Consider the following 57,671-nt stretch of genomic DNA (forward strand, 5'->3'; position numbering starts at 1 on the left):
AGCATGCGCAGCGGGGCTTCAGTCTGCCAGGACTTGGCAGTGAGCTCGGTGCCGCGGGCTGCTTTGACCGGGCGGGCACCGGTGGTGAAATCGGCTGTCATTGTGTACTCCTAATATCCTGCGCGGCCTAGGCCAGGTTCTTGGACTTGAGCCATTCCTTGGCGATCTCGCCGATGTCCTCGAACTTCGCCACCCGGCCGTTCATCTCGATGAGGTCTTCCGTGGTGAGTGCCGCGGAGACCTTGTCCAGGACCTCCTTGACGGTGGCCGTGGACTTCTTTTCGTTGATGACGGGGACGATGTTCTCGGACAAGAAGAGGTTCTTGTCGTCTTCGAGGGCAACCAGGTTGTTAGCCGCCAGCGCGGGGTCGGTGCTGAAGATATCGGCAACCTGTACCTGGCCGGAAAGCAGGGCGTTCAGCGTCAGGGGACCGCCGGCGTCGAGCGCGGAGAATTCCTTGAATTCGAGGCCGTAGACGGACTTCAGGCCGGCCACACCGTTGAGGCGGGTCTTCCACTCCGGCGGGCCGCCAAGGACGAGTTCCTTGGCCACGGGCTGGAGGTCGCTGATGGACTTGAGGTTGTGCTGCTCGGCCGTTTCCTTCTTGACGGCCAGGACATCCTTGTCCTCCGCCTCAGAGGCGGTCAGCATGGTCAGTCCCGAGGGGATCTTCGTGGCCAGTTCCTTGGCAACGTCCTCGGAGGAGACTGCCTTGGTCGCGGAATCAAGATACTGCAGGAGGGCCCCGCCGTATTCGGGCATCAGGTCGATGGAGCCGTCCTTGAGGGCGGGGATGGTGACCTCGCGGCTGCCGATGCTGGGCTTTTCGGTCACCTGGACGCCCTTGGACTTGAGGGCTTCGGCGTAGATCTTGGCGATCAGCTGGCTTTCCGGGAAATCCGCGGAGCCGACGATGATGCTGTCGCTAGAGGCTGCGGTCTGGGTGTTGGAGCTGCTCATCGGATCCCCGCCGCAGGCGGTCAGGGCAAGGGCGGCGGCAGCCGCGAGGGTGATGCCTGTCAGGTACTTTTTCATGTCAATGCTCTCTGGGGGAGGCTGGCGCCGGGCATGCAGCGGCCAGGGTGGGGTGGTTCTGTTGCCGGACGGCGGTTGGGATGATGCGTAATGCGTGGGGTGGTGGGTCAGACCGTGGCGGGGATTTTCACGGTGTCGGCCGCGGTGGCCGACTTGACGGTGAGCCGGGTCAGGCCTGGTGAGACGACCCGGCGGGTGATGAAGGCGAGCAGCTGGTCGAAGAACAGGGCCAGCAGGGCAACGAGCACGGCGCCGGCGACCATCTGGCCGTAGTCGTTCTGGGCCTTGCCGTCGATCAGCAGGCGGCCGAGGCCGCCGAGCGAGATGTAGGCGGCAATGGTCGCCGTCGAGATGATCTGCAGCAGGGCGCTGCGGACGCCGGACAGCATCAGCGGGAGTGAGCAGGGGAGCTGGACATCCGTGAGGATCTTCATGGTGCGGAAGCCCATGCCCTTGGCTGCGTCGACGGCGGCAGCATCCACTGCGCGGATGCCGGCATAGGTGTTGGTCAGGATGGGCGGCACCGCGAGCAGCACCAGCACGATCAGGCTCGGCAGGATGTAGCCCATCTTGGACGGGAAAGCGGGTGAGATCAGCAGCACAAGCAGGATCAAAAGTCCCACGCTGGGCAGGGCGCGGAGGGCGTTGGCGAGGCCGGCGATCATGAAAACGCCCTTGCCGGTGACGCCGATGTAGATGCCGAGCGGAACCGCGATCACGGCCGCGATGGCGAGGGCGATGAGCGAGTACACGAGGTGCTCGCCGATCAGGTTGGGAATACCGTCGGCACCGGTCCAGTGCGCGGGGTCGAACAAGTAGTTCATGATGCCACCACCTTGGGGGTCCACGGTGTCAGCCACCGGTTGAGGAGGATGATCAGCCCGTCAAGGATCATGGCGAGGACCACGCAGAGGATGATGCCGGCGATGATCGGGGTGAAGAACCGCAGCTGGAAGCCTTGGGTGAAGAGGGAACCGAGCTGGGGGATGCCGAGGAGCGCGGCCACTGACACGAGGCTCACGTTGGAGACCGCGGCAACGCGGAGGCCGGCGCTGATGACCGGGACGCCCACGGGGAGCTCCACCTTCAGGAGGCTCTGGTAGCTGCGGTAGCCCATGGCCTTCGCCGCCTGGACTGTATCTTCCGGAACGGAATCCAGGGCATCGGCGACTACACGGACCAGCAAAGCAACGGTGTAGATGGTCAGCGCGGCGACGATGTTGAGGGGGTCCAGGATCTTGGTGCCCAGGACCAGCGGCAGCAGCACGAACAATGCCAGCGAAGGGACGGTGTACAGCAGGCCCGCGATGCCCACCAGGAGGGGATAGATCCGGCGGCTGCGGTGTGCCCACCAGCCCAGGGGAAGGGCAATAAGCAGGCCGAGGATCAGCGGGGTGACGGCCAGCAGGACATGCCAGCCGAGCAGGAACACAATGTTGTCGAACTGGCGGCTCAGCCATTCAAGGTTCATCGGGCCGTCTCCAGGTGCGGTTCGGCCTCGATGGCCTTGACGATGTCGGACGCGGTGACCGTGCCGATGAGCTCGCCGCTGTCATTGACCACGACGCCGCGGCGGCTGGGGGAGGACAGTGCCGCGTCAAGCAGTTGGCGCATGGTCCCGGCCGATGTCGCGGACGTGCCGCTGAGGTTCAGGTGATCCCGCTTCAGCTCGCCGGTGATCAGCTCGGGCTGTGCCCACCCAAGCGGTTTACGTCCGCCGTCGACCACCAGGACCCAGGCACCGGAAGCCTTCGCCTGTGCCTCCGCGGCGGAGGCTCCGAGCTGAACTACGGCTTCTTCGCTGACCGTCACGGTTCCGGCCACATTGGTGAAGCCGAGGGACCGGTACCCCCGGTCGCGTCCCACGAAGTCGGCCACGAATTCGTCGGCCGGGGAGGTCAGCAGCTCCGACGGCGTGGCCATCTGGGCGAGCTTCCCGCCGACGCGCATCACGGCCACCTGGTCCCCGAGCTTGAGGGCCTCGTCGATGTCGTGCGTAACCATGATGATGGTCTTGCCGATTTCACGCTGCAGGCGGAGGAACTCGTCCTGGAGCTGGGCACGGACCACGGGATCCACGGCGCTGAAGGGTTCGTCCATCAGCATGAAGGCAGGGTCCGATGCCAGGGCACGGGCCACGCCAACACGCTGCTGCTGGCCGCCCGAGAGCTGCCAGGGGTAGCGCTTGGCGAAGTTCGCCGGGAGGCCCACCCGCTCCATGAGTTCAAGGGCCTTCATGCGGGCTTTTTGCCGGCTCTCGCCGAGCAGCACCGGCATGGTTGCGACGTTGTCCACGATGGTGCGGTGCGGGAAAAGTCCCGCGTGCTGGATGACATACCCTATCCGGCGGCGCAGCAACGCTGCGTCCATGCCGGAGGTGGGCTGGTCGTCCAGGTAGATGGTGCCGCTGGTGGGTTCGATCAGGCGGTTGATCATCCGCAGCGAGGTGGTTTTGCCGCAGCCGGACGGCCCGACCAGGATGGTCAGCTTCCCGGTGGGGGCTTCAAGGTTCAGCCCGTCGACGGCAACCGTACCGTCCGGGTAGGCCTTAGTGACATTTTCAAACTTGATCATTTCTCTTCCATGCTTTCCTGGGGCAGTTCATGGTCTCTGGAGGGCTCGGTGAGGATGTTGTCGGCCACCTTCACCAGCTCCTCGCCAATGGTTATGGCCTTCGCCTCGTCCAGCCGGTAGCTGGGTACCACGATGCTCAGGGCGGCCACGGTGCGGCCACCAATCACGATCGGTGCGGCGACGGCTGTGATGTCGTCTTCAACGCCGCTTCGCACTATCGCGAAGCCGCGGTCTGGCTGGCCGCCGGTCAGGACCTGCCCTGCGGCGGACCCTTCCAGCGGGATGCTCCGGCCCACCCAGCTGGCATGCCGGACGGAGCGGGTACCTTCAACGATTGCTATGTAGATTCCGGTGTCCCCAGGACCGGGAATGCTGAGATAGCAGGACTCGCCGGTGTGGTCCACAAGCCTCTTCATGTGCGGGGTGCAGAGCGAAACCAGTGACTCCTGGCCCAGGGCCAGGGCGCCGAGCTGGATGACGCTTGCGCCGGGGCGGAAGTTTCCGCCCGGGTCCCGTGAAACGAAGCCGCTGCTTTCCAATGTTCGCAGGAGGCGGAGGGCCGTGCTCGCGGACAAGTCGACGACGCGGGCGGCGTCGCTCAGGGTGAGGGAGCCGTCGGTGCACACTGCACTGAGCAGAGCCAGCGCCCTCTCAACCGTCCGTGTTGAAGAATCTGCAGCCACTGTATGACCCACTTTCAAGTGGTCCGAATCACGTTGTCTTGCCACTAAGTAAAATCCAACTTTCATCCGATGGCAATAGTTGCCGCCCATATTTCACAGGTTCTTCATGAAAGCGGGGTTGATCCAGGGGCTGTGCAACGGTCCCGTTTCGACTATGTTGCAGGCGCGTTAATTGTCCGGCTCCCCATCCGTAAGCCCTTGTCATGCAGTGGAAATTGGTTTTTACTTGGTGGCAGATCCCACTACTCGGAGGTTCATTTGGAAACCGTCAACCAGCTCCTGGACTCGATTAAGGACGTGGGCCGCGACGCCGTGCGCGGTGGCTATTCCCGGGCCGTTTACTCGACGGCGGAACTCGACCTGAGGGCGTGGTTCATCGAACAGGCGCTCCAGCGCGGCCTGGCCGTCGAGACCGACCGCAACGGCATTATCTGGGCGTGGTGGGGCGAACCCCAGGACGGTGCCCTGGTCACCGGAAGCCACCTCGATTCAGTACCCGGCGGCGGCGCCTTCGACGGCCCGCTCGGCGTCGCATCGGCACTCGCCGCCGTCGACATCCTTAAGGCCCGCGGAAAAGTGCCGGACCGGTCCCTGGCCATCACGGTGTTCCCGGAAGAGGAGGGCTCGCGCTTCGGTGTGGCCTGCCTCGGGTCCCGCCTGCTCACCGGAGCCATCGACGTCGACAAGGCCCGAAACCTGCGTGACGGCGACGGCAACACCTTTGCTGACGTCGCACGGCTGAACGGCCTCGACCCGCTGCACGTCGGTCCGGATCCCCAGGCCCTGGCCCGGATCGGAGACTTCGTCGAACTGCACGTGGAGCAGGGCAAGGGCCTGGGCAAAGGGGGCCCGGCCATCGCCGTCGGAAGTTCCATCCTGGGGCACGGCCGCTGGAAGCTGAGCATCAGCGGCCAGGGCAACCACGCCGGGACCACTCTGATGGCGGACCGCGCGGATCCGATGGTCGCGGCGGCACAGATCATCGTGGCCGTCCGCGACGCCGCCGCAGCCCAGCCGGATGCACGGGCCACGGTGGGACGCCTGATGCCGGTGCCCGGCGGGACCAACGTCATTGCCTCCCGCGTGGACATGTGGCTCGACGCCCGGCATCCCGACGACGCCGTGACCGCCCGCCTGATCGAGTCGATCTACGGCGCCGCCCGGCAGATAGCGGCCAGCGAAGGATGCTCCGTGTCCCTCACGGAAGAGTCCTACAGCGACACCGTCCATTTCCATCCCGGCCTGACGCAGCGGATCAGCCGCATCCTGCCCGACGCCCCGCTGCTGGCTACCGGAGCCGGCCACGACGCCGGGGTGCTCTCCGCCTATGTGCCGTCCGCGATGCTCTTCGTCCGCAATCCCAGCGGCATCTCGCATTCGCCGGAGGAGTATGTTGCCGACGAGGACGCCAACACCGGTGCCGGCGCCCTCGCGGATGTCCTGGAGGGACTGCTGTGAGCGGGGCGGCTGTCACCGGGTTCTGGTGCGAGACGGCTGTTGTGGGCGGCGCCGGTGGCACCGGCGAAGCCGACGGCGGCCCCGCAGTGCTCGCGGCGGTGCGGCTGGACGTACGCGACGGCCGCATCGCGGCTATCACTTCCGAGTCAGAACCGCAGCCCGGCGACCACATTTTGAAGGGCGTCGTCTTTCCGGCCGCCGCCAACGCCCATTCCCATGCCTTCCACAGGATCCTGCGCGGACGGACGCATGACGGACGCGGTGATTTCTGGGTGTGGCGGGAGCAGATGTACCGGAGTGCGGCCGAGCTGACCCCGGAAACCTATGAAAAGCTCGCCGGTGCCGTGTTTGCGGAAATGGTGGTTGCCGGCTTCAGCAGCGTGGCCGAGTTCCACTATGTCCACCATCAGCCGGGCGGGGCCCCCTACGCGGAACCGCATGCCATGGAGCTGGCCCTGGCACGTGCGGCGATGGCGGCCGGGATCCGCCTGACGCTCCTGGACACGCTGTATCTGGCGGGAGGGATCGGTACGCCGCTGAGTCCCGAACAGTCGCGGTTCGGCGACGCCAACGTCCAGGCCTGGCTGGAGAGGCTCGTTTCGCTCCGGAACGAAATCGCGCAAAGCTTTCCCGCGGAGATGGTCGGCGTGGGGGCCGCGCTGCATTCCGTGCGCGGCGTGCCTGATACGGACCTGGCGGCGGTGGCCGCGCAGCTGCCCGCGGACATGCCCCTCCACATCCACCTCAGCGAACAGCCTGCGGAGAACGAAGCCTGCCTGGAGGCCTACGGAGTCACCCCTGCGGGCCTGTTGGAGCGACACGGCCTGTTATCCGGGCGGCTCTCGGCTGTCCATGCCACGCACCTGACGTCCGGGGACATCGCCCTGCTCGGCAATGCCGACGCCACGGTTGTGATGTGCCCCAGCACGGAGGCCGACCTCGCGGACGGGATCGGACCGGCCCGAGCATTGTCCGACGCCGGAGCCACCATAGCGCTGGGCACGGACCAGCACGCCGTCATCGATCCCTGGATTGAAATGCGCACGCTGGAACACGGGGAACGGCTCGGTTCCGGCCAGCGCGGCAGGTTTTCCCCGCAGGAACTGCTGCGGGCCGCCACGGACGGGGCAACCCGCTCCATGGCCACCCCCGTTGCCGGCGCCCTGGTGGTCAGTGCGGTCTGCGACCTGATGGCCGTTGATCCTGATTCCGCCCGCACTGCCGGTTCCAAGGCAGAGCAGTTCCCGTTCAGTGCCACAGCCAGCGACGTCACCGACGTCGTCATTGCGGGGGAACTGGTGGCCTCCAACGGCACCCACGTGCGGCTCGGCCAGCCTGGCAAGCTCTTGACGGAGGCGCTGCAGGAGTTTTCCTGAGGGGTCCGGGCCGTACCAGGCAGCTGCCCCGTGGACATGGTACTTCGGCGGCCCTGTGGCCCCACCCCAACAGGGGCGGGAGGCGCCGGCCCGCGAAGGTACCTGTGATCATCCCCGCGGGCCGACTGCCACAGCCGCGCTCACTCCGACTGTGCCCGCGCGGCCTGTGGGTACCAACAAACTATCTTGCAGTTCCGCCGTCCACGAGGGGCCTTCGACCGACCTACCGCCGGTGGGCAACCACCTGCGATTCCACCAAAACAAGCACGTCAGTCATGTTGCAGGATGCTTTCCAAATGGGCTCCAGAAGGCCGTGTCTCCGCGGGACGACGAAAAACTTTTCGGCCTCACCATGACCGCGGGTGGTCGCGTCGGTACGGCGCGGCGGAGGTTCCTCGCACCGGGCCCGCACCTCGTGGCAGACCTCCCTGCACAGGCCTGGACGGCTAAACCCCGCGGCTCCCGCTCTCGGCTCCCGTCACTCGCCCGCACGTCCGCCAACGCCCGGTGATGGTTCTCAACCGCGTGCCGGGTGTCGGCGACAAGCGGCCGGGGACGCCCTTTCCGTCAAGCCGCCGGCCGGGCCCGGACGCGCAGCAACGCTCGGAGGCGCTTAGAGAGCGCGTGTACGTCACGTTCACCGCGCTGGCTGTGACCGTCGCTCTCGAACGCGATGCCGGGCCTTCGACAGTAGCCGGAGCTGCACTCACGCTCCTGCTCACTGTCCTGGGCACACTGCTGGCTGTCTTTGTGCCCGATGTAATCGCGTATATGGTCCGGGACAGCTCGCTGCCATCCCGGTAGTTGTCGCGCTCTTCGCGGTGCGGCGACTGCGCGTCAAGCAATGGCTCAAAATCATGGTTCTAGCATCATGGCGGCGCTTGGACTCGCGGTGCCCGCCATCGAGCTCGCCATCCATTGAACACTTTCGAGTAGCGCTTGAAACGTGTGCGGACCGGCAGAATTCCGCATGTTCCTGGTCTTGGCCCCACTTGAACCGTATGCGGATCTTCGTCAGCGCGGTCGATCCCTGCCCAGTGACGCGCGGTGGTACCAGTCAACGGTTGGCTTCGTGCCTTTGCTGCTGTTGGCACAATTCCGGTTACTGCAGTGCGACGGGATTTCCTCCTGCGGCTCCCTTGCGCCCGGCCCGCCGTATTTAGACCTCGAGGAGACCACGGCTGATCCACATGCGGCACAGACCAGAATGGACCCCATGGTTATCTGCCGCAACCTGTCTCGGCTGGTAAATTCCTTTGGCAAGTAGTGGCTATCTTGCCGCGGATCTCGCTTGTGCATTCGCTCTTGGCTTCCATACGTCCCCCTGAATTAGCCTGCGATTAGAGTACCGCGGCCGAGGTCCACACATTCAGCCGTGCCCCGACAACTCAGCGGATACCCCTGTCAAGAGTGCGACTGATGTGAACAGGAATGCCCGAGAAGCACACGGGCTCGGAAGCCGTCGAGGCGTAGCTGCCGACATTAGTCGGCTCAGTGTCGGATCGGCCTACGGGCAGCGCACTGAAGGCTCCGGGCACGGAACCGGTCGCCGTGTACAGAGCTTGTGGTGCGTTCCTCTGACGGTAGGTGTGCGGCTTGGCTGCCGCGATGGCCTATGCCTGTGTGGGGGTGGCCGGCTTTCTGCGAAATTCTTCTTGGAGGGCTCCTCTTAGACGTGACGGGAAACCGCGTGTGCTTGGTATGTCCTGCCAAAGTGGGTGCACCCTGTCCCCACTTACGTCTGCTTTGTGGGAGTTCCGTGGTAGCGCGGGGGAGCGGTGGGGACTGAAGGTGTGTCCCGGGACCTCCTTGACGCCGGTCAGGACCGGCTCTGGCGCGAGTGGGAGATCGAACTCGTCAACGGCCGGCCGCCCTGTCGAGGGCACTCCTCGGCAAGGCGGGTACGCGATAGGCGTCTTGGAACACATATTAGACCCCGAAGGCCCGAGCCGGGGTGGTCGACGCAAAGAGGTGGACTGTCCAAGCCAGGATGCTCAGCGTTCCGGAAGGACCAGTGAGGCGCTGAAGGCAATGATCAGGCCGAGGAACATCGCCGTGGCCGCGCCCAAGGTGCCGGCATAGGTGAGGGCGAAGCTCAGGGTTGAGGCTCGTTCACAACTTTCTTCCCCGAGCGATCAGACTGTGGTTTGGTGTCAGATTTTCGCTGTCTGGGCAGTGAGCTCGCGGAGTCTGTTCTTGGCTCCGTGTTCGACAAGGGTCGGAATATAGGTCCGGATCGGGCTCGTATCCAGTGTTTCGTATTCTTCCGCGACGACCCGGGCGACCAAGGGGCGAGGTGCCTCGGGGTAGCGTGCTGCGAGCCGTTCAGTCACTTTGGCGATGGTTTCCTGCTTTTCCGTTTCGTCCATCCAATCAGTTTGAGGCCGTGAGCCCGGGGCGTCCATCAGCCTACTTAGATTTGCTTTGGTCACAAGGGTTCGCTCGTTCACCGGGGACGGGTGACCGAAAGGATGCCTGAGCACGGGCTGTTCCGGATCATTGACGAGCTGACCGGCGGGCGGCGATTGTCGGATATGGCCGACCTTGAGATCGCACGCCGTAGCGCGGGCACCCAGTCGGGCGAGCAGGGAGGGGAAACGGCCGCCGCCTGACGTGCACTTCGGCGCCGAACGCAAGTTACCTCGTTGGAAGCGCGCAATCCCCTTGGGGATGGTCCTCTCCGACGCACCCAGGACGGGACTTTTCCGCGATTGGCGCTACGCCCTGAGCAGCTGCCCGGCGTTATACGGCGTGGGGTGGGGAGGGAAAGACCCCGCCTTCGAGGTGGAAACTGAGCAGTTCGGCGCGGAATTTGACCGCGTCGACGTAACCGGACAGGGCAGGGTGGCTGTCCGGAGCCGTTTTCCGGACCAGGCCCTGGAGTGGGCCGTTGGCCGTATCCCTGACGCTCAGATGGGTGATCCCGGTGTAGTCGGTCAGTGTGAAGGTGCGCTCGACCTGGAGCAGTCCCAGCGGCAGGCGGCCGGTCCAGGTCATGTGCCGTCCGGGGACCTGGCGGACCCTAAGGCTGAATGTCCTCTTTCCGCCGTCCCGGGTTCGGACCCGGATTCGTTGGCCGTGGCTCACCTCGCCGATGAGTTCTGTGATCCCGGAGTCCCAGACCGGGTAGTTTCCGGCGTCGGTGATGATGTCCCACACCGTGCCGGTCCCGGCAAGGATCAGGGTCTCCGCCTCGAACGATTCCATGCTTACAGGCTATCCGCCGGCGATGAACCGCATCGTCAATGATCTGCCTGCAGGTCATGTGATCTGCGTGACGGTACGTCAGTTCCCGCCAGCTGCACGGCGTGGGCGGATGGCGCGGGATGCGCGGGCAAACAGATCTGCCTCTTGCCTCGGCGAATCCGGGCCCCTCAAGGCGCTTCGGCCAGGCCACCGCGCTCGACGGCGTCAGCCGGATTTTGGACGAACTGAACGCCGGTCGGCGTTTGCTGGCTGCCGCCTGAGTCAAACGGCCAAGTTGACCCGTTCACCAAGGAGTGCAGGGATGTCCCTGACGCCATCCAGGATGTGGTGGTGCGGCTGCTGTTCCAGGGCGGTCCGGTCCAGCTTCCCCGTGAGTACGCCCACGGCGATGACGCCGGCGCGGGTGGCGGCCAGGAGGTCGTTAACGGTGTCCCCGGCGGCCAGCACTTCGCGCACGTCCTGGATGCCGGTGAGCTCCATTGCCCGGTGAATCATGTAGGGCGCCGGCCTACCGGCGGCTACGTCATCGGCGCAGACCACAGCGTCGAGAACGATGCCCCCTGCCACGTCGCCGGCGCCGTTGTGAGAAGCGTCGCCCCCGGAGATGCCGTCATCGCGGCCGGTGCTGCCGCCGTCGTGCGCTACGGTCCATCCCAGACCCGCCAGCAGCGGCTCCGCGACATCGCGCGAAAACCCGGTGGTGAGCGCAACCTTGATCCCGCGCCCCTGCAGTTGGCGGATGGCGTCCTCGACGCCGGACAATGTCTCGGGCGGGTTGGCCGCGTAGGAGTCAGCCAGCAGCTGCTTGAACCGGGTGAAGGCGTCCCGGACAGTCTCCGCCGACGGGGCTCCGTCGCCGCGTTTGATCAGTGCGGTGATGGCCTCGACTTTGTCTGCCCCCATCCACTCCTGGACACCCTCGGCGGTGGTGGCGGCGCCGGTTTCCTCAACCGCACGGGCCAGCGCCACGTACACCTCGCCGTGTTCATCGATGGTAGTTCCTGCCATGTCGCAGGCGACGAGCTTAATCATGGGTTTCGTTGGTGCTTTCTGTGTGGATGCGGACCAGTGCTGCACGCCGGTCCACGGTGTTGTCGATGGTGAAGTTGGTCAGGGAAGGCAAGTAGCAGTCTTCGGAGTATTCAAGGGGCTGCCCGTCAGCTGACGACGTGAGCCGGCGTTCGCGCAGCAGGGGAGTGCCCGGTGCCTGGTTCAGCAGCTCCGCGTCCTCCTCGCTGGCCGCCACGGCGTCAATCGTGTGCCGGGCGCCGTGCAGGTCCACGCCGTTCGCTTTCAGGAACGCGAAAATGGAGCCCGAGTCGGTGTCGAAGTCAAAAAGCAGCCTGCCCACCTCCGGCACGAAGCTGGTGCGTTCGATCATGGCCGGCGTTCCGTCGAGGAATCGGACCCGCAAAACCTCCACCACCTTGCTGCCGGCAGCCAGGCCGAGCTGTTCGGCGGCCTCGGTGCCGGGCTCGCGAAGGGCAACTTCCAGGGTCTTCTGGCCAGGAACCTTTCCGATGCCCACTGCCCACTCCGTGAAGGAGTTGAACGTGGAGAAGGACTGCGACGGCACGGCGGCCCGGACCATGGGGGACCGGCCCCGGCCGCCTGTCAGGACGCCCTCGGCGCGGAGGGCGGCCAAGGCCTGCCGGATGGGCCCGCGGGATGTTCCGAACTCGCGGCACAGCTCAGCTTCACTGGGCAGCTGAAAGCCGGGAGGCCAGGAGCCGTCGGAGATTCGGCGGCCGAACTCCTCGCTGAGTCGGAGGTGGAGGGGTGCGCTCTGCTGTGTGGTCACAAGTTGATAATACAAGTTGTCCCTGCTGAATCGGCTGGAAATCAGCCACGAAAGGTGAATTTAGCATGAACGAGTGTCGGTCAAGGTTAAGACTTTGCAAACTTGTATATACAACAGCCGTTCTGGCTTGATTCCTCCTTTCTCGGCGTCCAGTGTCTACCTTGTGAAGAACCAAACGCATGAATTCGCTACCCCCTCCGGAGCCGTCCGCGCTGCAGCTGTCAGCACGGCCGGGGCCGTTTCGGATCTCGTCATTGTCGGCGCCGGCATCATCGGCCTGGCCCATGCCGCCCATGCCGTGGCCAACGGCCTGACGGTGACTGTCCTGGAGCGTGACCACCACGCGGTGGGCGCCTCGGTGCGCAACTTCGGCCACTGCTGCATCACCGCGCAATCCGGTGAGCTGTACGAACTTGCCCAGGCCTCCCGGAAGTACTGGCTCGAGTTTGCCCGGCAGGCCGGGTTCTGGGCCGCCGAATCGGGTGCTGTGGTCCTGGCCCGCACTGCGGCGGAGATGGCCGTCCTCGAAGAACTCGCAGCTGTGCGCGAGCCCGGACAGGTGGAGCTGCTCTCCGCGGAAGGGACCCGTAGCCGCCTTGCCGGCGCGTCCGACGGTCCCGGCTGGCCGGGGCTGTTGGGCGGCGCGTTCCTGCGCGACGACCTGCGGGTTGACCCCCGCACCACGGCGGCCCGGTTGGCGGCCTGGCTGGAGCGGCAGCCGGGCGTCGAGATCCGCTGGAATACCTCCGCCCTTGGGTTCGGCCGTGACGCTGCGGGCACCGTTACGGCAACTACGTCCCGCGGCGAAGTCCGCGGCAGGCAGGTCCTGGTGTGCGTCGGCCACGATGTGGACTACCTGTTCCCCGAACTGGCCGCCGAGCACCGGATTGAACGCTGCGCCCTGCAGATGTCGCTCGCCGGGCGTCCGGCCGGCCTGGACCTGGCCCCGGCGGTGCTCACGGCCACCTCCATGCTCCGCTACCCGGCCTTCACGGAAATGCCCGCCGCGGCGGCGCTCCGGGCCGAAATCCGGGACACCCGCCCGGACCTGCTGGACATCGGCGCCAACGTGATGTTCACCCAGCGACCGGACGGCAGCCTCATCCTGGGGGACTCCCACCACTACCACCGCACCGCGACGCCGTTCCTCGACGAACCGGTCACGGCAACCCTCAACCACGAAATCGCCCAGGCCATCGGTGCCGAACTGGACATCATCCAGCGGTGGCAGGGTGTCTACGCCTCCAGCGACGTCGGACCGCTGCTGGAGCACGAAGTCCAGCCCGGCGTCACTGTCATTTCCGTGACGTCCGGCGTCGGCATGACGCTGTCCTTCGGCCTCGCCCACCGCACCATCTCACGACTTTTCTGAACCGTCCCGTTTCCTGAACCGTCCCACCCACTCCCTGACATCGCAAGGATTCCCATGAAAACCAAGCTCCTCACCGGACCTGCCGCGGCCGCCGCCGCGATACTGGCACTCACTGCCTGCGGCGGCAACGCCCAGTCCGCGACAGACACCGCCAGCCCCACCTGCCCCGGTGGCGAAATCCGGTTCGGCATCGAACCGTACGAAGACCCCGCCAAACTCAAGCCGGCCTACGACATCCTCGCCGCGGCGCTCGAAAAGAAGCTCAACTGCCCTGTCGAGGTCCAGGTTGTGGAGGACTACGCCGCCGAAGTCCTGGCAATGCGCAACGGCAAAATGGACCTGGGCCAGTTCGGCCCCCTGGGCTTTGTCTTCGCCAGCCAGAAGGCCGGGGCCGAGCCGCTGGTCTCCTTCGGCACTGCAGGCAAGGAACTCAGCTCATACACCGCGGGCATCTGGGTGGCCAAGGACAGTCCCATCACGGACATCGACGGCCTCAGGGGCAAGTCCCTGGCACTGGGCAGCGTGGGCTCCACCTCCGGGGACGTGCTTCCGCGTTTCGGGCTGCGCGAGGCAGGGATCGCGGACTCCGACCTCAAGATGGACTACACGGGCGGGCACCCCGAGGCACTTCTCGCACTGAAGAACGGCAAGGTGGAGGCCGCCGAAATCAACTCCCAGACCCTGGCCACTGCCAAGGCCGCCGGCACGTTCAACCCGGAGGACTTCCGCCGTATCTGGACGTCCGAGCCCATCCCCAACGATCCCATCACGGTCCGCGGAGACGCGGACCCCGCGTTCAAGGAAGCGGTCAAAGCAGCCTTCCTGGACCTAGATCCCGCAGATGTGGCCAAGGTCGGCGAGTTCCTCGACGTGACACCGCCGGGTCCGCTCCTGCCCGTGACCAAGGACGACTATGCGCCCCTCTTCGAGCTGGCGAAGACGATGAACCTCACCGAAGGCGACCTCTGATGCAGCCGCCGCTTCTCGCCGTCAAAGGGCTGAGCAAGTCCTTTGCCGGCCGCACGGTACTCAATGGAGTCGACTTCGACGTCAGGGCCGGTGAACTGGTTGCCTTCCTGGGCGCCAACGGCTCCGGCAAATCAACCACGCTGCGCTGCGTCATGGGCATCTCCCGGCCGGACGCCGGCAGCATCAGCATCGACGGCATGGACCTTGCCGGCCTGCAGGGCCGTGCGCTCCAGCATGCCACCCGGCGGACCGCCATGATCTTCCAGAAGATTCACCTGGTCCCGCGCCGCACAGCCCTGGACAACGTTTGTGCCGGTGCCCTGGCCAGGATCCCCACCACACGGTCCCTGAGCCCGGTGCTTTTTCCCGCCGGCATCAGGCAGGAAGCGCTGGAATGCCTTGACCGGGTGGGGCTGGCGGACCGCGCCCTGGACCGGGTTGGCCGTCTTTCCGGCGGCCAGCAGCAGCGCGTCGCAGTTGCGCGTACGCTCTGCCAGCGGGCGGACATTGTCCTGGCCGACGAACCGGTTTCCGCCCTGGATCCGCACGCCGCCGAACAGGTCATGGCGCTGCTCCGGGACCTGGCGCACAACGAAAAACTGGCCGTGGCCGCAGTCCTGCACCAGCCCGACCTGGCGCTGCGGTACGCCGACCGCTCCATCGGGCTGCTCAACGGAACCATGGCATTCAACCTCGCCTCGGCCGGTGTCGGCGCCGCGCAACTGGACGAGCTCTACGCCCCGGACCGGAGACTTGCGGCATGAGCCCGGACACCCTCACGGACAAGTCCGGCCGCCCGGATGCCGGACTGCTGAAGCAGCCCACTCGATGGGCGACGACGGCGGGCGTCACTGCCGCCGTCGTCGTCCTCCATCTTTTCGCCTTCCAGGGGACGGACTTCCAGCCCGGACTACTCGTGGACGGATGGAAGGGCATGGCCGCGTTCGTCGGTGATGCGTTCCCGCCGGACCTGGACTGGGAACAGACGGTCAAGCCGGGGCTCGAAGCCACCCTTGTCACTTTGTGGATCGGGCTGCTGGGCACTACGCTCTCGGTGCCCTTCGCCCTGCTACTGGCAGTGCTGGCAGCCAACAACACCACCCCGCAGCGGCTGGTCTACCAGGCGGCACGCTCCGTGCTGTCCTTCTTCCGGGCGGTTCCGGACATCGTCTTCGCGCTGATCTTCGTCACGGCCGTCGGCCTGGGTCCCTTCGCCGGCGTGCTGGCGCTGATCTGCCACAACACCGGCGTCATGGGGAAGCTGTGGGCGGAGTCCATGGAGGAAATCGACGCCGGCCCGCAGGAAGCGCTGCGCACCGCTGGCGCCAGCCGGATCCAGCAGGTCGCCAACGCGACGCTGCCGATGGTCGTTCCGCAGTTCGTGGGGCTGCTGCTGTACCGCTTTGACGTAAACGTCAGATCATCGCTAGTGCTGGGGCTCGTGGGTGCGGGCGGCATCGGCCTCCTGATCAATCAGGCCATCAAGTCCTTCCGCTTCGACGCCATGCTCACACACATTGTCATTGTGCTGGTGCTGATCATTGTCGTGGACCAGTTCTCCGCCTGGATCAGGCGCCGGCTGGCCGCGTGAATCCCGTGTCCCGGCGAAACGGCCCTGGGCTGGCGGTTCTATGAGCTCCTGTCGAGGAGCTCGGCGCGCTTCGTGACGGCGCGAACGTAGTCAGTCAGGGTCTGGGCGGCGGTCCGGTTCTGGTCTTCGGCGTGTAGCGTCCGCGCAGGCGCCAGTCCTCGGTGAGGGGTTCACGGGCAGTCGGGACTCCATGGCGCGGCCTGACGATCTTGAGGGGATTCGATGTTGACGGCCATGGAGGGAACCCCGATGAGTGTGAGTGACTGTTCGGGGGCGCCGTCCAGTTCCAGTGTGACCAGATCTTCCTGGCGGTGCGAGGACAGGACGCGGAAGTGGAAGCGCTGTAGTGTGAGGACATCGCCCGGGCGTACTGCCTCAAGAAGGGTTTTTTTATGGTTGCCGTTTTTCATCCGCCAGGGCCTGTCTCTCCGTCCCGTTCCGGAGTGCTTTCCGGGACGGCAATGACTGGAGCCGCCAACGCCTGCTTCATCACGGCAATGCTCAGTTCATTATGCGGGGGCGGCGAAGTCAAGGAGGCGCGCCGCTGATCCGCGGTGGCCGGTCAGCGGGAGGGTACGGGAACCGATGGTGCCGGGGCTGACTTCGACGGTTCCCACGTGCTCCCGATGACCGGGACATCGTCAGATGTGTTGCAGGACGGCGGCTGCCTGTTACGGGTGTCGATGCCAGCGCATTTCCTGTGAGGGGGAGGACCAGGAAAGACAAGTGAATGAAGAGCCGGCTAGTCCCAGGTCTTCCTTCCGAAATCAGATGGTCATCCCCTCGAAAGGCGGGGTCAACATTTGTCGGGCATTGTTGAGCCGTGACGAATAGCAATGGACGGGAAATAGAACTGGTTGCGAGGGCGCACGGCCCTCAACTCGGTTCCTGCACGGCGCTGGATGTGGGCCAGGAGATTGAAGCTTGGTACCGTGGCCAACTTGTTCACCGGGGCCGCGTAGCTGACACGCTGCAGTCCAGGAATCTGCTGTGGATCATCGACTCCCGCACTGGTGACCGGCGATTGCTGGACACGGAGGTTTTCGGCATCAGGTGCGTATCGGAATATCCGGAGACTGCGATCGATAAGCGCTGAGCCGGCTGGCCTCACGCCGCGCGCGGCAGCGCGTGAACGGATAGCAAGAGTCTGCCTGGCCCCAGCACGGATCCTGCGTCAGGCACCGGCGGATGTTGAGCGAGCTCTTGCCGGAGGAGATTGGCGCTTGCTGATCTGTTGCAGTGCGGGTCGCAGTCGCGTCGCGACCTGCTTCCTCGGGGGTCTTGCGCGCCGCAACCCATGCGAGACGGCGCCCGACCGCCCTGTAGGCCGCTGCGGGCGGGGTCCCTAGCGGTGCCGGCTGCGGCTGACCCTAGTGAACTCCGGGTGTTTCGCCGTCTTCGAAAATTCTCGAGGCCGGACCCACTATGAGGCTGTCCGGTGCGGTGACAAGTTCGGTGTCTTTGTCGGCGTAGTCGAACATGTGAAGGACGTGGCGCATGGCCTCAAGCCGGGCGCGTTTCTTGTCGTTGCTCTTGACCACTGTCCACGGCGCCCAATCGGTGTCAGTTGCGAGGAACATGGTCTCCTTGGCCGTTGTGTAGGAATCCCACTTATCCAGCGAGGCCAGGTCCATGGGGGAGAGCTTCCACTGCCGCACCGGGTCGACCTGGCGGATCGCAAACCGGGTCAGCTGCTCTGTCCTTGACACTGAGAACCAGAACTTCACCACGTCAACGCCGTCGTTGGTCAGCACCTGCTCGAAGGCGGGGGCCTGGCGGAGGAAGCCCTGGTACTGCTCATCGGTGCAGAAGCCCATCACACGCTCCACCCCGGCACGGTTGTACCAGGAGCGGTCGAACATGATGATCTCTCCCGCAGCCGGCAGGTGGGTGACGTAGCGCTGGAAGTACCATTGCGTCTGTTCGCGTTCGCTGGGCTTTTCCAGCGCCACAACGTGGGCGCCGCGCGGATTCAGGTGCTCGGTGAATCGTTTGATCGTGCCGCCCTTGCCCGCGGCGTCCCGACCTTCGAAAAGCACAATTAGGCGACGGCCCGTGGCCTTGACCCACTTCTGCAGCTTCAGCAGTTCGATCTGCAGAAGCCGCTTTTCCAGTTCGTACTGCTCACGTGTCATCCTGGCCCCGTAGGGATAGCCCTCCCGCCACGTGTCCACCGGTGTGCCCTCGGGGGTCAGGAGGACGGGGTCGTCGTCATCTTCATCCAGCACTGTGAAGCCGTGGCGGGCCAGGTCAAAAACGTTCATCAGCTGAACGTACTTCGCTGGCATGAACGTTGCGTGAACACACACCGGCAGCGGTTCCGGTGACCGTTGGGCTGCGGGGTTCGGCCCCGGACAGGGGAGCTTAGAAGGACAACCCAGTCAGCCGCAGTCGCTGGGTCGCGGGATTTGCGACGTCGGCGCTAGGCATTCTGGAAAGACTCCGCCGCTCCAGGTCATGAACACCAGGTCCTGACTGTGGCTGTATTACTCCGTTTGGTGGTTTTCACAGGGTTCTGCTTGACGCCGAACCCCAGATTGCCGCGTCCCTCACGGCGGGCTGTCCGCGCCGTGAGGTCAGCAACCGCCATTCGAAGATGAAAAAGTAACCCGCCTTCCCCATTAACAGTCGTGGTTTCGGCTGGCAACCTGCGAGAAAAGGCCGCAAGCTGGATAGGGGGAAACGAGAGGCGTGAGCGAATCGCACTCCCGCCGCCACAGGAAGGCCCTGGAATTCCAAGACCAAAACGGCAACTCAATCCCTTGATGCGTAAGTACCTCAAGGCCAGCCACCCCGCCCATCCAGAGACCAGAGGCCTCGGCGGCCTCAAACCGATCGAGCCGGCCACCCGACGGGAGGGGATGCCCCTCCTCGGCGATGATCAGGTCTATGTGATGAAGTACGGGAAGGAGTACCACACTGCGTGGTGCCAGGTTGTGGCCGACAAATGGGCACACGCACCCAGAGGACTGCTCGTGACCTTGTTAGCCGACGTCGGGGTGCGGACCCGGTGCCTGGAATGCGAACGAGCCCTGACAATGGCCGTAGCGTCCTCTGCCCAGAAGTATCACCTGCAACCCCGGCCCTCCCCGGCACCCCCGCCTGATGCGGTGATCCCGCTGAGGGTCGTTGGGACTGCCCATGGAATCATCTTTCTGGCGGCGGCGGCGGAATTTCAGGATCGCCTTGGGGAGACGGCGGTGGAGCCTGCGACACCGCTGCTGGTGGACGGTCGGCGGGACGGGATGGTGGTGCGGGTGGACGCCGCACGCGACGAACCACTCCTGGTTGTCCAGTTGGATCCACGTGCCGCGTTCCGGGATGGCCCCTACCAAGTGCGCCTGCGGCGTCCACTGCAGCGGTCGGCGACCAAACCCTACGCCGTGGAGTGCGTTGAGTCGGCGCCGTGGGCTTAGCACTCCATACACCGTGGCCGATGCTGACTATTCGGGCGATTGAGTCCATCAAACCTGCCGATGCTCCGTCTGGCTGTTCCGCGGTGCCGACAGCGCCAACGCCCGGATCAGCGGCTCCGGTTCCGGGGCTTCCGTAACGAGGAACTTCGAATTGTTGGGCGCCGTTGTCTTTTGGCCGGGCGGACAGGCGTGATTCCGGCGCTCCGGTTACGGCATGTCGGCGAGGATGGTCGTTGGGATTCTATTGAACCGCGGCGGTGCACTGCCCGGCTCCGGCGCTGTTTGGGCGTCCGGTCATTCGATTTTCCGATTTCAGTCGATGAAAGGGTCTGAAGGGAGGGTGGACGGCCAGTGACAGATTTTGAGACCGCGCATGTGCTGCAACATCAGGGTTCACAGCCGGGTGCCGGGCAATCGCGTGCGCAAGTTTCGTTGGCACGCACAGAGCTGCCGCGCCCCAGGTTGGGGAGCGCGGCAGTCGCTCTGCGTTACTCAAAATCTGTCAGAAAGGGGTGTGGACAATGTCCACAGTTTCGGCTTCGGACCACGTCGTACATGGGTCGGATCGGGCCGGATTCCACATGTTTCCGCGGGAGCCCAGTGTTTGCAGGGCCAGGAACCCGATTCGATCCCCAGCTCGGGCACGCATAACCCCTCGTCAGAGGGGTTTTTGCGTTAATGTGTGGACTCGCATAGCTGCTAGCGACCAGCCAGGCAGAGGGCGCTCATCCCTGTTTGTCCGGCCAAAGGGGGTGGGCACATTGTGCACACGTTTGGTCTCCTAGGACGTTCCGGGTTCAGCGGGAGCCTCTCCGGAGGTGTCTGGCGTACGATCCGTCCACAGCGTGAAGGTGTGTGGGTTCCGGACCCTCTTCCGGGCAATTCTGGTTTGCTTGCTCCGTCATACGGAGACTGAGGACTTGACGCACCAGTCTCACAGGACCCCGAGGGGCCTTATCTCCACCCAGTGTCAGGATGCCCACTCGTTCGCGTCCATTCCTCGATGCCCACAGGATCAAAAAGTGCAGCTTCGGTGCGCATTCCATCGCCAAGAGTGTCAAACGGTGCAGACTTCTGCTGGCTGACTGATAAAGCCACGTGGTGCGTGTCACTGTTGGCAATGGAAAAATGACGGCTGCTTGAGCGTCCGTTTGGGCATGTCCCTCTCCCAAAAATCCTGAGGATGGATCTAATGGCTACTAATTTGTCGAGGCGCGGCTTCCTTGCGCTGAGTGTTCTGGCTGGCGCGACTCCGTTATTCGCGTCCTGTTCGTCGCGGGGGGCTACGGCGGGCGGCGGTTCCAGTTCCACTCTTGTTTATGTCGGCTCCGATTTCCCCGCCAGCTTTGATACCGACAGCTCTGCGGGAGCGAACGTGGCCGGCGAAAACATAGTCGGAAACACCTATGGCGGTGACATCGTGGCATTCGGCAAGACACAGGTTAATGGCACCTCCATCGCCGATATCCTTGCGAGTGGAATAAAGGGCGGCCTCGAGAATGGATTTGCCGAGACAATCGACGTCTCGGCTGACCAGCGAACCATCACCATTACTCTCAGGGACGACATCGTCTCGAATTTGGGCAACAAGTTGACGTCTGCCGACGTCGTCTGGTCCTTTCAGCGCAACTTCGCCCTCAAGCAAACCGGCCTCTTCATGGCCAACTCGATGGGAATCACAAGTGCTGACCAAGTGATTGCCCTGGACGAGCGCACAGTCAGGTTCGCCCTCGATAAGCCGAATAGCATTTTCTTTAAGGTTGACGCAGCCAAGCTCTATGCAGGACTCTTCGACTCCGTTGCCGCAAAGCAGCACGCCACCTCCGACGATCCGTGGGCGCAGGGTTGGCTCGGCAAGAACACCGCCGGCTTCGGCGCTTACACCGTTTCGGCTTTCCAAGAAGGCCAAACGGTCACGCTCTCCGCCAACCCGCATTCCTTGACAAGGCCTGACTTCGACAAGGTCGTATGGCGCTCCGTGCCGACCAGTGCGAACCGGCTCGCGTTGCTGCAGTCCGGCGAAGCGGACATCGCCATGAACCTCAGCCCGAGCCAGCTGCAGTCGGCCAAGAAGGCGGGGCTCACCGTCACGTCCTATAAGTCGAATAAGATCCAAGTGATGCCGCTCAATGCGCTCGACCCGAACCTGAAGGATCCCCGCATCCGCCAGGCAATTGCCTACGCTTTGCCTTACGCCGACATCCTGAGCAGCGTGTACCTAGGCACGGCAACCGGCTTGAACAGCCCCCTTCCGGAGGACTACCCGGGCCACACCGCAAAGTATAACGAGTACAAGACCAACCTCGACAAGGCCAAGAGCCTAATGGCGGAGGCTGGCGTGTCCGGATTCAACTTGACGTTGACCTTCTCCAACGACAACTACGAAGATCCGCTGATAGCGCCCATCGTTGCGTCCGCCCTCAAGCAAATCGGCATCAACGTGCTGCTCGAAGGATTGCCGGCGTCGAGCTACTTCGACAAGCTGTACAAGCGCGGGGGTCAAGCCTATCTCGCCGCATTCTGGCCGTTCGTCGCTGACCCAGCCTATGCCCTCGGTGTCTACTGGAAGTCCACGTCTTACCTCAACGTCGGGTCCTGGAAGAACGCAGAGTTCGACACGCTCATCGAAGAGATGCTCGTCGAACCCGAGCCATCAGCCCGTAACCTGAAGGCTGGCCGCGCCCAGCAAATCTGGATGCAGGAGCAGCCCTGGGTGCTCCTAGCCAACCCCGGATGGCACGTCGCGCATTCAAAGCGCGTCTCCAACGTCACGTGGTATCCGAATAATGGGGTCCGCTTCGCCGATCTCAAGCTCGTGAAGTAGGGCCGTGTCTTGGGCCGTTTCCTCCTCCGACGTCTTTCCCTACTACCCGTTCAGCTCTTTGGCTTGCTCGTCCTTGTTTTTTTCCTCACTCGACTGATACCCGGCGATCCTGCCTATGCCCTCGCCGGGGGTCAGGCAACAGCCGAGCAGGTGGAGCGAATTCGCCAGTCGATGGGACTGGACCAGCCTCTGTGGGTCCAGTTCTGGCACTACGTCTCCGGTGTCCTCCAGGGGGACTGGGGCACCTCCATCCAAACCAACAGCCCCGTCGTCCAAGACCTCGTGCAGAGGGCGCCCGCAACCCTGCTCCTGATGTTCTTTTCCCTACTCATGATCATCCTGCTGGCTCTAGTGCTGGTCGGGTGGCTGCTCTGGCGGCCGCAGGGACTCGTTCGCAAAGTCGTCAGCGGATACGGGTTTCTCGCTGGCGTCGTCCCCGATTTTTGGGTTGGCCTCAGCCTGGTCTCCCTACTCTACGTGCAGCTCGGAATCGGCGCATCGCCGAGCGGCCAGTTGGACGCGAGGATTACCGTCCCTCCGGTAACGAACGTCGGACTGATCGACGCCGCCATCGCCGGCGACCCACAAGCTGTCGCAAACGCAATGGCACATCTCGTTCTGCCCTGCATCACGTTGATCTTTGTCTACCTGGCACCTGTCATCCGGATCATGTCCGCAGTGACCGAGAAAGTCAACGGCTCGGATTTCGCCCGCTTCGCCGATTCCTGGGGTATCTCTCCGTGGCGACGTGTTCGGTACATTCTGCGTTTTACGTCGCCAACTATGGTCACGACGCTCGCCTCCACCACCGTCTTTCTCGTCGGCGGAGCCGTCCTCGTCGAAACCGTCTTCTCCTGGGGCGGTGTAGGACAGTATGCAGTGGCAGCTGTGACCCGCTCCGACTACGTGGGCGTGCAGGGCTTCGTTCTCATTGCCGGACTGTTTACAGCCATGGTCTACCTCACCAACGACCTTCTACACGCCGCAATCGATCCGCAATTGAGGAAAGCATGAAAAGCCTGATACCCACCACACTTGCGGGGAAGGTAGGCGTCATTGGCAGCTTCATCTCCGTCATCTGCGCCGTCATCGGCCCCTGGATCGCTCCCTACGACCCGGAACAGCCCACGGTCGATGTCCTCCAGGAACCCAGCTTCGCGCACCCCTTCGGAACCGACGCATCCGGTCTCGACATCTTCTCAGTCGTCATCGCGGCCTTCCGTACGGACCTCTCGATCGCCCTGCTTGGCGTCGGCGCTTCGTTCGTACTCGGACTCCTGCTCGGTTCTATCAGTGGCTTTTCCGCCGCTGGCGGCCGGATCTGGAGGGCGCTCGCCCGGATCGTCGATGCTGCCCTCGATGTTTTCCAATCGATTCCAGTCACCGTCTTTGCGCTGGCACTAACGGCTATTTTTGGTCGAGGAACAGGTGCCGTGATTGCTGCAGTTATCTTTGTGACCACCCCGATCTTCGCCCGGCTGATCCGCTCATCCCTGCATTCAGTAGTGCAGGGAGGTCTCGTGGCATCCTGCCGTATATTGGGCCTCGGAACGATCCGTACACTGACGCGGCATGCCCTCCCCAATTCCATTGACAGCGCAGTGGCGAATATCTCGGTCAGCCTCGGTGTCTCCGTACTCCTCACCGCCGCACTGAGCTTCCTAGGGGCCGGTGTCCGTCCCCCCACACCCGAATGGGGCTACGTGATCTCCATGGGAGCCAACTATGTCGCCACCGGCCAGTGGTGGATTAGCCTCATGCCGGGTCTGGTGCTGTGCCTGTCAGTGGTCTCCTTTGCCTTGACCGGCGAGGCCGTCAGGGAATGGCTCGCCGGTGCTGGGCTACGTTCGGCCGCCAACGAAGAAATCACCCTTTCCACCGGACAAACCGAGAGGACATCATGACCAAGTTCCACACTCCAATGGGGGAGGACCTGGGCAGGCACGTGTTGAGAATCGAGGATCTCCGACTAACTGCGTCCCAGGGAGCCCGGGACCTGGTCAAGGGAGTTTCACTTTCGGTCGCCCCCGGTCGAGTGCTGGGACTTGTCGGTGAATCTGGCAGCGGCAAAACGCTTACCGGGCTGAGTTGCCTCGGGATGCTGCCGCAGGGCATCGAGCGCACGGGTGGAGAGGTCTTTGTCGCGGGGCAACCGATCCTGGATCTCGCCCCGAATGAACAGCGCCGCCTCCGAGGCTCCGTCGTATCAATGGTGCTGCAGGATCCGCTGAGCGGCTTCCACCCGATGCTCACCGTAGGCAAGCAGATCTTCCACTCCTTGCTGGATCATGGCGTTGGAAAGGAATCCGCACGGGCAAGGGTGCTCGAGGTGCTCGGTCAGGCGCGACTGCCTGAGCCAGAGAAGGTGTCAAACCGTTTTCCGCACCAGTTGTCCGGTGGTATGCGCCAACGGGCAATGATCGCCCTCGCACTTGCCAACCGTCCCAGTCTCCTGATCGCTGACGAGCCTACAACCGCCCTGGATCCTACGGTTCAGGCAGGAGTACTCCGTCTCCTGCGCCAGCTGGCCGACGATGGTCTCGGTATTGTCTTCGTTACGCACAACCTCGGCGTCGTGGCGGGACTCTGTGACGAGGTCAGCGTCATGGAGCATGGGCTCATCGTCGAATCGGGCGACGTTGCACCGGTCCTGGAGAACCCGCAGCACCCCTACTCGATCGAGCTGCTCAATGCCTCGCCCCGCCTCTCGTCGCCGCACGTTCTGCGCGCCCCCCTCAATGCAGCCCGGACGAATGAACCCGCTGCCATTTCCGTTCAAGGCGCCAGCCAGCGGTACGGCACTCGGGGTATTTTCGGCCGAGGAGCAGTTGTTCACGCCCTGAGTGACGTCAGTTTTGAGATCCCGCGCGGCAGCACCACCTCTATCGTCGGCGAATCCGGATCAGGCAAGTCAACATTGACGCGTCTGCTGGTAGGCCTCGAAAAACCGACAGCTGGCCGCGTCACCGTAGCAGGTCAAGACATGGCGAGGCTTAGTCCGGCGTCAGAACGGGAGTTCCGGCGTAAAGTCCAGCTGGTATTTCAGGATGCCAGCCGAAGCCTGGACCCCCGCAACACGGCCGAAGAGCTCCTCCTCGAGGCACTGGGCGTCGCAGGCCGGAAGGCTTCGCCGTCTGCGGTCCTCGAGCTGTGCGATCGAGTGCACCTCCCTCGGACCATTCTCGGACTGCGCACCACCCATCTTTCCGGAGGCCAGCGCCAGCGCGTCGCCATCGCGCGGGCGCTGGCGCCGAATCCGGAAATCCTTGTTGCTGATGAGCCGGTCAGCGCTCTGGACGTCACCAACCAGCAACGCATCATGGCTCTGTTCCAGGAACTCGTGGGCGAAAACAACCTCACGCTGATCATGGTGTCCCACGACCTCGCGCTGGTGAGGGACATGACCGACACGGTAATAACGATGTACAAGGGAAGGCTGATGGAAGCGACTCCCGCCGAAGAGTTCTACCGCAAACCGCGAAATCCGTATTCGCTGGCCCTTCTCGATGCGATGCCCGACCCCACCCGAATCGGGGAACTTCCGACCGTCACCGTCCCGGCTCTGCCGGGCCGCGTGGGCTGAAAGCAGGTAACTCGAATGTGCACCCTCCTTGCCGCACAATCCACGGCCGGACCGGTACTAGGCAGCAACAGCGATAATCCGTATCTCGTTGGCAGCCGGGTCTTGGCATCAACCGAAGGGGCCCATCCATTCATCGGAACGGAAGTGACCACCCACAGGGCCGCTGAGGCGGTCCCTTGGAATTCGGTGATGACCAGGGGCCTGAATGCACGTGGAGTGGCTTTCACTTATTCTTTCGTGCCCGCATCAAAGTCGGAATCCAATGGGTACAGGAAGCTAGTAGACCGGCGGGGAACCCGCGATGCACTGGGCCAGGCGGCTTCGGCGGAGGAACTCGTTTCATTGCTGCAACAGCGGGCTTCCAGACTGAACGACGGGAACTACCTGATAGCCGATGGCAAGGGGGTTGTTGTGGTCACCATCAATGGTCAACGCTCGACCCGGAGAACAATTGAACCCGGGCAAAACATCGCCTGCACCAATTCCTGGTTCGCGGGACAAGAGCCCGACGATGAGGCTTGGGTGGGAGAGAGCTTTTCCAGAGAACGCCTCGGCCAGGCCGCCGTCGTGCAGTCCACGCCGCTCCTCGAAGTACAGGATGTCCGTCAAGCCCTACATTCGGCCCTTGCCCAAAATGATGACCAGGAAGACGCCAACAGCCAGGAGGCGCGGACCGTCGATGCTCACGGCAAGGACAGCGGAACGATATCCAGTGAGATCATCGTCCCTGCTGAGGGCACCCTTTGGTGGTGCTACGGATGGCCCTCAGGCACGTCTCGCGGGTACGAAAGTTTTATTCGAGACTCCTGGGGTGAGTACCTGCCGTTTCAGGTATCGAAGGTGGACCATACAGGACTGCTAACCACAGAAGATGGAACAATAACTCTCTACGGAACGAAGGTGCTCGCAGCATGACCAACCTCCCCGCGCGCATGGCGCCCTCGAAAGCCCGCGGAAAATTTCGCAGGGGCCTAGTCACCCCCACGGCCGGATGGAGCGACGGTTTCACTCAAGCCAACCTAATCGCGGTCCCCGCTGACTACGCCGAAGAAGTATTGGAATTCTGTGCACTCAATGCCCAGGCCTGTCCGGTAATTGACGTCATCCAGCCGGGTGAAGTTGCCAGCGCACTGGCTGCCGGCTCCGACATCCGCACCGACGTTCCCGCCTACCGGGTCTGGCAGAACGGCGAGCTGACTGGGGAGACCGATGACGTCACTTCAGTCTGGCGCGATGACCTGGTCGGGATACTCATCGGTTGCAGCTTCACCTTCGAGGCTGCGTTGGTCAAGGAAGGCATCCCCCTGCGTCATGTCGAGATGGGTCGGAACGTTCCGATGTACCGCACCACCATCGAATGTGCCCCGGCCGGGCGGATACACGGCCCGATGGTAGTTTCAATGCGCCCGATGCTGCCGGAATTGGTTGCGACGGCAGCCCGTATCACGGGTGAGGTGCCGCAAGTACACGGCGCACCCATCCATGTCGGTTCTCCGGATAAGATCGGCATTCCGGACATCAACCGCCCGGACTTCGGTGATGCTGTGGAGATACGCCCGGGCGAGGTTCCGGTCTTCTGGGCCTGCGGTGTAACGCCGCAGAGCGCGGTCATGGCTTCCAAACCAGAGTTCGCCATTAGCCACGCTCCCGGGCACATGTTCATCACCGACGTTCTGGAGAGCAGCTACCGAACGAATGCTCTATTCTGATTGGCGCACTGACGCCGACAGGTTTGATGGCCCCTGGCGGGCCTCATGGGAGCAACTTTTCGGGCCCCGTCCACGAGCCACCCGCTGCAGGCTGGAACGCGCCCGGCCGGGCTGCCTACATGTCCTGGCCCGCCGGGGTAATGACCCACAGGACTATGGCATCCCGGCTTCCGTGATTCGCGAAGCCGTGTCCGATCTGAGGATCGACCAGCAGGGCATCGCCGGCGTCCAGGACATACTCGCGGCTGCCGGTACGTATCGTTAGGGTTCCCTCAAGAACGATAATGCATTCTTCGTCGCCTTGGTGGGTATACAGTTCTGGGCCCGACGAGCGTCCGGGTACCACGATGGTCTGGTGGATCTGCAGCTTCCGTGCGTCGCGCGGAGTGAGCATGAACTCGGCGCTCCCATCGGCACGTCTAATACGTCGCCGATCTTTGGCCCGGACCAGAGGACTGCCAGCGTCAGCCTCAGCGGGATCGGCAAACAGTGCTCCCATGGGCTCACCGAGGGCCTGACAGATCCGGCGTAGCGAGGCCACGGACGGACTCGCCTTGCCGCGTTCGACTTGGGAGAGAAATCCCTCGGATACTCCTGCCTCGGCCGAAACCTGTCGGAGCGAGAATCCTTTGCCTCGGCGGATACTGCGAATCCGGCGGCCGAGATCCAGATCGTGGGGCGATTCCTCTGCCCCTCGTGTCTGATTCTCAGACGATTGGCCAGGACCGTTACGGGTGAGCATGAGTGGGTTCCTCAACTGTTGATGGCTGCACGGCGAATGAGCTGCAGGATTTCATTCATCGTATTGACTGTAGTGGAACTTCAGAATCCTTTCATCCGCTCCATACACCAATGATGCACTTCCGCTGAAGATATCTTTAGTCTGACTGCCGGGTAGGGAATCGAAAGTTTGATGACTTGAGCGCCTAATCAAGCTACTTTCCCGGTATTTCAGGGACATGGCCGATGGATGCTCATTCCTGTCATGGTCTGCAAAGCGCTTCAGTTGAGCTCTTGCCAAAAACTTAAGCATGAGTATATTCTCTGCATAGAACTTATGTGTGACTTAAGTCTCAAAGGATTTACCAGTTCCACGGAAGCGGATAGTGGTGCGAAGATGCGCCACTGCTGGGATGACGCTGAGTCGGGCAACGAGGCTCTCAGAAGCTCGTCAGCCTGTTCGAGCCCGGGCATGCCCGGGGGCAAGCGGTGTCTCCCTCCGGCACGCCTCACGAGCGTCATGTGGGTCATCGGTCCGCTCTGTCACCGATCTATACGTTGGTTCCATTTTCGAGATAGACAGGTTGAAAAATGCCATTCAGTAACAACTCCCTTTCGCACTGGCGCCGCGTCGGCCTTGGGGCCGCGCTGACCAGCTTGCTGCTGGGCTCCGCGGCGTGCTCTTCCCCGGAAGGCGCGGCCCAGGCCAAACCATCGCTGGTCATCGCGAGCTGGGGCAACCCGTTCACAGCGGCGACAAAGAGTTACCTCGTTGACCCGTTCGTCGCCGAAACCGGGTTCGATGTCAAGATTGTCGACGCACCCGGAAAGTACGTCGCGACCCTAGAGTCTCAGAAGCAGGCCAACAAGATCGAATGGGACCTGCTGGATTCGACTTCGGGCCCGGATGCATACATCGCCTATGACAAGGGACTCATCGAGAAGATGCCCGACGACGTCAAGGGCCGTATCCTCGAGGTGCTGCCGCAAAGCGCCGTCACTGACTTCGGTATTAGCTGGTCCAGCCTCGGATACATCTCCGCGTGTTCGAAAAACGCGGTCGCGAAATGCCCGGCGAACACGACCGAACTTTTCAACACGGCAGCGTTTCCTGGTACCCGCACCAGCGTCGCCACCTCCCCCTTGGTCAACCTGAGCCTCGCAGAGGTGGCGGCCGGGGTTCCTGTTGATGATCTGGCCACGCATGAGATCGACCTTGACCGCGCGTTCGCGACCCTCAAGAAGATGAAGCCATCCATGGGCACCTGGTGGTCCTCCGGCGATCAGAACATGCAGGTATTCGCCTCCGGCGAGGCAGACATGGGCATCAGCTACAGCGGCCGTGCCTATGCCGTCGACAAGCAGGGGACTCCGATGGCGGTTAACTGGGACCAGGGGCTCTATAACCCCGGCTTCTGGAACGTCGTCGCCGGGTCTCCGAACAGCGCAGCGTCGTGGCAGTTTGTCGAGTGGATCGCCAAGCATCCGGAGGCGGAAGCCAAGTGGGCCGAGGCCCTCGGCTATTCGGTGCCGAACCCCAAGGCTTTTGACTTCCTGCCCGCCGACGTTGCCAGCAAACTCGCGGACTTTCCCGCCAACCGCGAGGTTCTGGGTGTCATGAACTACGCGTGGTATGTCAAGAATTACAAGGAAGTCAACGACCGCTGGCAGGAGTTCCTGCGTGGCTAGGCTTCTCGTTGATCCGTCGAGGGTGTGGAAAAGGAGAGCGGGATGCCTGTAGTCAGTCAGCAGCCACAAACAAGCTCCGTGCAACGAACACGACAGTGGAGTGCCGTACTGCCCACTGTCCCCAGCCTCCTGATGATCGCGCCGCTGGTTGCCGTGGCTCTCCTCTTCATCGTCTACCCACTGGTGAAACTCGGCGTCGATTCCTTTACCGGGGGCTCCGGAGGTTTCTCGAACTACGCGGCCGCATTCGGTTCGCCGGCCATTCGGAACGCGCTGCTCACCACCTTGGTCATGTCGCTGACCGTAACGGCCCTGTGTCTGGTGCTGGGCGGCAGCCTCGCCTGGCAGTTGGCGAAAGCGCAAAAGCCTATGGCCAAGGCGCTCCTATGGACGGCTGTGCTCCTGCCGTTCTGGATGGGCGTGGTAGTCAAGTCATATGCATGGGCGGTACTGCTGTCCAAGAACGGACTCGTCAACACGGTCCTGCTTCAGTTCGGTCTTATCGAGGAACCCCTTCCGTTGCTGTATACACCGCTGGCGGTGGTGCTGGGCATGACGTACACCATGCTTCCTTACGCGGTTCTGGCCATGTATCCGACAATGGTGAACTTCGACAAAGAACTGCTCAATTCGGCGAGCGTGCTGGGATCGTCCCGTACCTGGGCCATGGTCTCGGTCTGGCTTCCTCTGGTACGACCCGGGGCCGTCGCAGCCGGCGCCATCGTGTTCGCGATCAGCATAGGTTTCTACATCACACCCGTCCTGCTGGGCGGTGCGCAATCGCCGTTCATGGCCACCGTTATCGGCGACGATATCTTCTCCTATTTCAATTACCCGCGGGCAGCCGCATCATCCGTCATCCTCCTGGTGACGGCGCTGGCTGTTTTGCTCGTGACATTCAAGTTCGTCGGGGCGAAGGCACTTCGACAGGGGATCGGAAAATGATCCGCACAATTCCCAGTTTCCGGAACCGGGCGTTCGATAGAGCCACCGGCGTCATGGGCAGGGTGCTCGTCGCTTGCGCGGTGCTCTTCTTGCTCGGTCCAGCGGTCTTCATTGTGGTCCTCTCCTTCTCCAACGACCAGCGGGTTTCGTTTCCGCCCAAGGACTGGGGACTGGACCGGTACGTCGATGTGTTTACGTCAAACAAGTGGGGAGCGCCGACCCTGCTCTCACTGGAAATTGGAGCGTATGTTGCAATTGGCTCACTGCTCGTCGCCCTTCCACTGGTGTTCGCCCTGAAACGCAGCGCGCTCAAAGGCCGGGGCATCCTGGAAGCCACGGCGATCGCCCCGCTGGTCATCCCGGCATCGGCCTACGCGGTGGGGATGTATGCCGTCTTCGCACAGCTCGACCTGCTGGGGACAAAACAGGGCATTATCCTGGCGCACACGGTCCACGCGCTGCCTATGGTCGTGATCGTGCTCTCAACCTCACTGGACCAAGTGCGCACCGACTTGGAGTTGGCTGCCATGACGATGGGGGCGAGTCGCCTAAAGGCTTGGACGAGCATAACCGTCCGCCTGCTTGCCCCGTCGATCATAGCGGCCATGCTTTTCGGGTTCATCAGCAGCTTCGACGAGGCCGTGTTCATCACGTTCCTCGGCGGTGCAGACCTGGTCACGCTGCCGAAGTACATCTTCGATTCCGTTCAATACGCGGTGGACCCCGCCATCACGGCCATGGCCACACTCCTCATGATTACGACGGCAGCAATCATGCTCGCCGGTTCCGCTCTCCGGAAGGACATCAAGTGATCACCTCGACGCAGGCACCCCCCCTGGACGTGCACGGCAAACCCGACCAGGACAGTGCACTCCATATCAGGGCACTCACCAAGACCTTCGGAAACGTCGAGGTCCTCCGATCTATAGACCTGGACGTGCGGCCAGGAGAATTTCTGACGCTACTGGGGCCCTCCGGCTCGGGAAAGACGACCCTACTGCGCATCATCGCCGGGTTCGAAGCTGCCACCTCCGGAGTCCTGAGGCTCGGCGGCGTGGACCTTGGAAGTCTGGCTCCGGCAGAGCGCAGACTCGGGATGGTCTTTCAGAACTATGCGCTCTTTCCACATATGACGGTGGCGCAGAACGTGGCCTACGGACTGAAGCTGCGCAAGTGGAGCGGCGCCAGGCTGGAATCACGTGTGCACGAAATGCTCGAGATCGTCGGACTGGGCCAGCACGCCGGGCGCAAGCCCGCTCAGCTCTCGGGCGGCCAGCAGCAGCGCGTCGCACTGGCACGGGCACTGGCCTATGAGCCCGACATCCTGCTCATGGACGAACCCCTCGGCGCCTTGGACCGAAGCCTCCGCCTGCAGATGGAGGAGGAAATCAAACGTGTCCACCGGCAGATCGGAACCACGGTCATTTACGTCACCCACGATCAGGAAGAGGCCTTGGTCCTCTCCGACCGGGTGGCCATTATGAACGAGGGCCGCTTCGCCGGACTGGACACCCCGATGTCGCTCTACCATCGGCCGCCCAACTCGTTTGTCGCTAAGTTCTTCTCAGACTCCAACGTTCTCCAGGGCGAGGTGCGGGACGGAGCGGTCCATGCGTATTCGCAGGTTTTCCCCACACATGCGGACTTCACCGGGCCGGTTTCCCTGGCGGTGCGCCCCAAGGCCTTCATGCTCGGCGCAGGGAATTCCCCGGCTCCGGGACTTCGCTTCCGCGCCCGGGTCGAAGAGTGCCATCTCCTGGGAGAACACGAGCAGATCCAGGCACACGTGCCGGAGATCGGCCGGATCATCATACGTCGCGACATCGACGGCGGGTGCGCGGCCGGAATCGGCGACGATGTCGACCTTTTCGTTCCCGCTGCCGCCATCAACGTAATGCGCGATTAGCGCCACTCTCATTTATCAAAAGCTTGAAATCCAGCCAAGGAGAAAAATGTCTCAGAGAGTTGTCATTGCAGGGGCCGGCATTTCCGGTCTGGCCGCCGCTGCCTCGTTCAGGTCGTTCGGGTTCGAGGTCGACGTCTATGAACAAGCGACAGAGCCGCGTGAGATCGGTGCTGGCATCTATCTCAAAGAAAACAGCTTTGCTGTGCTCGACCGTCTCGGACTTTCCGACCTGCTGGCGAAAAAGGGCGTCAGAATCGAGGCCGCACGCATACTCGACGAGGACGGGCGTGTGGTCACGAGCCGTGATCTGAGCCAGGAACGACTGGTCGTCACGTTGCGGTCCGAGCTGCACAACGCCCTGCAGGAGCGGGCACTGGATCTCGGAGCGCGTCTGCATACCAGCCGCCGGGTCGTCGGGGCGACGCCTGCCGGAACGCTCCTATTTGCCGACGGGAGTGAGGAGACTGCAGACCTGGTCATCGGTGCGGACGGCCTGCACTCCCGCGTCCGCGACTCGCTGGATCTGGCCCGCTACAAGATCGGACTGGGAGACGGAGCCACGCGGGTGCTAGTGCCCCGTCAGGAAAAGGAGGGCCCGTTCAGCACCGAGCACTGGTCCGGGCAGCTCCGCGTCGGCATCGCACCCTGTTCCGATGACTTCACGTACATGTTCATCATCGGTCCCGAGAGGGAGAGCCGGGCGACTCGAGTTCCCCTAGACACGTCCTACTGGACACGGCATTTCCCCCACCTCGAGGAATACTTTGCCGCAGTAACGCCGGAACTGTCGATCCACCACCGGCACCACGTCGTGCACTGTGATACCTGGGTGAAGGGAAACGTAGCCATCATTGGCGACGCTGCCCACGCCCAGCCACCGAACTTTGGTCAGGGGGCCGGCGTTGCCATCGCTGCGGCCTGGGAACTCGCGGAGTGCGTGGCTTACACACCAGATATCCGCACGGCGTTGTCAGACTGGGAAATCTCCTCCCGGCCGCGGATCAACATGGTCCAACGGCTCACGACCGCCTACGACATACTCAACTACAAGTGGCCGCGCCCGCTGGCACCGCTGCGCAGCAAGCTCTTCTCGGCCATCTCCAATTCTCCCGTCCTCGGATCGCGGTGGGAATTCTATTGGCGCGGCGGGGCTGTCGCGCCGCGACCGCTGGGTAACACCGTACCGGCCGAACAGTGACCAGGGGGGAATAGGCAAATGCAACAGCAGCAATTCGCTTTAGTCAACGCCAACATTCTGACGATGGACGACGAGGGCCGCGTCGCCGACTCGATCGGTATCCACGGCGACCGAATCGTCGCCGTCGGAGATATGGCATCGGTCCTCGACAGCCTCGGCCCCGACGCGTCTATCTTCGACCTCGGCGGTGCCACCGTGCTTCCGGGATTCATCGACGTCCACACGCATGTCGAGCTGATCACAATGTCGCGGCATTTCTGGCGGGACGTTCGAGCCCTCGACCGGGCCCAAATCCTCGCCGAGATCCGGTCGCAATGCGCCACAACAAAACCAGGTACGTGGCTTGTGCTCCAGGGAACATTCAGCCAGGACCTGCCCTCACGCGATGAGCTCGATCAGGTGGCTCCCGACCATCCGGTAGCAATCCGCTGGACGTTGCACAAGTTCGTCTTGAACTCCGCGGCTCTGGAGGCCAGCGGAATCTCGGAGGACACTGTGGTCCCCATCGGCGTGCGCCTTCAGAAGAATCCGGACGGGACTCTGAACGGAGTCATCGAAGAAGGATGGGATTTAGTTGCTGCTCCGGCCCCTGGGGCCGACGCTCTTACGGACGCAATGGAAGAGACTCTCCGATCGTTATTCATTAGGAACGGTGTCACGACCGTCCACGAAATTGCCGCATCCAACAACGGGATTTCAGCTTTGAGGGCGCTCGCCTCCAGGGGAAGCATCCCCCGGATGGGGCTGCTGCTGACAGCCGGGCCAGGTCACCAACCCCTTGCGTCCGTATCCGATGCGGCCTTCCGCGGCCTCGGCTCCGGTTTCGGCAACGACAATATCTGGCTTCAAGGCCTTAAGATCTTCATGGACGGCGGGCGAGACGGAGCGTACCGGTCGGATCTCGTCGGGAAAGATGCGGAAAAGTGGGGACTGCTGACCAGGCTTTATCCGACACTGGTGCAGGAACTCGTCGAGGCGACGAGACACGGGGTCCAGGTCTGCACGCATGCCATCGGAGACCTCGCCCAGGAAATTGCGGTTTCAGCGGTGGAACGTGTCCACGAACTGTATCCGGAACTGGACCACCGCCTGAGGATCGAGCACTTCTTCAACGAGAGTTTCGGTACCGCCCAGCTGAAGCGCCTAGTGACAGCCGGCGGCATTGCGGTACCGAACCCAGGATTCGTCCTTGCCGAGCCGGACGAGCCGGAACAGCGGCTGCCGGAGGGAGCCTCCAAATATGCGATCAAAACCCTTCGATCGATCCAGGGAATTCTTCCCGGGAACTCGGATACGGCCGGGGCACAGCCTTTTACGACGAACCCCTGGGTCACCATGAAATGCATGCTGGAGCTGCGCAACAAGAATGGCGTCCCGGTCAATGATGCCGAGCGCGTCGATGTGCAGACTGCCCTGCGCGCTTACACCTCGGATGCCGCCTACGCCACCAGGCAGGAGACTGAGAAGGGAAGCCTCGAGGTGGGGAAACTAGGAGACCTAATCGTTGTCAGCAGCGACCCACACCAGACCGACCTGGCAGATTTCGACAGGATCGATACCAAAGTTTCGATCATCGGAGGCCGCGAAGTCTTCGGCCAGCTCGCCGATATCACTATGAAGGCGGCGGTGTGATGGGCGAACATACTGTCGTCGCAGAGGTCGTCAGACACCTACAGCGGTTAGGCCTTCACCCGGACTGAGCTGAATAGTCTGTGAATCGAACCGGGCCGGTCGACGAAAAGGATAGCCACTGCCCGGGAGGACAACTGTGTATCTGGTCGGGCCCTCCACCCGGGATGACATCCCGGCGTATTCTCCGACGTTCAGGCCCTCACCCAGCAAGGCCCTTGCCGCAAGCAGGTCATAAACTGCGTGCCATGCCCAGTCCAGAAGGTCGTTGATCGCTGCGTCCACCGTAGGAGCGCTCATTAATTGATGGCGCCACCGCCTGTCCGAACCACGGGTAACTGCTTTGCGAGTGTCGGGCCAGGCGCAGGAGTCCAGAGGCGAAACGCAGGCGTTGCCGTGGATCCGTCAGGACGGCTGAGTGCTGTACGGGCCAGCACGATTTGTCCACCGAAGCTCCGGTCAACCGCTATTTGACCGGAGCTTCGCCAATTGAGGAACCACCGCAGCCCCTTGTAAGCTACAGGCCGACGTAATAGCGGCGATCAGCGCTCGAGCGAGCCCCGACCCAATCGTTGGGCTTGAACTCCGACTGCCGCGTTTCCGCCCAGATCTGTCATGTTCAAATCTAAGACCCGAACATCGTGAGAGTCCGGAAAAGCGTTTTAGACCCTATTCTGACGGTCCGCCACCAACGGTCAGACGTTAGTTGGGGTGTAGTTCAAGCTGTTGTCCGGTCCGCTGCAAGGGACACCAGTCGCGCACGAGGCGGGTTGCAAGACCTGCTCAATGACCTAGCCGATACGTCAAACGCGCGTCTGACGAGTGCTGGGGATGTTGACTATTCAGGACGGTCAGGCGTTAGGGGTTCAGTGACTCGCGCAGTTGTTGCAGGGCGTCACGAACCACGGGCTCGGATCGGTGGATCTCCCTTACATTCATCCCGGTAAACTCTTTTACTGCGCGGCGCAGGCTTTGCACATTGCTGAATCCGCATGATGTCGCTATTTCGGAGTAGGTTATCTTTTGAGCGTCGGCCTGCAGGAGTAGCTCCAGCGCTCTGCGCGTTCTCAAGGCGCGTATACGCTCACCCAAGCGGAGCTCTTCATTCTCGAAAAAGTAGAACAGAGAGCGACGGGAGAGATTGAACCTTTCGGCGACCGTTGCCACGTCTAGCTCGGGGTTGTCATAGTTGGCATCAAGGTATTTCTTCACCGCCCGACTTAGGGCCGGCTTCTGCGCCTCATCGCCGACCGGTGTTTCAAGCAGGGAACCCACCAGGGTCGCCATCACGGATCGGAGAATGTCTCCGGTTCCCGATGCCTCCCGGTCGATGCCCTGCCGCTTCCAGGACATCAGCGCGGGGATCATGAAAGTGCCCACAATTGGGTGCCTTGCGAGGTCCGGCAGCCGAAGCAGGGAGCGCAGTTGGGCCTCGCTCACATTCAGGCTGCTGCGGTCGATATTGAGCTGCAAGGCGTGAAAACCTTCGGGCGCATCGAAACTTCCGCCCAGCGAGGTATCGATGAACCTGACGGCGCCCGGTGATACTGGCTCAGGCACGCCGTTGAGAGCGAGAATTAGGGCGGGCGCTCTCCTGAAGTAGGCCAGTCGCAGATCCCTAGTGTCAGGATTCGGCGCCCACGAACCCAAAGCCGGAGCGTTGACCATTTCTATGAGGGTGAAACCTGGCCCGGCAAGACTAATGGCCGAAGGAGTGAAAGGCACGGAAGCAGCATGTGCCAACTTTTCCAACCGCATCGGAGTCTCGACAGCACTGCCGTACCATGTTCGCCAATGTTCGAACCTTTGTTCGGGACTAAGCCCCTCCGGCACTGCATATCGTCGCAGATGACCGCTGTTCTCGGAAACAGATTGAGGCATGCCATCCTCCTTTACACAGCCGAATGTTTCTGACGGTCCTGGGGTGGCCACGACGTCTGAGGAAGCGGTTACGGTGGCTCATAAGACTGACCAGAAAGGACTTCAGCTGTTACGTATATTTTACCCGTGTACGTTTTGTTTGGTGCGTCTACGGCTTTAGTGCCGGCGCCAGACGCGACCGGTATGGGCCACCGCCTTGGGCTGGATGACATGCCGTTAGTTAGGGCAGGGCTCTCGGAGAAACGACGCTATCGCCCGCTCCACACTTTGGCGTGCGCCTCTTCGACATCTCCGTTTGGAGACGTGGTTAAGGAAATGCGGGTGCAATTGTTCGGCCGCGGCGTCACGGAGCGGCCGGGACACTTTGGGCGATGTAATCCACGTTCTGCAGATCATCGGTATTTTGGTGTCCGCCGGGGTGCAGCCTGGTCGCGAAATCATTGACTCGGTGAGGGGCGAGGGCATGTTCGACGGCCAAGATGCTGGCCCCTACGACTCCAGCTTCCGGGCCGGTTTCGGATTGGGTGATATTCAGGTGCTGGGTCGCCAGCGGCGTTGAGCGTGAATAGACGGTTTCACGGATTCCGGCGATCAGATGTTCTCCGGATTGTGCAAGCGATCCGCCGACGACAATCAGGGAAGGGTTGATGAGGCTCACACACATGTTAAGCATTTCTCCGATGTCGCGGCCAGCCTGCCGGACGGCTTGAATAGCAGCCAAATCGCCGGAACGGACGAGTGAGACGACGTCGTTTGCGGTGGTTGCTTCGAGTCCGTTTTCGCGGAGCTGGGCGGCGATTGCCGGGGCGCCTGCGATGGCCTCCAGACAGGCAGTCTTGCCACAGCGACATTGAATTCCTGCCGCCTTGGAAACGGCAATATGGCCGACGTCTCCAGCAACTCCTGCTGCGCCTCGCTGCAGTATGCCTCCACTAATAACGCCCGAGCCGATGCCGGTGGCGACTTTAAGGAAGATCATGTTGTCCTCGTTGGGCCAGCGTGTCGCCCGCTCGCCGAGGGCCATAATGTTGACATCGTTGTCGACCAGTACGGGAACGTCAAAGGTCCGTTGAACATAAGCGGGGACATCGAATCCGTCCCATCCCGGCATGATCGGAGGGCTGGTCGGCTTTCCGGTGGAGTGTTCCACGGGACCGGGTAGCCCGATCCCGACAGCGATGATGTCCGTTGCCGGACGCTTCTTCGTTTCCAAATGACCCTGCAGTGTCATCGCTAGCCAGTCCAGAACAAATTCGGGTCCGCACGAAATCTCAAGTCGTTCAGTGGTTTCCAGGAGAATCCTTCCCGACAGGTCCGTGAGAGCCACGGTCGCGTGTGTGGCGCCGACGTCGGCGGCAGCGACCAGCCTTGCACGGGGGTTAAAGGCTAGTCGCGCCGAGGGGCGTCCTCCGGTGGAAGCCGCATCCGACACCGGCACAACTAGGTCGAGTTCCAGGAGGGCCTCGAGGCGGGAACTGATGGCAGCTCGCCCCAAGCCCGTTATCCCGGCCAGGTCGGCCCTGGTTCGCGGGCGTCCGTCCCGCAGGATGCGCAAAAGTTCGCCGGCGCCGCCGTTGTGCATGTCTCTCCGTTTCGGGGCTCAAAAGAGGAGTGGGAAGCGTGAGATCTTGACACACCACGCTTCACAGGACTCCGAGGGGACCTCATCTCCACTCAGTGTCAAGGTGCCCACTCGCTCCCGTCCACTCGTCGAGGCCCGTAGCATCACAAAGTGCAGCTTCGGTGGGTAAACCGTCCCCGAGAGCGTCAAAAGGTGCAGACTTCTGCTGGGTGACTGACCAAAGTCACGTTGTGCATGTCACTGTTTCGGCATGGAAAACGACAGAACCACGACAGCCCCCTCCCGGTTACGGGCCGGGTTCGTCGGCGCCGGGTTCATGGCCGAGGTGCATAGTAGAGCCGCCCGTGCCGCAGGGGCGGAAGTCGCCGGCATCGCGTCCTCAAGCCCTGCCAGTGCCGCCCGTGCCAAGGACCGCCTCGGCGTCGAACAGGCTTACGCCTCCGTCCAGGACCTCGTCCAGGACGACAGGATCGACATCATCCACGTCTGCACCCCGAACGCCACGCACTTCGCTCTGGCCGAAGCCGCGCTGAAGGCAGGCAAGCACGTTATCTGCGAGAAGCCTCTGGCTACCAACGTGCAGGATGCCACCAAACTGGTGGAGCTGGCCGCTACGGCCGGGACGGTCGCGACCGTTCCCTTCGTCTACCGGTTCCACCCGATGATCCGGGAAGCCCGGGAACGCATTGCATCCGGCCAAACGGGGCGGATCTCCACCATTCAGGGATCGTATCTTCAGGACTGGCTTCTGACCCGGGACGACGATAACTGGCGGGTGGACGCCGGCATCGGTGGACCTTCGCGGGCCTTCGCCGACATCGGGTCCCACTTGTGCGACCTCCTCGAGTTCGTGAGCGGGGAACGGATAACACAGGTCGGGGCCCTGAGCCGCACTCTCTTCTCCGGCCGGGCAAACCACAAGAACGTCCAAACCGAGGACCTCGTTGCGGCCGTATTCGCGACTGAGAACGGGACCGTGGGAAACCTCCTGGTCAGCCAGGTTGCGCCCGGGCGGAAGAACCGCCTGATGTTCGAGATTTCTGGTTCTGAGAGCACCCTCCAGTTCGACCAGGAAGCGCCGGAGACGTTGTGGCTTGGCAAGCGGGCCGGTTCCCAGCTGCTTGTCCGCGACCCGGACGCGCTTAGCCCCGAAGCGGCACGGCTCAGTGTCCTGCCGGCAGGACATCCGCAGGGTTATCAGGACGCATTCAACGCATTTGTCGCCGATACCTACGCCGCAGTCGACGGAGACAACCGCGATGGCCTCCCCACCTTTCGGGACGGCCTGAGGTCCGCCGTCCTCACCGAAAGCATCATCGAATCCAGCAGGGACGGCGAATGGGTCGACGTCCCAGATGTGAAAAAACTAGAAGGAGTGCAGTTATGAAAATCATCCAGGTAGGCCTCGGCGCGTGGGGCGCTTCATGGCTGAACGTGATTCATCAGAGCAAAACCTGGGAGCTGGCCGGCGTTGTCGACGTCAACCCCGACGCCGCACGGGCTGCAGGTGAACAGTACGGAATCCCCGCCTACGCCACGATCCAAGAAGCGTTGAACCACAAGGAAACCTTCGACGCTGTCCTGGTCATCGTTCCGCCCGAATTCCATGCAGCCGTGGCCATCCCGGCCCTTGAAGCCGGCGTGCACACACTGATTGAGAAACCCCTCGCCCATAACCTCGAGGACGGCATCCGCATCATCGAAGCGGCAGAGAAGTCCGGCAAGCAGGCCATGGTGTCCCAGAATTACCGTTTCAAGCGCGCCGCGCGGACCGTTCAGCGCCTCATCCGCGAAGGGGTCATCGGAGACCTCGAGCACGTCTTCATCGACTACAAGAAGAACCCGCCGTTCGAGGGCTTCCGGCTCGAAATGGATGAGCCCCTCATCGTGGACGCCATGATCCATCACCTCGACCAGCTCCGCGGCATCATCGGTGTCGAACCCACCGCCGTGCGTGCACGGTCCTGGAACACTGGCACCTCAAGGTTCAAGGGCAACGCCTCCGCGGTCGTGCAGTTCGACTGCGACAACGGTGCCCGCGTCGTATACACCGGTTCATGGAGCTCCTACGGCCCGCAGACCAGCTGGGACGGCGACTGGGAAATCCAGGGCAGTAGGGGCGCCATCACTTGGAAGAACAACGAGGTCACCATCAACTTCGCCTCGCTGTTCGACACCGTATTCCTCGCCGGCGCGGTGGAACGCTCCGGCGTCATGCACGTCGACCTGGACCCGTTGCCGGTCGAGGAGCGTCTGGGAACCCTCGCAGCGTTCCGCGACGCCATCGAAACGGGGCAGAAGGCTGAGACGGACGTCACCGATAACATCCAGAGCCTGCAGCTGGTCATGGCCACCGCCGACTCCGCTCGCCAGGATGGTGCGCCCATTCCCTTGAAGACCAACGCCGAACTCTTCGGCAGCCACTAGCACTTCTGACCCGAGGAAGTGTCGAAATGACTGGAGATACAACCATGCAGCCACAAACAGCCACTGGCTCCGCCAGTGCAGTTTCCGGGAAGGCTGGCCCCGGAAAATCCCAAAACGAGTCCCGTTCACGGCTATCCGGCGTCGGCGACTTCATCGGCGCGCAGGGCCTGCTCGTCGTCGTCCTGCTCTTCGGCGTACTGCTGACGTTCCTCAGCCCGGTATTCCTGACCACGGTCAACCTGGTGAACCTGCTGTACCAGTGCACGATCCTTGGTGTGTTCGCCATCGGCATGACCTTCGTGATCCTTACCGGCGGCATCGATGTGTCGGTAGGATCCACGGCTGCCCTGTCGTCCGTGCTGTCCATGGGCGTCATCGTCAACATGGACATGCCGCCGGCAGTCGGGCTCCTGACCGGCCTCCTGGTTGGCGCCGGAGTCGGCGCGGTCAACGGGCTGATGGTCACGAAGCTGGGCATATCCCCGCTGATCGCGACCCTGGCAACACTCTCCGCCGGGTCGGGCATCGCCTTCGCCTACTCCGACGGCGGCAACATCACCCCCGTTCCGAAGGTGCTCACCGACATGGTCAGCGCGAAAATCGCAGGGATCCCCCTGCTCATACCGGCCGTTCTGGTGCTGGCTTTCCTGGCCCACCTGGCCCTGACCCGTACCACCTACGGACGCTCCATCTACGCCGTCGGCGGCAACAAGGAAGCAGCCCTGCTGGCAGGCATCCGCGTCGACCGGGTCACGATGAACGCCTACATCATCGCCGGTCTCTCCGCGGGAATGGCAGGCCTCCTGCTCACCGGCCGGCTGGCCTCCGGAAGCCCCCGTGCCGGCGACGGTATTGAACTGACCGTTATCGCCGCCGTGGTCATCGGCGGAACCAGCCTCTTCGGCGGCCAGGGAAACATCAAGGGCACCCTGCTCGGCGTGCTGTTGATCGCCATGGTCTCGAACGCCGTGAACCTGCTCGGCATCCCCTCGTCCTACGACCGGATCGTCCAAGGCGTCGTCATCTTCGCCGCCGCCGCCCTGGACGTGTACCGCTACAAGTACGTCCAAAAGAACCTGTCCCGAAAGCGCAAGATCGGGCCGCCCCCGGCGATGGACCCGAAGACGGCCGGCACCACAAGCGCCGAGCCTGCCACAGCGCACGCGGCCGGAACACCGGCCTAACACCTCACCCGCTTACAGCCCGGCCCGGCCGGCACATCTAGGCACTCAACAGAAAGAGTAAGTCAATGAAGACCTCACCCAAACTGGCGGTCCTTGCGGCAATCTCCGCCGCTACCATCGCCCTGACCGGCTGCGGTGCACCCAGCGCCGCGCAGGAAACAAGCGACGGAAAGAAGACAAAGAAAATCGCCGTTCTGCTCTACAGCCAGAGCTTTGAGTTCATGGTTGCCCTCGGGCAGGGCGTCAAGGATAAGGCGAAGGAACTCGGTGTCGAGGTGACACTCCTTGATGCCAAAGGCGACTCCAGCACCCAGATCAGCCAGATCCAGGACCAGCTCGCCCAGGGCGTAGACGGCATCGTCCTTAGCCCCAATAACTCCGCTGAACTCGTCCCCGGCGTCCAGATGATTCACGATGCCGGAAAGACTGTCACCACTGTCGACTCGGTGATCCCGGGTGATATCGCCGACGCAGCCGTCGCCTTCGACAACGAAAAGGCCGGCAAACTCGGGGCTGAAGCATTGGCCGAACTGATGGGAAACAAGGGGACCGTCCTTGAATACCAAGGAGCCAAGGGCGCTTACCACGCGATTCTGCGCGGGAAGGGCTTCACCGAGGGCATCAAGCAGTTCCCCGACATCAAGGTCATCGGCCGTGATTCGCAGTGGACTGCAGACAACGCCCTGTCCCTGACCGTCGATAACTTCACCGCCGACTCAAGCATCAACGGCCTCTTCAGCCACAACGACGAAATGGTGCGTGGCATCGTCTCCGGCCTCTCCCAGATCAACAAGGACGCCCCGGTCGGAGCCGCAAACCACATCCCGCTCGTCGGAGTCGACGGCACACCCCTCGCCCTGGATCGCATCCGCAAGGGTATTCAGGACGCCACCATGGACCAGAACCCCTTCGAAATGGGAGCACTGGCCCTTCAGGCCCAAGTTGACCTGCTGGACGGCAAGCAGGTCCCCAAGATGCAGCTGACCGACACCAAGCTCATCACCAAAGAGAACGTCGATGACCCCAAGCTCTGGGGCAACATCTTCAAGGACTAGGGCCCAAAAGCCCTAACGGCCGGGCCCCCGCCACGTGGCCCGGCAGAACAAACCAATTCCACCTCAAGGAGAAACATGTCCCGCTTCAAGTATTCCTACAACGCCATCGTCTACTACCAGGAAGACATCGCCAAAGGCATCGACCGCGTCGCCCGCTACGGCTACGACGCCATCGAACTCGTAGGAGAACCGGCAACGCACAACGTCGAAGAAATCAACCAGCTCACCAAGGACGCAGGCATTGACGTCAGCTCCATCTGCAGCATCTGGTTCGGCGAGGAACGCGACCTGATCAACCCCAGCGCCGCCAACCGGCAGAAGGCCCTGGACTACGGCAAGTCGGTAGCCGATTTCGCCGCCGCCGTCGGAGCTCCGACCATCATCGTCGGACCTTCCCCGGTGGGTAAGACCGAAGCCCTGGCCAGCGACGAACAGGAATGGGAATGGGCTGTCGAGAACGTCCGCACGCTTGGTGAATATGCGGCCGGCGTCGGCATCAACATCACGCTCGAACCATGGAACCGGTACGAGACACATTTCCTGAACCGGCTCGACCGCGCCGTTGAACTTCTGGACGCTACCGGCCTGAAGAACGCCGGCGTGCATGGTGACCTCTTCCACATGAACATCGAAGAAGACACCATTCACGGCGCCTTCGCTCGTGCCGGCAGCAAGGTCAACCATGTCCACCTGGCCGATTCAAACCGTGCGGCCCCCGGCGTAGGACAAATCGACTTCCGTCCGACACTGCAGACGCTGAAGGACATCAACTTCGACGGCTACCTGACCTTCGAGCTCCTGCCCGCCGCATCAAACCCCTTTGCCATGATGGCACGCGGCGGCCACCTGGAGTTCCTTGACCCCTACACCGAAAAAGCCATCAACGAAATGAAGAAGCTGGAACAGGAGCTGTGGCCCAATGAGTAAATACCAATTCGGAGTCAGCACCTTCATTCTGGTCTCCCCGTTCACCGATGAGGACGTCGATCAGTTCGATGTCGCCAAAGAAATGGGCTACGACCTGATCGAAGTCTGCATTGAAGACCCTGCCGTGGTCAGCGCGGAAGCACTAAAGAAAGCCTCGGAACGGACCGGACTGCCCGTGTCCATCTGCGGCGCATTCGGACCGGACCGTGACGTCTCGCACGAGGACCCACAGAAGCGGCGGCAGGGCATTGACTACCTGAAACTGTGCGTTGACATCGCCCAAGCCGTCGGATCACCCCATGTTGCCGGCCCTATGTACTCCGCCACCGGCAAAGCCCGGCTGCTTTCCCCCGGGGAACGCCAGCAGCAGCGCCAGTGGGCGGCCGACAGTCTGCGCGAAGTGGCCGACTACGCCTCCGAACGCGGCGTCACCCTGGCAATCGAACCGCTCAACCGCTTCGAAACCGACCTGGTCAACACTGTCCAGCAAGGTCTGGAACTGTGCGAACTGATCGGCCGGGACAACGCGGGCCTCATGCTCGACACGTTCCACATGAACATCGAAGAGAAGAACATCGGTGAGGCCATCACTTCTGCCGGTGACAAGGTTTTCCACTTCCAAGTGTCAGAAAACGACCGCGGAACGCCCGGCAGCGGACACGTACCGTGGTCCGAGACCTTTGACGCACTGAAAACGATCGATTACCAGGGTTCCATTGTCGTCGAATCGTTCCTTCCCACGGTCGAGGAAATCGCCAAGGCCGTTTCGCTCTGGCGGCCGGTGGCACCGTCCATGGACGCGCTGGCCAGGGACGGACTCACCTTCCTGAGGAGGGAACTGCCATGACCGTGACGCCCGGACGCGCTCCAGCAATCGTTGAAGCACGCAATCTCGTAAAACTGTTTCCGGGCGTCGTCGCCCTCTCCGGCATGAACTTTGAGCTTCATGCCGGAGAGGTGCACTGCGTCTGCGGTGAAAACGGAGCCGGAAAATCAACGCTGATCAAGACACTCAGCGGGTTCTACACTCCGGACGAAGGCGGCGTGTACGTGGACGGCGAGCTCATGCCCTCCAGCACAGTGGCCTCCAAGGCTGCCGGCATTGCCACTATCTACCAGGAGCACAACCTGGTCCCGGACCTGTCCGTGGCCGAGAATGTTCTTCTGGGAAACTGGGGCGGACACAACGGCATCCTCTCCCGCCGCGAGATTCGTAAGCGCGCACGCAAGGCCCTCGACCAGGTCGCGCCCCACCTCAACCTCGACACCCCTGCCATGGCGCTCTCTACGGTGGACGGTCAAATGGTGGAAATCGCGCGTGCTATAGCGCAGGACGCGAGAGTCATCATCATGGATGAGCCCACCACCGCACTGACCGAGCAGGACGTTGAGAAACTGTACAAGCTGGTTAACGAGCTGCGGGGCAAGGGCCTGGCGATCATGTACGTTTCGCACAAACTGGAGGAAGTCTTCACACTGGCCGACCGGATAACCGTCATCCGCGAAGGCAAAACGGTGGCCTCATCCGTCCCGGCAGAGGAGCTTGATGCCCGTTCCGTTGTGCAGCTGATGGTGGGCAAGGACGTTGACCTCTACGAGCACATTCCCCGCGAACGCGGTGAACTTGTTCTCGAGGCGCGGGGTCTCAGCCTGGCAGGTGCGTTTGAGGACGTGAACCTCCAGCTGCATGCAGGGGAGATCGTTGGACTCGCAGGACTCGTAGGTGCAGGCCGGACCGAGGTCGCCCGCTGCATTTACGGGGCAGACAAAGCCGACGCCGGAACCGTAGAGGTAAACGGCCGGAAACTGAGTCTCCAGGGTGCCCATTCCGGCATCGCTGCCGGCATTGCCCTCGTCCCGGAAGAGCGAAAGCTGCAGGCCATCATTCCAATGCTGTCCATTCGCGAAAACACCACGCTGACCCTCCTGAAACAGGTCAGTAAATGGGGCGTGCTGCGGCGGGGCCTCGAAAAGAAGATGGTCGGTGACTACATCAAGGAACTCGATGTCAGGACCCCGTCTGCGGAAACGCCGATACAGTCCCTGTCCGGCGGCAACCAGCAAAAGGTCATCATCGCCCGTTGCCTGGCAAGCAATCCCGAGGTCCTCATCCTAGACGAGCCAACAAAGGGCATCGACATCGGTGCGAAGGCCGAGATCCACCGTCTGATCGAACAGCTGGCCCGCAGAGGAGTAGCCGTACTCGTGATCTCCAGCGAGCTCCCCGAGCTGCTTGAGCTCTCCGACAGAGTGATGGTCATGCGGGCCGGCCGAGTAGTGGCCGAACTGGACAAAGCCCAAGCAACCAAAGAAAACGTCATCGCTTACGCCGCGGCGTAAGCGATCCTCCCAGAACGGAAATAGTCATGACCGATCAACAGACCCGCCCGTTCACCCTGTTCACCGGCCAGTGGGCCGACCTCCCCTTCGAGGAAGTCGCGCGCCTTGCCTCCGGCTGGGGCTACGACGGCCTGGAAATCGCCGTCTCCGGGGACCACTTGGACGCCTGGCGCTGGGACGAACCCGGCTACGTCGAGTCCAAGCTGGCCGTGCTGGAGAAGTACAACCTGAAGGTTTGGGCCATCTCCAACCACCTCAAGGGCCAGGCCGTGTGCGATGACCCCATCGACTTCCGCCACGAAGCGATCGTCGGATCCAAAGTCTGGGGCGACGGCGACCCCGAAGGCGTCCGCACCCGCGCCGCCGAGGAAATGAAACACACCGCACGGCTCGCCAAAGCCCTCGGCGTGGACACCGTCGTCGGGTTCACCGGCTCCTCCATCTGGCAGTACGTGGCCATGTTCCCGCCCGTCCCGGAAAAGGTCATCGAGGCCGGCTACCAGGACTTCGCGGACCGCTGGAACCCCATCCTGGACGTCTTCGACGAATGCGGCGTCCGCTTCGCCCACGAAGTCCACCCCTCCGAGATCGCCTACGACTACTGGACCACCGTCCGCACCCTCGAAGCGATCGGACACCGTGAAGCGTTCGGCCTGAATTGGGACCCGTCGCACTTCATGTGGCAGGGCATCGACCCCGTCTCCTTCATCTGGGACTTCAAGGACCGGATCTACCACGTGGACTGCAAGGACACCAAGCTGCGCCCCACCGGCCGGAACACCGTCCTGGGCTCCCACCTGCCCTGGGGCGACCCCCGCCGCGGCTGGGACTTCGTCTCCGCCGGACGCGGCGACGTCCCCTGGGAATCGTCCTTCCGCGCCCTCACCGCGATCGGCTACAACGGGCCCATCTCCGTCGAATGGGAAGACGCCGGCATGGACCGCCTCCACGGCGCCCCCGAAGCCCTCGCCGCCCTGAAAAAGTTCGACTTCCCGGCATCGCAGACAAGCTTCGACGCCGCCTTCAGCAGCAAAGACTGATCGGTGCGGCGCGCGAAACTTTGACTGTTCGCAAAACCGGACATCCCGGTGAGCGCCCGCCGATGCGTGGAGTACCTCCACGCATCGGCGGGCGCTCGAAGTCAGACTTAGGCACGGCGTCGGGGGCCGTCCCAAACCGACCCAAAGAGGATCGCATTGCCAGCAGACCTTTACCTACCTTTGGGCCATGCCGAATGGTCAGCGCGGTACGAATCACTTGCTCCGCTAGTCATAGGGTCAAGCGCCATAGCCCCGCTCACGATGGGGGAGCTGACCACCATCGCCAGCCTCGAACCGGACTCGGTTCTGACCAAAGGACTCACCTTCGACTACGCGGCACCTGGCGGCTCGGCAGAGCTTCGTCAACGAATCGCCACCACCATGCCTGGCGTCATCCCAGATAACATCACCGTCACTGTTGGAGCCGGCGAAGGGCTCGCCATGGTTGCCCAAGCGGCCTGCCTTCCTGGCGCCCATCTTATTATCGAAACTCCGGCTCCCCGAAGTGCCCTTATGGCGGCACAAAAAAATGGGCACCTCCGGTACCTTGCTCCAGGCCCCCGTCACTGCGGAATTGGTCGTTGGCAGCATACGACCAACCACAAGGGCCGTTTTCCTGAGTTCCCCGCACAACCCGACGGGTCAAGTACTGGGGGCTGATCGGAATCCTCCCGCGCCGCCGTCCTGAAGGCCGCCGCCCTCGCCAAACGCTTTGTGTTTGATCCCAACTTCCGCCCCCGGCTCACCTCCGTGGAGGACGCGACGGCGGCACTCCTGCAGCTCGCACCGCGCACCTTCCTGGTCACGCCCTCGTTTCCCGGCGAAACGTCCGCGCTCCTGGGCTGCGCCACAGCCGCTGAGGCTGCGGCCAAGCTGCGTGGCCTTGGTGCGGTGAACGTGGCCGTGACCTGCGGCGCGGAGGGCATCCAGCTGGAAGGCGAAGGCCAGGACAGTACATGGATCCATTCGATCCCGGCGCCCGCCGTCGTGGATCAGACCGGGGCGGGCGACGCGTTCGTCGGCACCCTGACTGCACGGATGGTCCTGGGCGACACCTGCCCGGTGGCTGCCCGCTATGGCGCGGCGGCGGCGTCGCTGGTAGTGGGCGGCAAGGGCGGCACCGGCTTCATTCCCACCCTGGAGCAGACCCGCGCCCACGCGGGCGCCTCCGGACTGTCCCCCGAAGGAGTGCAGCCATCACACGCCTAAGCGCAGCCTCGCTTGCCGCGAACGGCAGCCACCGGCCGCTGCTGGCCCCCGGCGCCCTCCGTCCCGGCATAGTCCACCTCGGTCTGGGCGCCTTCGCCCGTGCCCACACAGCCGTGTTCACCGAAAACGCCATGCTCGCCACCGGCGATTCTGATTGGGGGATCACCGGAGTCACCCAGCGTTCGGACACGGTCGCGCGCCAGCTGGCGCCGCAGGATGGACTGTTCACCGTATCGGAGCGGGGCAGCGGAGCCGCGCCGCTCCGCGTGGTTTCCAGCATTGTGGAAGCCATCTCCGGCAGGGACCATCCCGAAACTGTCGTGGACCGGATCGCCGCTGCCACCACGCAGGTAGTCACGCTGACCATCACGGAAAAGGGCTACCGGATTGATCCCCACACCGGATCACTCAACACCGCCGATGCCCAGGTGCAGGCCGACCTCGCCGGCCACCCGCCGAAGTCTGCCATCGGACAGATTGCCCGGGGAATCCAGCGGCGGGCCAGCACCGGCGGAGGGCCGCTCACCGTCGTCTCGTGTGACAACCTGCCGGGCAACGGGGAGCTGACCGAAAGGCTGGTCCGCGCATTCGCTGCTGCCCTTCCCGAAGCTGAGTTAGGTTCGCTGCTGGCATGGCTGGACACGAACGTGACCTTCCCGAGCACCATGGTGGACCGGATGGTGCCGGCCACCACCGAAGGCGACCTTGCCGCCGTCGAACGCGAACTCGGGCTGCGCGACGAAGCCGCCGTGGTGGCGGAACCCTTCATGCAATGGGTCATTGAGGATAACTTTGCCGGGGACCGGCCGGCCTGGGAGGAGGCCGGGGCGCTGTTCAGCACCGACGTCGCTGCGTGGGAGGCGGCCAAGCTGCGCCTGCTCAACGCCAGCCATTCGATGCTCGCCTACCTCGGCCTTGCCGCGGGCAAGGACACCATCAGCGATGCCGTGGGAGAGGAGTCCTTCCGCACGGCGTGCCGACTGATGCTGGCCGAGGACGCCCTTCCCACAGTCAGCCTGCCTGACGGACTGAACGGTGAAACCTACTCCGCCCAGATCCTGGAACGTTTCGCTAACCCCGCCCTGGGACACACCACGGCCAAAGTTGGGAGTGACGGCTCCCAGAAAATCGGCCTGCGCCTACTGACCACAATCCGCGCAAACCTCGACGCCGGCCGCGAACCACGGTGGGCTGCCCTGGCAGTCGCCGCCTGGATGCACCACGTGGCCACCACACCCGCGGCCGGGCTGAACGATCCGCTCGCCGCCGAACTCCAAGCCGTGCTTCCCCCCAACCGGACAGCGGACACCGTCATTCCGGCGCTCCTGGGCTGCCGCAGCGTCTTCGACGCCGAACTCGCCGCAGACAGCACCTTCGCAGGGCTCCTCATGCACTGGTACCGCATCATTGATACCCAAGGCCTGGACGGCCTGAGAAACGAGATTAATCATGGCTAGTGCCACCAGCGTCCTGCAGGTTTCACCCGTCATTCCGGTGGTAACCATCGATGACCCGCAACATGCAGTTCCCCTTGCCAAGGCTTTGGTCGCTGGCGGAGTCAGCATCATCGAGCTCACGCTCCGCACCGAAAGTGCGCTTACGTCACTAAAGCTCATCGCCAACGAGGTGCCCGACATCCTGGTCGGGGCGGGCACGGTCCTAACCCCCGGTCAGGCGGACGCGGCGGTCGCCGCCGGAGCGCAGTTCCTCGTCAGCCCGGGCGTGACCCCGTCCCTGCTGGATTACATGCTGAACCTAGGTATCCCTGTCCTGCCCGGCGTAGCCACAGTGGGCGAGGCAATGGCAGTGCTGGAGCGTGGGCTGGACACCATGAAATTCTTCCCTGCAGGACCCGCCGGCGGCCCCGACTACCTCGCCGCCATCGGAGCTCCAGACCCGCACGTTCAGTTCTGCCCGACCGGTGGAATCAGCCTCGCTACCGCACCGGCCTACCTTGCGCTCCCTAACGTATCCTGCGTCGGCGGCAGCTGGCTCACCCCCCGCAGCGCCATCGACAACCAGAACTGGCAGCAAATCACCCAGCTCGCCGAAGGGGCTGCCGCACTCCGGATGAGGTGATCCGGGGCCGCTTCGCGTCAATGGCTTACTACGACTCCGGGACGCTCCAGATGGTTCGGCTCGAAGGCTTGAGGTCTTGATCAGGACCGTCGGCTTTATGGGCGTATCGTATGTCGTCCCAGATGAGGGACGGCCTGCAGCTAGCCGATGAGGCTACCACCTGCGTGGCCGGGGTATTTGCCAGCGGGCCGTCGATGCCATTCATCAGGAACTCCCTGGATATGGCGTGAGACTTCCTGCGGACAGTTCCAGCGGTCCGCGCAGTCGTAGTCGAAGCTGGCGAAGTTCCGTGGCCACGCCGGGGAGCCTCCATTGGCAAACCGACGTGGGGTCAGGCTGGTCCCTTTGCCGTCGGTGTTCTGGTTGGTGCCGGGGCGCAGGTGTCCGTGAACCAAATCGATTGGCTAGTGAGTTGCAGTCCGTAGGCCTTGAAGCCGTCCTGGGGATACCGCCGCCATCCGAATTGCCCCAGCCCCAGTCGAGGGATTGGAGCTGCGGATTGAAGCTGCGATCGGCTCCGTCATTCGCAGTCATCTTGTGAGCCTGTTTATTGTTCCGCTAAGCCTGGTCCTACCGGAGGCACTTGCAGATTGTCTCGGCGATTTCGGGAGGGTCCTGTTTCCAATTCTGGCTACGGATTGGGCAAACCACGGAGCTGTGGCTGTCCTGGAATTCAGTTCCCTGGCTGGTACAGTCGCTTGGCTTGCATGCGCGCTCGGAGCGGCGTACTGGCTGTTTTCAAAGTGTGATCTGTCATGACCGTTCACCCTAGTCTTAGGAGTCCATTTTGAAACGTAACTCGGCAACGATCTGGCTTTTGCTCGCCCTAATTCTTGGCTCGTATTCCATCTATATCTTCAGTTCAACACGCGGCGAATCAACCTGGGGCATAGTGTCCGGGATTGTTCTCGTGGTAGCGGCCCTCGTGGCGTTGTTGAAGTTCCTGCGCGGAATCAAGACAGCGCGAATCGATCGCAGCGCGAAGTAACGCCAGCACCTGAAGTTCCCCGGCAACCCGACCCGGTCTTACCGCACACGAGAGCCCGTGGAGGTCATCGGTGAACTCGTGGATTGGATAGGACACTCACCGATCAGTTGCAGGCCATGCGAGACGCCTCCCCGACCTGAAACGCCGGGGCCTCGCGGTCACCTACGACTAGCAGCGTCTGGGGCCCATGGCCGACCGAGTACGCTGGGGGATCCCTCAGCGGCGACAAACATGCCGGGCCTTCCGCGCTCTCAGCGATCAAGCACCGAATCCGCGATCTGCTGCGCGGCTTGGTCCGCTGTGATGTGTGTGGTGTCGATGACCTCGGCTTCATTGTGCAGCCAGGTATGAGCTGCCTCGGCGTATGGCTCCAAGTGCGCGAAGCGGAACGTCGAGGGGCCGAGGGCTTTGTCGTTCTGTATGCGGTCGCGGAGCGTTGCCTGGTCGGCGTGGAGCACGAAATGCCGGATCGGTATGCCGTGCTCCGTAAGGCCGTCGCTGATCTCCCGCCAGTAGCTCTCGACCAAGACAGTCATCGGCATCACGAGTGTGCCTCCGGTGTACCCGAGCACCCGCCGAGCGGTTTCGACAACGAGCCTTCGCCACGGCTCCCAGTGCTGGAAGTTGTCCGTCTCAGGTAGTCCCGGCTTGATGTCCATGAGGACCTCACCGACCTTCTCAGCGTCCAGGACGCGCGCGTCGGGCAGCAATTGCTGCACGAGCGCGCTCGTCGTCGTCTTTCCCGCCCCGTGGGTGCCGTTGAGCCAAACAATCATGGACCGAACTCTAGCGCCAAAGAAGTTTCCTTCACGGCTCGTCCGTTAGCCGGTCGGGGTGCGGGCCCTCCAAAAACGTGCTCACGGCGTCCGCTGCCGCCCGGCCCAAATGTGTCGCAGTGCCCGCCCGCATGAACCCTGCTAGAGGGTGCCAGAGGCGGCGAAATGTTGGCCCAGAGGTGAAAGTGTGGCGTCTCAGTTCCTAGGTTGTGGGAACCGCGATCCTTGGTGGGATGGGACACCCATTCAGCAGTGGGAGCCAGTTCTCATGGGGGAGTGTGCTCCAAACTCTCCGTGCTGCTGAGACCTAATCTGGGCGGATCTGTCCGACGTCAAGATCCGCAAGACCCAGGCGCGGGGGCTGATGGCGCTGGTCTGCGCCTCCGGCAGTAAGAATCTCCAGCTCTACCCCCCGAAGGGCAGGATCGATGATTTCGACAACTACGAGAAGGTCAACTCCTGGACCTTCGATGGTGCCCATGGCATCCTTTGGGATCCGCGAGGCAGTAACGTGGTTTCCGCCGGCATGCTGTGGGTGCTCGGCGACGGCAAGCTTGTCGGCTACAAGGTCAGGGGATCCGGCCAGGACACCGAGCGCGACGTCTGGCGTGAAGTGGTCATCGACCACCCCGGCCACAGGATGGGTCACGACCTCCAACCCGACTACGCCATGCCCGGTCACCTCCTGCTGACTGACAGCGAGGGCGTCTACCGCTACGACGGCAGCAAGGATGAAGTCATCAGTGAGTCGGTCCAGAACCGGGTGAAGTCCATCGCCCGGCACCCCACTACTGGGGAGTACATCTGGGTCGTAGGTTCACGCGAAACCGAAGAGATGGGCAACAAGATCAGCATCGGTAAGAACCTAGGGGCCCCGACGGACGAGCGCGGCCGGCCCAACGCTCGTTTCTACAAGGCCAGGATATAGCCCCGCCTACGAGTGACGGCTGGAGCTTTTTTGTGCGACCAGTGAGTAGCTCCTTGAACGGGCCATGGCCACAGTCTTCTGTGACCTGCTTGGTTGTCATCCGGTAGCTAAGTTCACCGGATATAGTTCCTGGCGAGTGTGACCCAGGCCTGGCCCGCGACCTCCCAGGCTGCCGAACACAGTTCCACTGGACAACGCGCTGGGAGAGGCTCACCCTTGGAGTATCCGCACAGACTGCGCATCGCGCTGACCTCGAGCGGTCGCGTGCCGCCGGTGTCGGGCACCACTGAGATGTCGACTCCGTCGGGTTCGCTTGAACATGGCTCCGACGACTGAAGGACCGACGACATGACGAACAGCAACGCTTACGATCATCACAGGCAACCATCGCGGACTTCGAGGAACGGTGCGCGCCGACGGTGGGCGCTCTGCTTGATCCCGGCACTGACCGCCGCACTCGTTTTACCGGGAGTGTCGAGCGCCGGCGCCTCGAACGCTCGGAACGCGGCGCCTGCGAACACGGACATCCTCATCGAGTGGAGCACCATCGCCCAAAACCACGTCATCCCACTGCGACCCACGGCTCACGGCCAGCTCCGCGGCATGGCGATGGTTCAAGGCGCGGTGTACGACGCCGTGAACGCCATCGACCGCGGGTACCAGCCGTATCTGCTCGACGGCGACTCGGTCGGTGTCGGGCCGGAGGCATCGTTCGATGCGGCGATCTCGACCGCCGCACACCACGTGCTCGTTACTCTGGTCCCGTCGGACCAAGTAGCTGGCCTCGACGCTGCGTACGACGCAACGCTCGCGGGCGTCACCGACGGCCCGAACAAGGACGAAGGCGTCGCCGCCGGTGAAGCCGCCGCGGCGGCGATGATCCTCGCCCGCACCGATGACGGGTTCATGGCCCCGTTCGAGTTCAACATCGGACCCGATCCCGGCGATTGGCGGCCCGTCGCACCCGGTGCGCTCGATCCGGACGCCTGGGTGGCCAACCTCCAACCGTTCATCATCGAGAGTCCCGACCAATTCCGCTCGGAGGGTCCCAACCCGCTGAGGAGTGCCGAGTACACAGCGGACTTCAACGAGGTCAAGGAGATCGGTGCGCTCGTGAATACCACCAGAACCGACGACCAGACCACTGCGGCCATCTTCTGGCAAGCCCCGCCGGTGGCACTCTGGAACGGCGTGTTCCGCAGCCTCACCGTGGAGCACGGACTCGACCTGGCCGACGCGGCTCGACTCTTCGCGATGACCAACCTCGCCGCCGCTGATGGCGCGGTCGCTTGCTGGAACGACAAGTACTACTGGAACTTCTGGCGTCCGATGGCGGCCATCCGCGAAGCCGACACCGACGGCAATCCGGAGACGGCAGCCGATCCGACATGGAAACCGCTCTTCGATCCATCGACAGCGACCGTCCCGCCGCTCGGCACACCGCCGTTCCCGGACCACCCGGCCGGTCACGGCTGCGTCAGCGGCGCCACTCTCTACGCGGCGCAGGAGTTCTTCGGCACGGACGAGGTCGCCTTCGACGTGAACTCCGGTCGCTTCCCGGGCGAACCACGGCACTTCGACGGATTCTCCGCGGCGATACAGGAGATCGTTGATGCTCGCGTCTGGGGCGGCATCCACTTCCGCACCGCTGTCGTACAGGGCGCCGAGATCGGCAACGAGGTGGCGTCGTGGCTCAGCGGTCACTACTTCCAGCCGGCGTCATGTCAGTAGCGTCCCGCGACTGACCCGATCACTTTCCCAACCGATTTGGTTCATTTGTAATCAGCCAATTCGGCCTTAACAGGATTTGTTGCCTGCAAGCGTGTCGACGGTGCGCCGACTCGCGTTCGTGCGGATGTTTGGCCGGAAGCTCAACAAGCTTCCCGCCTGACCCTTCCCGCCATCCCTTGGGCCATGGGCTACGGTTAGGACGAACAGTTCATACGGAGAGGATCAGCTCCCCGACCTCAGAGCCACAAGAAATGGAATGCCCGTCTTGGCTGTGAAATTCGAACAGGTCCTCTGGACAGATGAGCGAGCTGTGGCGCTCCAACGCATCCTGGAGGTGGACCTCCACGGACGGTACGCCGGCCGGCTGCAGCCTGGTCCCGGGCGGGACGCCGCGCTCAGTGCCCTGGCCGTTGATCCGGATGACGTGCTCGCGACCGTCCTGGCGGTGGAGGATGACACCGGGCCCGTGGCCCATGCCGCCCTCCGGTCACTGAACGGGGAGTGGGAAGTCAAGCGGGTCGTGGTGCTTGAGAGCCAACGAGGCCGAGGTATCGCCAGCATGCTGATGGGGGAGGTCGAAGCAATTGCCGCACGCGGGGGAGCCGCGCGGGTCGTTCTTCAGACCGGGGATCAGCAGCCCGAAGCTGTCGCTCTGTACTCGAAACTGGGTTACACGCGCATCCCGGTGTATGAACCCTATGCATCCGCGATTCCCTTCTCCTATTGCTTTGAAAAGCGTTTGAGGTAAGGCCGGGCCGCAGGATTATTCGATGTGCCGGGAAGGCTGGAGCAAGGAATTTGGTGATGGCAGTAAAACCGGTTCCAACGAGGAAGGTTATGGCCGCGGAGCCGTATAAACCCCGGCTCCCCGCAGCACAGTTCGCTTGTTTGCACCAGCCTTTCAACGTCCGACGTCGTTCTAGCTGATGCCGATGGCAAGGTGGATCGCCTTGGACTCCGCGCCCCGGCAATCCGAATTGGACTGTCCGAGTTCTGAATCTATCTGAGTTGAAAAAAAGGGTTGTTCCCAGGGCTGGCCCGTGCCGTTAGGGTGATCACGGGTGGTGTCGATGAAGGACTGCCCGGTTGGGTGATCAGGTGCCAGTAACGGAGCTGATCCTAGCGATTCGATTCTCGGGAGGAAGCATGACCAGTCCAGAGCAGGATCCAAGCCAGCAGGAAGGCCCCGCTGACGGCGGCGCGGCCGGCGTCCCCGGCATGCATGATGGCGGTGCCGACGGAGGTGCTGACAGCGGTGCTGACAGCGGTGCCGATGGGGGTGCTGACAGCGGTGCCGATGGGGGTGCTGACAGCGGTGCCGACGGGGGAGCTGACAGCGGTGCCGATGGGGGAGCTGACAGCGGTGCCGATGGGGGAGCTGACAGCGGTGCCGATGGGGGAGCTGACAGCGGTGCCGATGGAGGAGCTGATGGAGGAGCCGCAGGTGGAGCCGCGGAACGGGGCATCTAAATTTTGAGCACCACCCGCACGGACTTTCAGGACCCCGACGCCTTGGAAAGCGGCGGGGTCCTGGAGACACGCCTGGTTAAGATTGGCCGTGAGAGCTTCGCCGACGACGTTTGGGGGCGCACGGCGCTGCTCACGCGTGGCGCAAGCGACTTCTCCGATCTGTTCTCTGCCGAGGCCGTTGACGAACTGATCTCGCGCCGTGGACTGCGCACACCTTTTCTCCGCGTTGCCAAGGGCGGCTCTACATTTCCAGATTCGTCATTCACCTCTTCCGCCGGCGTCGGCGCCACCATTTCTGACCAGCTCGACGACACAGCGCTTTGGCGCAAATTCGCGGACGGTGCCACGCTCGTGCTGCAGGCACTGCA

Annotated in this window: 52 protein-coding genes and 1 pseudogene (1 of these 53 running past the window's edge); 37 read left to right on the top strand and 16 right to left on the bottom strand. The window is 63.0% G+C overall.

The features are described 5' to 3' along the window. Positions 1-127: 127 nt before the first annotated feature. The 5 genes from J2805_RS20805 to J2805_RS20825 all read right to left on the bottom strand — a co-directional run bounded on the left by J2805_RS20805 (position 128) and on the right by J2805_RS20825 (position 4,338). Positions 128-1,036, bottom strand: coding sequence for an ABC transporter substrate-binding protein (locus J2805_RS20805; protein ID WP_309979696.1), 909 nt, complete (start codon positions 1,034-1,036; stop codon positions 128-130). 107 nt (positions 1,037-1,143) lie between these two features. After that, positions 1,144-1,860, bottom strand: coding sequence for an ABC transporter permease (locus J2805_RS20810; RefSeq protein WP_309979697.1), 717 nt, complete (start codon positions 1,858-1,860; stop codon positions 1,144-1,146). After that, positions 1,857-2,507 (bottom strand): ABC transporter permease, encoded by a 651-nt coding sequence (locus J2805_RS20815; protein ID WP_309979699.1) that lies wholly within the window; start codon positions 2,505-2,507, stop codon positions 1,857-1,859. The genes J2805_RS20810 and J2805_RS20815 overlap by 4 nt, the downstream gene beginning before the upstream one ends. After that, positions 2,504-3,610: an ABC transporter ATP-binding protein gene (locus J2805_RS20820; protein WP_309979701.1), complete on the bottom strand. Its 1,107-nt coding sequence runs from the start codon at positions 3,608-3,610 to the stop codon at positions 2,504-2,506. The genes J2805_RS20815 and J2805_RS20820 overlap by 4 nt, the downstream gene beginning before the upstream one ends. After that, complete coding sequence (locus J2805_RS20825) at positions 3,607-4,338, bottom strand: IclR family transcriptional regulator (protein WP_396134451.1); 732 nt, start codon at positions 4,336-4,338, stop codon at positions 3,607-3,609. The genes J2805_RS20820 and J2805_RS20825 overlap by 4 nt, the downstream gene beginning before the upstream one ends. A 213-nt stretch (positions 4,339-4,551) precedes the next feature. On the opposite strand from J2805_RS20825, the gene J2805_RS20830 reads away from it, so the two are divergent. The 3 genes from J2805_RS20830 (at position 4,552) to J2805_RS20840 (ending at position 7,931) form a co-directional block, all read left to right on the top strand. Then, the gene (locus tag J2805_RS20830) at positions 4,552-5,751 is read left to right on the top strand and encodes an allantoate amidohydrolase (RefSeq protein WP_309979706.1); all 1,200 of its coding nucleotides are present in this window, start codon (positions 4,552-4,554) and stop codon (positions 5,749-5,751) included. Further along, positions 5,748-7,127, top strand: coding sequence for a formimidoylglutamate deiminase (locus tag J2805_RS20835; protein ID WP_309979708.1), 1,380 nt, complete (start codon positions 5,748-5,750; stop codon positions 7,125-7,127). The genes J2805_RS20830 and J2805_RS20835 overlap by 4 nt, the downstream gene beginning before the upstream one ends. 510 nt (positions 7,128-7,637) lie before the next feature. Beyond that, positions 7,638-7,931, top strand: coding sequence for a hypothetical protein (locus J2805_RS20840; protein WP_309979709.1), 294 nt, complete (start codon positions 7,638-7,640; stop codon positions 7,929-7,931). Between the two features lie 1,349 nt (positions 7,932-9,280). Here the strand turns inward: J2805_RS20840 and J2805_RS20845 are convergent. The 4 genes from J2805_RS20845 to J2805_RS20860 form a co-directional block, all read right to left on the bottom strand. Further along, entirely contained in the window at positions 9,281-9,496 is a 216-nt protein-coding gene (locus tag J2805_RS20845; protein WP_309979711.1) for a three-helix bundle dimerization domain-containing protein, read from the bottom strand. 373 nt (positions 9,497-9,869) lie between these two features. Further along, the gene (locus J2805_RS20850; RefSeq protein WP_309979712.1) at positions 9,870-10,334 is read right to left on the bottom strand and encodes an SRPBCC family protein; all 465 of its coding nucleotides are present in this window, start codon (positions 10,332-10,334) and stop codon (positions 9,870-9,872) included. 261 nt (positions 10,335-10,595) lie between these two features. Further along, entirely contained in the window at positions 10,596-11,342 is a 747-nt protein-coding gene (locus J2805_RS20855) for an HAD family hydrolase (protein WP_309979714.1), read from the bottom strand. Positions 11,343-11,358: 16 nt separating this feature from the next. Then, on the bottom strand, positions 11,359-12,135 hold the full coding sequence (locus J2805_RS20860; RefSeq protein WP_309979716.1) for a GntR family transcriptional regulator: 777 nt from the start codon (positions 12,133-12,135) through the stop codon (positions 11,359-11,361). Positions 12,136-12,298: 163 nt separating this feature from the next. On the opposite strand from J2805_RS20860, the gene J2805_RS20865 reads away from it, so the two are divergent. The 4 genes from J2805_RS20865 to phnE are packed head-to-tail and all read left to right on the top strand — an operon-like array spanning position 12,299 to position 16,067. Continuing rightward, positions 12,299-13,507 carry a TIGR03364 family FAD-dependent oxidoreductase gene (locus J2805_RS20865; protein WP_309979718.1) on the top strand — a complete coding sequence of 403 codons (1,209 nt, stop codon included), beginning with the start codon at positions 12,299-12,301 and terminating at the stop codon, positions 13,505-13,507. A gap of 54 nt (positions 13,508-13,561) precedes the next feature. Continuing rightward, positions 13,562-14,476, top strand: a complete 915-nt coding sequence (locus J2805_RS20870) for a phosphate/phosphite/phosphonate ABC transporter substrate-binding protein (RefSeq protein ID WP_309979720.1) — start codon at positions 13,562-13,564, stop codon at positions 14,474-14,476. Then, entirely contained in the window at positions 14,476-15,240 is a 765-nt protein-coding gene (locus J2805_RS20875; RefSeq protein WP_309979721.1) for a phosphonate ABC transporter ATP-binding protein, read from the top strand. Before J2805_RS20870 ends, J2805_RS20875 begins: the two co-directional genes overlap by 1 nt. After that, a complete protein-coding gene (gene phnE, locus J2805_RS20880) occupies positions 15,237-16,067 on the top strand; it encodes a phosphonate ABC transporter, permease protein PhnE (protein WP_309979723.1) in 831 nt (276 codons plus the stop codon). The genes J2805_RS20875 and phnE overlap by 4 nt, the downstream gene beginning before the upstream one ends. A 170-nt stretch (positions 16,068-16,237) precedes the next feature. Here the strand turns inward: phnE and J2805_RS20885 are convergent, their stop codons facing one another. Both J2805_RS20885 and ppk2 read right to left on the bottom strand, forming a co-directional pair. Next, positions 16,238-16,477, bottom strand: coding sequence for a hypothetical protein (locus J2805_RS20885; protein ID WP_309979725.1), 240 nt, complete (start codon positions 16,475-16,477; stop codon positions 16,238-16,240). A gap of 960 nt (positions 16,478-17,437) precedes the next feature. Further along, positions 17,438-18,331 (bottom strand): polyphosphate kinase 2, encoded by an 894-nt coding sequence (gene ppk2, locus J2805_RS20890; protein ID WP_309979726.1) that lies wholly within the window; start codon positions 18,329-18,331, stop codon positions 17,438-17,440. 501 nt (positions 18,332-18,832) lie between these two features. On the opposite strand from ppk2, the gene J2805_RS20895 reads away from it, so the two are divergent. The 7 genes from J2805_RS20895 (at position 18,833) to J2805_RS20925 (ending at position 27,599) form a co-directional block, all read left to right on the top strand. After that, complete coding sequence (locus tag J2805_RS20895; RefSeq protein WP_309979728.1) at positions 18,833-19,483, top strand: hypothetical protein; 651 nt, start codon at positions 18,833-18,835, stop codon at positions 19,481-19,483. 1,192 nt (positions 19,484-20,675) lie between these two features. Then, entirely contained in the window at positions 20,676-22,307 is a 1,632-nt protein-coding gene (locus J2805_RS20900) for an ABC transporter substrate-binding protein (protein WP_309979730.1), read from the top strand. 9 nt (positions 22,308-22,316) lie between these two features. Further along, on the top strand, positions 22,317-23,321 hold the full coding sequence (locus J2805_RS20905) for an ABC transporter permease (RefSeq protein ID WP_309979733.1): 1,005 nt from the start codon (positions 22,317-22,319) through the stop codon (positions 23,319-23,321). Beyond that, positions 23,318-24,211, top strand: a complete 894-nt coding sequence (locus J2805_RS20910) for an ABC transporter permease (RefSeq protein ID WP_309979735.1) — start codon at positions 23,318-23,320, stop codon at positions 24,209-24,211. Before J2805_RS20905 ends, J2805_RS20910 begins: the two co-directional genes overlap by 4 nt. Next, a complete protein-coding gene (locus J2805_RS20915) occupies positions 24,208-25,890 on the top strand; it encodes an ABC transporter ATP-binding protein (RefSeq protein WP_309979737.1) in 1,683 nt (560 codons plus the stop codon). Before J2805_RS20910 ends, J2805_RS20915 begins: the two co-directional genes overlap by 4 nt. A gap of 15 nt (positions 25,891-25,905) precedes the next feature. Next, on the top strand, positions 25,906-26,805 hold the full coding sequence (locus J2805_RS20920; RefSeq protein ID WP_309979738.1) for a carcinine hydrolase/isopenicillin-N N-acyltransferase family protein: 900 nt from the start codon (positions 25,906-25,908) through the stop codon (positions 26,803-26,805). Beyond that, entirely contained in the window at positions 26,802-27,599 is a 798-nt protein-coding gene (locus tag J2805_RS20925) for a putative hydro-lyase (protein ID WP_309979740.1), read from the top strand. Before J2805_RS20920 ends, J2805_RS20925 begins: the two co-directional genes overlap by 4 nt. A gap of 115 nt (positions 27,600-27,714) precedes the next feature. On the opposite strand, the gene J2805_RS20930 is transcribed toward J2805_RS20925, so the two are convergent. Beyond that, positions 27,715-27,993 (bottom strand): cupin domain-containing protein, encoded by a 279-nt coding sequence (locus J2805_RS20930; protein WP_309979742.1) that lies wholly within the window; start codon positions 27,991-27,993, stop codon positions 27,715-27,717. Between the two features lie 99 nt (positions 27,994-28,092). Then, a pseudogene (locus tag J2805_RS24015) lies at positions 28,093-28,341 on the bottom strand (helix-turn-helix domain-containing protein); the annotation flags it as partial. 569 nt (positions 28,342-28,910) lie between these two features. On the opposite strand from J2805_RS24015, the gene J2805_RS20935 reads away from it, so the two are divergent. From J2805_RS20935 to J2805_RS20960, 6 genes are all read left to right on the top strand, one after another. Further along, positions 28,911-30,008: an extracellular solute-binding protein gene (locus J2805_RS20935; RefSeq protein ID WP_309979744.1), complete on the top strand. Its 1,098-nt coding sequence runs from the start codon at positions 28,911-28,913 to the stop codon at positions 30,006-30,008. 78 nt (positions 30,009-30,086) lie between these two features. Then, positions 30,087-30,953: an ABC transporter permease gene (locus J2805_RS20940; RefSeq protein WP_309979746.1), complete on the top strand. Its 867-nt coding sequence runs from the start codon at positions 30,087-30,089 to the stop codon at positions 30,951-30,953. Then, positions 30,950-31,765 carry an ABC transporter permease gene (locus J2805_RS20945; protein ID WP_309979748.1) on the top strand — a complete coding sequence of 272 codons (816 nt, stop codon included), beginning with the start codon at positions 30,950-30,952 and terminating at the stop codon, positions 31,763-31,765. The genes J2805_RS20940 and J2805_RS20945 overlap by 4 nt, the downstream gene beginning before the upstream one ends. Then, entirely contained in the window at positions 31,762-32,859 is a 1,098-nt protein-coding gene (locus tag J2805_RS20950; RefSeq protein WP_309979750.1) for an ABC transporter ATP-binding protein, read from the top strand. Before J2805_RS20945 ends, J2805_RS20950 begins: the two co-directional genes overlap by 4 nt. Positions 32,860-32,905: 46 nt before the next feature. Then, complete coding sequence (locus tag J2805_RS20955) at positions 32,906-34,057, top strand: FAD-dependent monooxygenase (protein ID WP_309979752.1); 1,152 nt, start codon at positions 32,906-32,908, stop codon at positions 34,055-34,057. 18 nt (positions 34,058-34,075) lie between these two features. After that, a complete protein-coding gene (locus J2805_RS20960; protein WP_309979754.1) occupies positions 34,076-35,689 on the top strand; it encodes an amidohydrolase in 1,614 nt (537 codons plus the stop codon). 855 nt (positions 35,690-36,544) lie between these two features. Here the strand turns inward: J2805_RS20960 and J2805_RS20965 are convergent. Together J2805_RS20965 and J2805_RS20970 are read right to left on the bottom strand one after the other, a co-directional pair. Beyond that, positions 36,545-37,567, bottom strand: coding sequence for an AraC family transcriptional regulator (locus J2805_RS20965; protein WP_309979756.1), 1,023 nt, complete (start codon positions 37,565-37,567; stop codon positions 36,545-36,547). A gap of 343 nt (positions 37,568-37,910) precedes the next feature. After that, on the bottom strand, positions 37,911-39,149 hold the full coding sequence (locus J2805_RS20970) for an ROK family transcriptional regulator (protein WP_309979760.1): 1,239 nt from the start codon (positions 39,147-39,149) through the stop codon (positions 37,911-37,913). A gap of 250 nt (positions 39,150-39,399) precedes the next feature. Between J2805_RS20970 and J2805_RS20975 the strand changes: the two genes are divergently transcribed. The 12 genes from J2805_RS20975 (at position 39,400) to J2805_RS21030 (ending at position 52,749) form a co-directional block, all read left to right on the top strand. Then, positions 39,400-40,536, top strand: coding sequence for a Gfo/Idh/MocA family protein (locus J2805_RS20975; protein ID WP_309979763.1), 1,137 nt, complete (start codon positions 39,400-39,402; stop codon positions 40,534-40,536). Then, a complete protein-coding gene (locus tag J2805_RS20980) occupies positions 40,533-41,576 on the top strand; it encodes a Gfo/Idh/MocA family protein (protein ID WP_309979766.1) in 1,044 nt (347 codons plus the stop codon). The genes J2805_RS20975 and J2805_RS20980 overlap by 4 nt, the downstream gene beginning before the upstream one ends. Positions 41,577-41,602: 26 nt before the next feature. Beyond that, entirely contained in the window at positions 41,603-42,760 is a 1,158-nt protein-coding gene (locus J2805_RS20985; protein ID WP_309979768.1) for an ABC transporter permease, read from the top strand. A gap of 65 nt (positions 42,761-42,825) precedes the next feature. Continuing rightward, complete coding sequence (locus J2805_RS20990) at positions 42,826-43,815, top strand: sugar ABC transporter substrate-binding protein (protein ID WP_309979770.1); 990 nt, start codon at positions 42,826-42,828, stop codon at positions 43,813-43,815. A 75-nt stretch (positions 43,816-43,890) separates the two neighbouring features. Next, positions 43,891-44,742 (top strand): sugar phosphate isomerase/epimerase family protein, encoded by an 852-nt coding sequence (locus tag J2805_RS20995; protein WP_309979772.1) that lies wholly within the window; start codon positions 43,891-43,893, stop codon positions 44,740-44,742. Beyond that, positions 44,735-45,589: a sugar phosphate isomerase/epimerase family protein gene (locus tag J2805_RS21000; RefSeq protein ID WP_309979775.1), complete on the top strand. Its 855-nt coding sequence runs from the start codon at positions 44,735-44,737 to the stop codon at positions 45,587-45,589. Before J2805_RS20995 ends, J2805_RS21000 begins: the two co-directional genes overlap by 8 nt. Continuing rightward, positions 45,586-47,082 carry a sugar ABC transporter ATP-binding protein gene (locus tag J2805_RS21005; protein ID WP_309979776.1) on the top strand — a complete coding sequence of 499 codons (1,497 nt, stop codon included), beginning with the start codon at positions 45,586-45,588 and terminating at the stop codon, positions 47,080-47,082. Before J2805_RS21000 ends, J2805_RS21005 begins: the two co-directional genes overlap by 4 nt. Positions 47,083-47,108: 26 nt before the next feature. Next, the gene (locus tag J2805_RS21010; RefSeq protein ID WP_309979778.1) at positions 47,109-48,122 is read left to right on the top strand and encodes a sugar phosphate isomerase/epimerase family protein; all 1,014 of its coding nucleotides are present in this window, start codon (positions 47,109-47,111) and stop codon (positions 48,120-48,122) included. A 684-nt stretch (positions 48,123-48,806) separates the two neighbouring features. Further along, positions 48,807-49,331: a PfkB family carbohydrate kinase gene (locus J2805_RS21015; protein WP_309979879.1), complete on the top strand. Its 525-nt coding sequence runs from the start codon at positions 48,807-48,809 to the stop codon at positions 49,329-49,331. A gap of 68 nt (positions 49,332-49,399) precedes the next feature. Further along, on the top strand, positions 49,400-50,788 hold the full coding sequence (locus tag J2805_RS21020) for a mannitol dehydrogenase family protein (protein WP_309979881.1): 1,389 nt from the start codon (positions 49,400-49,402) through the stop codon (positions 50,786-50,788). Then, on the top strand, positions 50,781-51,410 hold the full coding sequence (gene eda, locus J2805_RS21025; RefSeq protein ID WP_309979780.1) for a bifunctional 4-hydroxy-2-oxoglutarate aldolase/2-dehydro-3-deoxy-phosphogluconate aldolase: 630 nt from the start codon (positions 50,781-50,783) through the stop codon (positions 51,408-51,410). The genes J2805_RS21020 and eda overlap by 8 nt, the downstream gene beginning before the upstream one ends. A gap of 997 nt (positions 51,411-52,407) precedes the next feature. Beyond that, on the top strand, positions 52,408-52,749 hold the full coding sequence (locus tag J2805_RS21030) for an NAD(+)--rifampin ADP-ribosyltransferase (protein WP_309979882.1): 342 nt from the start codon (positions 52,408-52,410) through the stop codon (positions 52,747-52,749). Here the strand turns inward: J2805_RS21030 and J2805_RS21035 are convergent. Next, positions 52,650-53,174 (bottom strand): P-loop nucleotide/nucleoside kinase family protein, encoded by a 525-nt coding sequence (locus J2805_RS21035; RefSeq protein WP_309979782.1) that lies wholly within the window; start codon positions 53,172-53,174, stop codon positions 52,650-52,652. The two genes, J2805_RS21030 and J2805_RS21035, sit on opposite strands and share 100 nt — an antisense overlap. A 364-nt stretch (positions 53,175-53,538) precedes the next feature. On the opposite strand from J2805_RS21035, the gene J2805_RS21040 reads away from it, so the two are divergent. The 5 genes from J2805_RS21040 to J2805_RS21060 form a co-directional block, all read left to right on the top strand. After that, on the top strand, positions 53,539-54,102 hold the full coding sequence (locus J2805_RS21040; RefSeq protein ID WP_309979784.1) for a hypothetical protein: 564 nt from the start codon (positions 53,539-53,541) through the stop codon (positions 54,100-54,102). Between the two features lie 432 nt (positions 54,103-54,534). Next, on the top strand, positions 54,535-55,833 hold the full coding sequence (locus J2805_RS21045) for a vanadium-dependent haloperoxidase (protein ID WP_309979786.1): 1,299 nt from the start codon (positions 54,535-54,537) through the stop codon (positions 55,831-55,833). 271 nt (positions 55,834-56,104) lie between these two features. After that, positions 56,105-56,581, top strand: a complete 477-nt coding sequence (locus J2805_RS21050; protein WP_309979884.1) for a GNAT family N-acetyltransferase — start codon at positions 56,105-56,107, stop codon at positions 56,579-56,581. A gap of 474 nt (positions 56,582-57,055) precedes the next feature. Next, positions 57,056-57,310: a hypothetical protein gene (locus J2805_RS21055; protein WP_309979787.1), complete on the top strand. Its 255-nt coding sequence runs from the start codon at positions 57,056-57,058 to the stop codon at positions 57,308-57,310. Further along, positions 57,307-57,671 carry the beginning of a cupin domain-containing protein gene (locus J2805_RS21060; RefSeq protein WP_396134452.1) on the top strand. The gene runs 841 nt beyond the window's last position, so the window shows 365 of its 1,206 coding nt (coding positions 1-365); it begins with the start codon at positions 57,307-57,309; its stop codon lies beyond the right edge, outside the window. The genes J2805_RS21055 and J2805_RS21060 overlap by 4 nt, the downstream gene beginning before the upstream one ends.

This window comes from Arthrobacter oryzae (genome assembly GCF_031454875.1).
GTDB lineage: Bacteria > Actinomycetota > Actinomycetes > Actinomycetales > Micrococcaceae > Arthrobacter > Arthrobacter oryzae_D.

Excerpts from the sequence above, each read along its gene's own strand:
- J2805_RS20805 (WP_309979696.1), bottom strand. The coding sequence starts at position 1,036 with ATGAAAAAGTACCTGACAGGCATCACCCTCGCGGCTGCCGCCGCCCTT.
- J2805_RS20810 (WP_309979697.1), bottom strand. The coding sequence starts at position 1,860 with ATGAACTACTTGTTCGACCCCGCGCACTGGACCGGTGCCGACGGTATT.
- J2805_RS20815 (WP_309979699.1), bottom strand. The coding sequence starts at position 2,507 with ATGAACCTTGAATGGCTGAGCCGCCAGTTCGACAACATTGTGTTCCTG.
- J2805_RS20820 (WP_309979701.1), bottom strand. The coding sequence starts at position 3,610 with ATGATCAAGTTTGAAAATGTCACTAAGGCCTACCCGGACGGTACGGTT.
- J2805_RS20840 (WP_309979709.1), top strand. The coding sequence starts at position 7,638 with ATGGTTCTCAACCGCGTGCCGGGTGTCGGCGACAAGCGGCCGGGGACG.
- J2805_RS20845 (WP_309979711.1), bottom strand. The coding sequence starts at position 9,496 with ATGGACGAAACGGAAAAGCAGGAAACCATCGCCAAAGTGACTGAACGG.
- J2805_RS20850 (WP_309979712.1), bottom strand. The coding sequence starts at position 10,334 with ATGGAATCGTTCGAGGCGGAGACCCTGATCCTTGCCGGGACCGGCACG.
- J2805_RS20855 (WP_309979714.1), bottom strand. The coding sequence starts at position 11,342 with ATGGCAGGAACTACCATCGATGAACACGGCGAGGTGTACGTGGCGCTG.
- J2805_RS20870 (WP_309979720.1), top strand. The coding sequence starts at position 13,562 with ATGAAAACCAAGCTCCTCACCGGACCTGCCGCGGCCGCCGCCGCGATA.
- J2805_RS20875 (WP_309979721.1), top strand. The coding sequence starts at position 14,476 with ATGCAGCCGCCGCTTCTCGCCGTCAAAGGGCTGAGCAAGTCCTTTGCC.
- phnE (WP_309979723.1), top strand. The coding sequence starts at position 15,237 with ATGAGCCCGGACACCCTCACGGACAAGTCCGGCCGCCCGGATGCCGGA.
- J2805_RS20885 (WP_309979725.1), bottom strand. The coding sequence starts at position 16,477 with ATGAAAAACGGCAACCATAAAAAAACCCTTCTTGAGGCAGTACGCCCG.
- ppk2 (WP_309979726.1), bottom strand. The coding sequence starts at position 18,331 with ATGAACGTTTTTGACCTGGCCCGCCACGGCTTCACAGTGCTGGATGAA.
- J2805_RS20895 (WP_309979728.1), top strand. The coding sequence starts at position 18,833 with ATGCGTAAGTACCTCAAGGCCAGCCACCCCGCCCATCCAGAGACCAGA.
- J2805_RS20900 (WP_309979730.1), top strand. The coding sequence starts at position 20,676 with ATGGCTACTAATTTGTCGAGGCGCGGCTTCCTTGCGCTGAGTGTTCTG.
- J2805_RS20910 (WP_309979735.1), top strand. The coding sequence starts at position 23,318 with ATGAAAAGCCTGATACCCACCACACTTGCGGGGAAGGTAGGCGTCATT.
- J2805_RS20915 (WP_309979737.1), top strand. The coding sequence starts at position 24,208 with ATGACCAAGTTCCACACTCCAATGGGGGAGGACCTGGGCAGGCACGTG.
- J2805_RS20920 (WP_309979738.1), top strand. The coding sequence starts at position 25,906 with ATGTGCACCCTCCTTGCCGCACAATCCACGGCCGGACCGGTACTAGGC.
- J2805_RS20925 (WP_309979740.1), top strand. The coding sequence starts at position 26,802 with ATGACCAACCTCCCCGCGCGCATGGCGCCCTCGAAAGCCCGCGGAAAA.
- J2805_RS20930 (WP_309979742.1), bottom strand. The coding sequence starts at position 27,993 with ATGCTCACTCCGCGCGACGCACGGAAGCTGCAGATCCACCAGACCATC.
- J2805_RS20935 (WP_309979744.1), top strand. The coding sequence starts at position 28,911 with ATGCCATTCAGTAACAACTCCCTTTCGCACTGGCGCCGCGTCGGCCTT.
- J2805_RS20945 (WP_309979748.1), top strand. The coding sequence starts at position 30,950 with ATGATCCGCACAATTCCCAGTTTCCGGAACCGGGCGTTCGATAGAGCC.
- J2805_RS20955 (WP_309979752.1), top strand. The coding sequence starts at position 32,906 with ATGTCTCAGAGAGTTGTCATTGCAGGGGCCGGCATTTCCGGTCTGGCC.
- J2805_RS20960 (WP_309979754.1), top strand. The coding sequence starts at position 34,076 with ATGCAACAGCAGCAATTCGCTTTAGTCAACGCCAACATTCTGACGATG.
- J2805_RS20965 (WP_309979756.1), bottom strand. The coding sequence starts at position 37,567 with ATGCCTCAATCTGTTTCCGAGAACAGCGGTCATCTGCGACGATATGCA.
- J2805_RS20970 (WP_309979760.1), bottom strand. The coding sequence starts at position 39,149 with ATGCACAACGGCGGCGCCGGCGAACTTTTGCGCATCCTGCGGGACGGA.
- J2805_RS20975 (WP_309979763.1), top strand. The coding sequence starts at position 39,400 with ATGGAAAACGACAGAACCACGACAGCCCCCTCCCGGTTACGGGCCGGG.
- J2805_RS20980 (WP_309979766.1), top strand. The coding sequence starts at position 40,533 with ATGAAAATCATCCAGGTAGGCCTCGGCGCGTGGGGCGCTTCATGGCTG.
- J2805_RS20985 (WP_309979768.1), top strand. The coding sequence starts at position 41,603 with ATGACTGGAGATACAACCATGCAGCCACAAACAGCCACTGGCTCCGCC.
- J2805_RS20990 (WP_309979770.1), top strand. The coding sequence starts at position 42,826 with ATGAAGACCTCACCCAAACTGGCGGTCCTTGCGGCAATCTCCGCCGCT.
- J2805_RS20995 (WP_309979772.1), top strand. The coding sequence starts at position 43,891 with ATGTCCCGCTTCAAGTATTCCTACAACGCCATCGTCTACTACCAGGAA.
- J2805_RS21000 (WP_309979775.1), top strand. The coding sequence starts at position 44,735 with ATGAGTAAATACCAATTCGGAGTCAGCACCTTCATTCTGGTCTCCCCG.
- J2805_RS21005 (WP_309979776.1), top strand. The coding sequence starts at position 45,586 with ATGACCGTGACGCCCGGACGCGCTCCAGCAATCGTTGAAGCACGCAAT.
- J2805_RS21010 (WP_309979778.1), top strand. The coding sequence starts at position 47,109 with ATGACCGATCAACAGACCCGCCCGTTCACCCTGTTCACCGGCCAGTGG.
- eda (WP_309979780.1), top strand. The coding sequence starts at position 50,781 with ATGGCTAGTGCCACCAGCGTCCTGCAGGTTTCACCCGTCATTCCGGTG.
- J2805_RS21035 (WP_309979782.1), bottom strand. The coding sequence starts at position 53,174 with ATGATTGTTTGGCTCAACGGCACCCACGGGGCGGGAAAGACGACGACG.
- J2805_RS21040 (WP_309979784.1), top strand. The coding sequence starts at position 53,539 with ATGGCGCTGGTCTGCGCCTCCGGCAGTAAGAATCTCCAGCTCTACCCC.
- J2805_RS21055 (WP_309979787.1), top strand. The coding sequence starts at position 57,056 with ATGATGGCGGTGCCGACGGAGGTGCTGACAGCGGTGCTGACAGCGGTG.